Origin of the sequence: Micromonospora hortensis (assembly GCF_022230935.1) — a bacterium.
In the GTDB taxonomy this organism is placed as follows: Bacteria; Actinomycetota; Actinomycetes; order Mycobacteriales; family Micromonosporaceae; genus Micromonospora; species Micromonospora hortensis.
Genome location: NZ_JAKKFE010000070.1, coordinates 1 through 57,275 on the forward strand (window position 1 = coordinate 1; position 57,275 = coordinate 57,275).

Below are 57,275 nucleotides of genomic sequence, written 5' to 3' on the forward strand. Positions count from 1 at the left end.
CCTCTCCCATTCTCAAAGAACAACCACACACCGACCAGAAGCCCCACCTCAGTGGAACCCCAACCGGGGCTTTTCGTACCGCGTCCCCGCCGCTCTCGCGCCGGGCACTTTTACTACGTTACCTCACCGTCTTCGCCGTGTCAAACCGTGTGTCCCGGTCTGTCATGCTTCGTACGGGTCAGCGCCGGCGCACTCACGCAGCAGCGAACCGCTGCGTCAGGTCGTCGGATTCAGCAGACCGGCCGCTGCGGTTTCCCGCAGTCTCGCCCGGTTCCCTGCCGGTCGTGAACCTTACCCGGTCGGCTTCGCCGCACCAAATCCGCCTCGCGGCCGATCCGGCGAGCCCCGCCCGGACCGCGTCTCCCAGGAGCGAACCCCTGCTTGACCCGGTTGCCATCCCGTTTCGGCGCTCTAGGACCTTCGTCCCGTTTGCCCCGTTCCGCGCTGGCAGAGAGAAAGTTACGCGTCTGCGGGTTTGATCGTCAAATCCACGGGTAGCGGCGCGCGTCACATTCGCTCGTCCGCAGCGTTTTCGCAGGTCAGAAGCGTTCAGCCAGCAATGAGGGCTCGGCGACCACCAGCAGTACGGGCGCCGACCGGCCCCGATCCGCAGGAGTGGCGCCCCTCAGGAGGTCTGTCGACGCCGGGTCGCGAGCCATGCCCGGACGCCAAGAACGCCAGCTGTGGTGCCGATCGCCAGGGACGCGGCGATCAACAACGCGTGCACCCACAGAAAGCTGGTGGCCGCGCCGTCGGCCACGGTGCCGGACGCCCAGGATCGCGGGTCCTGCCAGATGGCGACCGCGAACCTCGGCCAGATCACCCAGGTCCAGACGCCGACTCCGACCAGGAAGACACTCCACCCTCGCGACAGCACCATGGCAGCCGAGTATGCCAGCGCACCTGGTCACCGGGCCCGCGCCGGCCAGCGCCACCGCGCAACCGGCGGCGGCGCGAACGCCGGGCGGACCGCCCCGCACGCCTCGGAAGGAGCGCTGCCGCGTAGAACGTGGCCTGTTTCCGCCGTCAGGGTGATGGGCACTGCGAAGGGGGACAGCTGAGGACCGTCCCCTGGAGGTGCCCCGTGCGACCCTCGATCTTCAACCCCTGGGCCTGGCGTGACCCGTCCGCCTTGGCCGGCGGTTACACGCAGACCACACCGTCGGTCACCCCGCCCGACGACCACGAGGGTGGTCACGACGGCCCGGACGCGCCCGGCCCGGGCACGCCCGTCGACCTGGTGGGCTATCAGGTGCAGGCGAGCGACGGCCGCATCGGCACCATCGACGAGACGAGCGACGAGGCGGACGCCAGGCACCTGGTGGTGGACACCGGGCCGTGGATCTTCGGCCAGAAGGTCCTGCTGCCGGCCGGAACCGTGGAACGGGTGGATCACCAGGAACGCGTCGTGCACGTCGATCGGACGCGCCAGGAGATCAAGGACGCGCCACCGTTCGACCCAGACTCGGCTGACCAGCAATATCGGGAAAGTGTCGGTACCTACTACGCCGACAGCTACCTGTCCCCGCCGGCAACGGACCGCAGGTAATGTGAGGCCGTGGTCCGGACGGGCAACTGCGCATCCGAGGCGGTCGACCTGGTCGACGGCCGCTTCCCCGGTGCCGTGCCCGAGGTCCCGACCAGCTCCGGCGATGGCCGTGAGCAACTTCTGAACGTCCTCCGTGCCGGTGGTCTGCGGTTTCGCGCCGGCGCGCGATGGCGGGCGACTCGCTGAGTCGATCCCGCTGACCGAGCAGGGCTGAGCCAGCCCTGCTCGGCGCGCGCCCACGCGTGACCCACCAGCGGAACGAGAGGCACCACCATGTCCGTCGCACGAATGCTCACCGGCGACCGGCCCACCGGCCGCCTGCACCTCGGCCACTACGTCGGCAGCATCGCCAACCGGGTACGGCTACACCGGCGCTACGAGAGCTTCTTCATCATCGCCGACCTGCACATGCTCACCACCCGCAATCGCCGGGAGGACATCGACCAGGTCGCCGGCAACGCCCGCGAGATGGTGACCGACATCCTCGCCGCCGGCGTCGACCCGGACCGGGCCACGTTCTATCTCCAGTCGGCCATCCCCGAGGTCGGCGACCTCAACACCCTCCTGCAGAACCTGGTGACCGTCCCCCGGCTGGAACGGGTGCCCTCGCTCAAGGACATGGCCCGCGACGCCGGCAAGGAGGAGATGCCGTACGGGCTGCTGGGTTATCCGGTGCTCCAGGCCGCGGACATCCTCTGCGTGAAGGGGGAGGTGGTCCCGGTCGGCCGGGACAACGCGGCACACGTCGAGGTGACCAGGGAGATCGCCCGGCGGTTCAACCACCTGTACGGCCCGGTCTTCCCGGTGCCCGAGTTGATCCCGGCGGACACACCGAGCCTGGTGGGGACCGACGGCGCGGCCAAGATGAGCAAGAGCCGGGGCAACGCGATAGCGCTCTCCGACGACGCGGCGACGGTGCGTCGCAAGGTGCTCGGCATGTACACCGACCCGAACCGGGTGCGGGCCGACGTGCCGGGCACTGTGGAAGGCAACCCGGTGTTCGCGTACCACGACGTCTTCAATCCGGACCGCGACGAGGTGGCCGACCTGGCCCGGCGGTACCGGGCCGGGCGGGTGGGTGACGTGGAGGTCAAGGAACGACTGATCGCCGCGCTGGAGGGGTTCCTGGCGCCGATCCGGCAGCGCCGGGCCGAGATCGAAGCCGACCGTGGCCTGGTCGACCGACTGATCGTCGAGGGTACGGAACGGACCCGCCAGGAGGTACGCCAGACGGTGCTCGAGGTACGCCGGGCGATGGGGCTGACCGGCGCGTACCAGCAGGTGCGGCGGCGGGCTGAGCGGAGCCGGCGCCGGACGGACGCCTCGACCTGAGGCCGGGGCGTCCGGTCGGCGATGTGGCGCCGGGTCCGCTGCGACACCATCGGGGTCTCAGCGGATCCGGACGTCAGCCAGGTCCAGGGTGATCGGCGTCCAGGAGAGGTCCGGGGTGCGGTCCTCCTGGCGGATGTGGATCCGGCGTCGCGTCGGCACGACCAGCCCGTCGACCTCGGTGGATCCGCTGACGTAGTGCGCGACCCGGGAGGAGCCGTTGACCACCGGCTGGTAGTCCATGCGCCGCAGCAGCCCGCTGTCGTCGAAGTAGTACAGCTGGGTGTCGCTGTGGGTGTGCACGCTCTCGGGGTACGTGACGCGCAGGACGCGCCACGACTCGCCGTCCTCCGTCCACGGCTCGATCTCGTGCGCCTCCACGCCCGGCCAGGTGAACAGGAACGGCTCGACGAGGTAGTGCCAGGTGGCGTAGCCACGGAAGTAGGCCGCCTGGGCGAGCGTCCACTGGCTCTCCTGGGTGTAGCCGGCGAAGCTGGCCCGAGGATTCGTCAACTCGTCGATCAGGCTGCCGTCGGCTGCGGTGACGGTGACCCGGTCGGTGTCGCTGTCGTACTCGGTGACCTGGCCGGTGCCCTCCTGGACGTGGCGGATCCGTTCCCGGTGCAGGTCGGCCTCGACGAGTTCGGTGCTGTCGAAGTCGGGACGGCCCTTGAACGCCCAGAACGGGCCGCCGTAGGTGAGCCGGGTGGTGAGGGTCGATGCGGTGTTCCAGCGATCGAGGCCGCCGTGGCGCTCGATGACCTTTGCGAGCAGTGCATCCATCGCTTACTCCTAAGTTAGGACTGGCCGATCCGACGTTAGCACTGTTCGGTGGACGCCGACTACGATGACGATGTGACTCAGCGGACTTACCAGGACGCCTGCGGGGCGGCGCGCACGATGGACATCGTCGGCGAGCGCTGGGCTCTGTTGATTGTTCGAGAGCTGGTGTTCGGCCCGAAGCGTTTCGGCGATCTGCGGGCCGGCCTGCCGAAGGCCAGCCAGAACGTGCTCAGCCAGCGACTGCGGGAGCTGGAGCAGTCCGGCATCGTCCGGCGGGTGCAGCTCGGGCCGCCGGCAAGCGTGCACGCGTACGAGCTGACCGAACGCGGCCAGCAACTGGAGCCGACGCTGATCGAGCTGTCGCGGTGGGGCGCCGGCCTGCCCGCGGAGCCGGACGTCGAGATGAGCACCGACGCGTTCATGCTGTTGCTGAAGGCCCTCTATCGACCACCGACCGACGCTTCGGTGACCGCTCGACTCCGGTTGCAGGTGGGCACCGACGCCTTCGAGGTGGGGGTCTCTCCGAGTGGGATCAGCGTGGCCCGTGGCCGGTCGGGCCCTGTCGACGTCACTGTCACCGGCACTGTCGGAGCACTGCGGGACCTGATGTTCGGCGGCACGCCGCTGCGCTCGGCGGTCTCGGCGGGCGAAATCGACGTGCACGGCGACATCGCAGCGGCCGAGCGGTTCTTCCTGCTCTTCGGAGCGACGCCAGGCGAGTAGACCGGGTGAACACTCGACCCCGATGGCGCAGAATGCGAGGATGAGGAGGGTTCTCGACATTCGTCCGGTGCCGGCAGGCGTGACGCACCGGACCACGATGTTCGAGATCTTCTTCGATCTGGTCTTCGTCTTCGCGCTCACCCGGGTCATCACGTTCATGGCGGGGTCGCCGAGCGCGCTCACCCTGGCCCAGGGGCTACTCCTCCTGCTCCTGCTGTTGTACTCCTGGTCGCCGTACATCTGGGTGGGAAACCTGGTCCGGCCGGACGTCGGCCCGGTCCGCGCTGTCACCCTCGTCGCGATGGCGGCGATCTTCGTGGCCGCGCTGGTGTTGCCGGACGCGTGGCGGCAGAGCCCGGAACTGTTCGACGCGCCGTTGACTCTCGCCCTGGCCTACGTGGTCGGCCGAGCCGTGCAGCTCGTGATCCTGTTCTGGGCGAGCGCGACGAACCCGCCACTGCGCTCGACGCTGCGGTTCTTCACAGTGCCGGTGGTGCTGGGCTGGGTCCCGCTGATCATCGGTGCCCTGCTCGGCGGTGCGGCCCAGACGGCGCTCTGGACTGTCGCGTTCCTGCTGAACATCGGCGGCGCCCGGATCGCGTCCACCTTTCGGCCGTGGCAACTGCGCAGCGTGGACCACTTCAGCGAGCGGTTCGGCCTGGTGCTCATCATCGCGCTGGGTGAGTCCCTGATCTCCGCCGGCGCGGGCCCGAGGGCGATGGCACCGGTCGGCTCCGCCCTCCTGGCCGCACTGCTCGGCCTCACCTGCACGGTGTGCCTGTGGTGGCTCTACTTCGATCGGCTGGCGCCCGCCGCCCGGGAGGCTGTCAGCAACGTGCCTGGTGAACGACGGGCCAGCGTGGCCGGCGACGCGTACGGCCTCGGGCACTCCACGCTGATCATCGGCGCCATCTACGTCGCGCTCGGCATCGAGGAGGTGATCGCCCAGCTCACCGAGGAGTCCGCGCACCCCGACCGACTGGGCTGGGAGGCCGCTACCGCGCTCTACGGCGGCGCCGCCCTCTACCTGCTCAGCAGGTTGGTCTTCCGCCGGCTGACGGTTGGCCCGGTGTACCCGACGCAGGTCGTCGCCGCGCTGCTGCCGCTGGCCCTGCTGCCGATCGGCCGATCCCTGCCGCCACTGGCGGCGCTCACAGTGCTGACCGCCCTTCTGATCGGGGTGACCTGGTTCGAACGACGGATGGACCGACGCGACGAACGACCCGAGTCGGCGCAGCGGGGCCTCCCGTGAGCACAGTCGGACAGTTCGGTCGCGAAAATCCTGCCGCGCCGTGTCGATATCCCCGTCCCACGTTCGTCGTCATGCTGTACGGCGATCCGCCGCACCGAGAGGAGCCGAAACGTGAAGTACATGCTGCTGTTCATGAGCCCCATGGTTGACGGGGAGGTCGTCGACAACGGGTGCAGCTTCGAGGACTGGACCCGCTACGACCGGGAGATGAAGGACGCCGGGGTCTGGGTCTCCGGGCACCCCCTGCAGGACCTGACCACCTGCACCACCGTGCAGGTCGGCCCGGAAGGGGACCGCACGATCACCGACGGGCCGTTCGCCGAGACCCGTGAGCTGCTCGGCGGGTACGACGTCATCGACGTGCCGGACCTCGACGCCGCGCTGGACTGGGCGGCCCGCAGCCCCGGGGCCATCGGCACCGGATCGGTCCAGGTCCGTCCGATCTTCGAGCTCGACATGCAGGGGTGACAGTGCCGGCCGAGGAGGCAGCAGTCGGGTCGTCGGTGGAGGCGGTGTTCCGGGAGGAACGCGGCCGACTGCTCGCCTCGCTCGTGCGCCGCTTCGGCGACCTCGACCTGGCCGAGGAGGTCACGTCCGAGGCCATCGAGGCGGCGCTGACGCACTGGCCGACCGACGGCGTCCCGAGCCGGCCGGGTGCCTGGCTGCTCACCACGGCTCGGCGTCGGGCCGTCGACCGGCTGCGTCGCGACCGGGTGCTGGCGACCCGGCTCGCGGTACTGCAGGCGGAGGCCGAGCGGGCCGATCACGCGCCGCCCGCCGACGCGGACCGCGACCTGCCCGACGACCGGTTGGCGCTCTTCTTCACCTGTGCGCACCCGGCGCTGGCCGCGCAGGATCGCGGGGCACTCACCCTGCGGTTCCTGGCCGGCCTCACCACCACCGAGGTCGCGCGGGCCTTCCTGGTGCCGCCCGCCACCATGGCCCAACGACTCGTCCGCGCCAAACGGAAGATCCGCGACGCACGCATCCCGTTCCGGGTGCCGGGCCCCGACGAGCTGCCCGGTCGTCTGCCCACCGTGCTCCAGGCCGTCTACTCGGTCTTCACCGAGGGGTACGCGGCCAGCTCCGGCCCGGATCTGCAACGGATCGACCTGGCCGACGAGGCCATCCGGCTGGGCCGGATCCTGCGTCGGCTGCTGCCGGCCGAGCGGGAGGTCGCCGGGCTGCTCGGTCTGATGCTGCTGGTCCACGCCCGACGGGACGCGCGTACCGGGCCGGACGGCACCATGATCCTTCTCGACGACCAGGACCGTGGACGCTGGGACCGTCGGATGATCGAGGAGGGGCGGGGCCTGGTGGTGGTCGCGCTCACCGGCCGAGCGCCCGGCCCGTACGGCGTGCAGGCCGCCATCGCCGCGCTGCACGACGAGGCCGCCGACGTGGCCAGCACCGACTGGCCGCAGGTGGTGGCGCTCTACGACGTGCTGCTCGGCCTGGTGTCCTCGCCGGTCGTGGCGCTCAACCGCGCCGCCGCGGTCGCCATGCGGGACGGGCCGGCGGCGGGGCTCGCGCTGCTCGACGAGTTGGCCGACGAGCCTCGGCTGCGCGGCCACCACCCCTATCCGGCGGCGCGGGCCGACCTGCTGCGTCGGCTCGGCCGGTACGACGAGGCCGCCGTCGCGTACCGCAGCGCGTTGACGCTGGTCGGCACCGAACCGGAGCGCGCGTACCTGCTCAGTCAGCTGAGAGCCGTCACGACCGAGTGAGCTGTACCCTTCCCGGGTGAGTCTGCCTCTGCCTCCCGGGCCGTTCGCCGCGTACCTGTTCGACTGCGACGGCACCATCGTCGACTCGATGCCGCTGCACTACCTGGCCTGGCAGCGGGCCCTTGAGGAGTGGGGTTGCCAGTTCCCCGAGGACCTCTTCTACGCCTGGGGTGGGCGGCCCACCGCCGACATCATCGTCGCGCTGAACGAGCAGCAGGGTCTTGCCATGCCGGTGGCGGCCGTCGTCGAGCGCCGGGAGAGCTACTACCAGGAGTTGCTGCCGCAGCTCGCCGCCGTGCCCGAGGTGCTGGCGCACATCCACGACGCGCACCGGCGGGTCCCGTTCGCCGTCGTCTCCGGCAGCACCCGCGCGTCGGTCACCGCCTCCCTGGACGCGCTCGGCCTGCTGGACCGGTTCGACGTGCTGGTCTGCGCCGACGACTACACCCGGGCCAAGCCCGACCCGGAGGCGTTCCTGCTCGCGGCGGAGCAGCTCGGCGTACCCCCGGAGTCCTGCCTGGTCTTCGAGGACACCGACCTGGGCATCCAGGCCGCGACGGCGGCCGGCATGGCTTCGGTACGCGTGCCGCAACAGCGCACGCCCTGACGTCTCAGGCGACAGTCAGCAGGAGTTTGCCGGAGTAGGACGTCTGTAGGCGCTGGTGCGCGTCCCGCACCTTGCCCAGTGGGAACTTCTCCGCGACGTGCACCACGAACGGCCCCGCCTCGATGAGTTCGTTGAGGCGCCGCAACTGTCGAGGGCTCGATTCGCCGTCGTACGCGCGGACCATGACGCCCGGCCGTTCCTGCGGCTCCGGCTGCACCCCGTGGGCGAACGCGACCACCCCGCCGTCGGCCAACGCTTCGGTGAGCCGGTCCAGAGTCGCGCCGCCGGCCATCGCCAGGATGGCGTTCACCCCGCCCGGCGCCGCGTCCCGGATCCGGGCCAGCACGTCGGTCATGTCGCCGTGGCCGTCGAGGGACACGTCGGCGCCGAGCCGGGTCACCAGCGCGACGCCGTCCGCCCCGGACGCCACGGCGATCACGTTCAGCCCCTGCCGCTTCGCCAACTGCACGGCCAGGTGACCCTGACCGCCGCTCGCACCGAAGATCAGCAACCAGGCGCCGGCCGACAGGCTGATCGCGTCGAGCCCGGCCAGCGCGGTCAGCGCGTCGGTGGGCATGGCACCGGCGTGTTCGGCGGGCACACCGTCGGGCACCTTTGCCGCGTACTCCGCCTTGACCGACGCGTACTCGGCGTAGCAGCCGCCCTTCGGCCGAGCGGTGGCGGAGACGTAGACCAGGTCGCCCACGGCCAGGCCGGTCACCTTGCTGCCGGCCGCGATGACGGTTCCGGCGCCGTCGGAACCGGGCACGATCGGGAGCGCCGAGCCCTCCGGCACCAGCACACCCTCGCGCTCGTACGCGTCCCACACCCCGACACCTGCGCTCAAGACCTTGATCAGCACCTCGTCGTCGGCGACCTGCGGGATCGGCAGCTTCCGCAGGGTGATCACCTCCGGCCCGCCGAACTCGTCGAAGGCCGCGGCCTGCATCCGCTCTGGCACATCCCCGTCAACCATGTGGCTTCCCTCTCCGTGCCGGCGTCACCGTCGCAGCATGCCGGCTCGGGAACGGGCGTGGTTCGGAGCCGAGCGTCGTTCACCCACAAGGACGAACGCCCGCGTTTGGTGGGCCCCGCCGCGCGTAGCCGGGGCAGGCCCGGGAATGTCCGCGTACCGCGCCGGGCGCGAGCGCGGGTGGGTTCGACGTGAAGGACGGGCGCGTCGCGCTGGCCGCGGGACCGACGGAAGGGGCATCGTGCACGCTCCGTCGACGCGGGCCACGGCCGGGCTCCTGGTGGCGCTCGCCACGGCCTCCGGCTTCCTCGACGTGATCTGTCTGACCAAGCTCAACGGCTACTTCGCCAGCGTGGTCACCGGCAACCTGGTGCACTTCGGCCACGCGATCGCCACTGCCGACACCCGCTCCCTCGCGGGGGCGGTGGTGGCGGTTGGCGGGTACGCGGTGGGCGTGGCCGCTGCCACTGTGCCGTTGCGCCACACCCCGCCGGGTTGGAACCGCCGTACCGCTGTGGTGACGTCGGCCGAGGCGGTGCTGCTGCTCGGCTTCACTGTTGGCTGGTTCGGCTGCTCGGCACGTCCCGGGTACGGCTTCGGGCTCGTGCTGCTGGCGATGGCGGCCGTGTCGAGCGGCATCCAGAGCGTGATCACAGTGGCCGCCGGCGTACGGGGTGCGTCGACCACCTACCTGACCGGCTCGCTGACCGAGTTGGTCCGGCGGCGCGTCGTCGACCCGCACCGGTTCGCCGACGTGGGTGGTGTCGGCCGGCTGGCGGGGCTGGTGGTCGGCGCCACGCTCGGCACTGTGGTGCTGCGTACGGCCCCGACCTGGGCATCCGTGCCGGCGGCGGTGCTGGTGATCGCCGTGATCGCGTTCGCGATCGGCCTGACCCAGCGGGCGAGAACCGCCGCCGGCCGAAGCCGGCCGAGGTGACCGGAGCCGCGATCAGGAGGTCTGCGGCTCCGGGCCACGAAGCGCCTGCTCGACGGCGTCGCGTACGCGGGCGTCCTCGCGCGCCTTGCTCTGCGCCCGGTTGCGGCGTCGGTACAGGTACGCCCCGACGAGTACGGCGATCAGCACGACGAGCACCAGCACCAGCATCCAGGGCAGGGCCCAGCCGTGCGCGGTGACCTGGACGGGCTTGAGCGAGGTGGTGGAGCCCGAGGCGTCGGTGAGCAGGGGTGTCACTGTCGCGGTCGCGGCCAGCGAGATGGCGGGAGCCACCCCGTGTACGGGCACCGTCACGTCCCAGCTCTCACCCGGTAGCAGCTCCGGCGGCGCGGCGACATCCTCGGCCCGCACCCGCAGCAGGCCGAACGGGCCCGAGACGGTCACCGCCTGCTTACCGGACAGGGCCGCGTTGCCGACGTTGTGGACCTTGTAGGTGATGGTGGCGTCACCCTTGCTGAACGGGTTGGTCGGCCCGGCGTAGGTGACGTGCAGGTTCTCGATCGCGAGGTTGGGCTTCAGCTCGCCGCCCACCCGCAACGTGATCCGGATGCCGAGACGCCGGTCGACGTTGATCCCCTCAGCCTGGTCGGCCTGGGTCAGCGTGGTGAGGATGCCGCCGACGTAGTCCCCGGGCGTGGCGTTCTCCGGAACGCTGACAGTGAAGGGGACCTGGGCGGTCTTTCCGGGCTGGATCACGACGCTGCCGGCGTTCGGCTTCACCCAGGCGCCGATCGCGATCGACTTCTTGTCCTTGGTGAGCAGGTCGAGCTGGCCGGCGTCGGTGGTGAAGCCGTCGGCCGCGTACACGGAGAGGGTCAGCGGCGCCGGGCCGCGGTTGGCCACGACCATGGCGTCCTCGACGGCGCCTCCCGGGTTGACGTTGTAGCTGTAGCTGGACCGGGCCTCGCCGTAGCCGTTGGAGGCCGTCCGGACCGTCCAGGCGACGTTACCGTCCGCCGCCAGGGCGGGACCGGCGCCGACACCGACGGCCGCGACGACGGCGAGCAGGGACAATGCTGTCGTACGGAGGCGTGCGGCGGTCGTGGTCTTCCAGCGAGTGACGGACGGTTGCATCTCAAGTCCTTGTGGTGATCTTGGTAGTGGGTGAACCGGTGGCGGGGTAGGCCCCGAAGGTGCCTACCCCGCCGAATGGAACAGTCCGGTCAGCTGCTCAATGCAGTGATCGTGAGGGTGGTGCGGTAGCTGCCCTTCGCGATGCTGTCCGGGATCTTCAGGTCCAGGTCAGCGCCGAGCTTGGCGCCACCACGCGGGTGACCCTGCGCGGCGGCGGCGAGCGCGCTGGAGACCGACAGGCCCTTGCCCTGGTCGTCGAGGGACGACAGGACCGGGGCACCGGCCTCGGCGCCCGCGCCGGCGTCGAGCACGTACGGGTTCCAACCGAGGTAGGAGCCGGAGAACTTCTTGTCGGCGTCGGAGAAGTCGCCGACGTTGGCCGAGATCGACCACGGGGCGAGCGACCGGCGGCTGTCCGACACGAGGATCGGGTTGATCTTGCCGTTGGCCTGGAAGGAGGTGCCGTTGCGCTCCTGCGCGGTACCCAGGTCGACCAGACCGTTGTAGCCGTCGATCGTCCAGCCGAACTCGCCCGGAGCCGGGTTCGGCACGTTGACCTGAATGGCCTGGCCGTCACCGTGGAACGGGTGCACCGTCACGTTGTCGACGATCGAGCCGACCGGCTGACCGTCCGGGGTGTTGACGCAGGAAAGGCCCTTCTCGACGGCCGCGTTCGGCGCCGCGCAGGTGCCGCTGCGAACGTTCGCGAGAACCAGCTTGTCGCCGCGAACCTGCACCTTGACGTAGCTACGCACGTGCTCCTGGTTCTGCACGGAGTTGTACCAGTACTTGTTCGCGTCCAGCGGGTCCGGGCCGTTGCCACGGATGCCGGTGCCGGTGTTGTCCGGCTTCTTGATGTCGTAGTACTTCGAGCCGGAGGCCGAGTTGGCAGTCACGTAGATGACGCCACCCGGGCCGGGGAACACGTCGGCAGCGCCCGGCTTCTCAGCCGGGTTCTCCTTCTGGCCGTTCTTGATGGAGTAGCTGCGGGTGTAGCTGTGGTCGTGGCCCTGCAGGACCATGTCGACACCGAGGTTGGAGAACGCGGTGGTGAAGTCCTCCCGCCGCTGCTTGTTGTCGGCGTCGGTCGCGTGGCTGGCCGGCGAGTAGATGGAGTGGTGGTAGACCAGCACCTTCCACTTGGCCTCGGAGCCGTGCTTGTTGATGACATCGGTGACGTACGCGACGTGCGCCGCGTCGCCGCCGGCGGAGCCGTCCGCCGGGTTGACGTAGCTGTTGCTGTTCAGGTCGATGAACAGCACATCCTTGTGGATGAACCAGTAGTCGCCGCCGGACCGGGTCGCCTGGTCGCCGTTGTAGTACTGGGCCGAGCGGTCGGTGTTCGGGGTGAAGTGGTGCTGCTCGTAGGACTTGCCGCCGACGTCGTGGTTGCCGATGGTGGCGACGAGGGGGATCTGACGCAGCTGGTCGGGGGCCAGGAACGAGGTCCACTGACCCTCGTCGTTGGCGCTCTCGACGTGGTCGCCGGCGGAGACCAGCAGCTCGGCGTTCGGGTTGGCCGCGGTGGCGACCTTCAGGGTGTCCTCCCAGCCGGCCTGGTCCTTCAGCCGGTCACCGGAGGAGCCGATCTGCGGGTCGCCGAAGAACAGGAAGTCGTAGTCGCCCTCGAAGTCCTGCGTCTTGAAGGCGTACGCCGGGGACCAACTGCCCTCGGCACCGACCCGGTACGAGTACGCGGTCTTCTCACGCAGGTTGCTGATCGTGGCGTGCCGGTTGAAGCCGGTGGTGGAGGTGTTCGCCGCACCGACGGCGTCGAAGCTGACCGCGCCGGCCGGGAACTCGCCGTTGACGATCTCGGCGGTCGGGGCGAGCTGGATCTTCTGCGCGGTGTCGGCGGAGGAGTACCAGCTCACGATGCGCTGGGTCTCGTTGGCACCGACGCCGAGGACCACACCGGTGATCGTGGTGGACTCGGCCGCGCTCGCGGTGGCCATCAGGCCACTGCCGAGAGCCGCGCCCAGACCGAGAAACCCGGCAGCGACCCCGGCGACCAGGCGCCGCCGCACGAGCGCGGAGGCCCGTGTCGAGGTGCTCAATGTCATCGACATTGTTCCCTTTTCAAATAGAGAAATGGATTGTGCCTTCACCCGACGCTGGGGAAGCAATTCCACGCTTTCGCCGCCCGATGAACCGATCATGAACGTGATCTTGCGAAAGACTGCACTTCACGAACTACTTAGCCCTACTCATGATCCAGAAACGCGCTGCACAAACCAGATCAACCCCATAATGGACACGGCTGCGGAAACAGCCCCGGTCGCCCAGAGGCCGGCTTTCGGCGCACGACGGCGCAGCACGAACAGCAGCGGGAAGACGACAGCGATAATCGTCAACTGAACGACCTCGATGCCGATGTTGAACACCAGCAGCGACCACAGCAGGGTCCACGACCACGCCTCGTCGATACCCAGAGCGCCCGCGAAGCCGAGGCCGTGCACGAGGCCGAAGCAGAACACCACGCCGAGGCGGATCCAGCCGGCCCGATCCAGGCTGAGGTGGCCGCGCCCGGCCGTCTCCAGATCGGCCGCGTGCCCACCACGCCGCCAGATCCCCCACAGGTGCCAACCGGCGACGACGGCGATCGACAACGCGATGATCGGCTCCACGATCACCCCCGGTACCTCGACCAGGCCGAGTGCGGCGAGCATGAACGTCACCGAGTGCGCCAGTGTGAAACTGGTGGCCGCGAGCACGATCTCCCGGAGCCGCCGCGACCCGGCGATGAGCGCCAGCAGGAACAGGATGTGGTCGATCCCGGTCAGCAGATGCTCGGCGCCCAGGAGGAAGAACTCGCCGAACCGCTGGTACCAGGACTGCGCTGTCGAGAAGGACGGGTTGGCGGAGTCGAGCGCCGCACTGCCCGAACGGCCGTCGATCTCGTAGGTGACTATCGTCTTCGTGCCCTTGACGTAGCCCTCGTCATCAGGGAAGAGGCCGCTGCGCACCACGTGCTCGTCGACAGGCTCCGGGCAGGTCCAGTCGAGCAGCAGGTCCGCGTACGGCACGCTCTCGCGCTCGCCGATCGTCGCGTCACCCACCTGGGTCGGCCGGCAGGCCGCACCCCGAGAACTCACCGAGAATCGGTCGGAGACGTACCCGAGAACCGCCGACGCGTGCCCCTTCAGGGCGGCGGCCTGGGCGGCGGTGTCGCCCGCCTCGAACGCGGCGGTTCCCGCCTGGAAGAACGGGTCGTCGTCGCCGGCATCCGCGGCGGAAACGACGAGCAGGTCGTATTCGAGCTCTACCCCCGTCCGAATGTGACCCTCATCTCCCGCCGCAATTTTCGCGTACACAGTCGACGAGAAGCCGTGCGCGGACGCCGATTCGGCGCCCAGAAACGGAACCACCGCTGCGGCGAACCCGACAGCGGCGACGATAACGGTACGGCGGATGCGGCCTAACATTCGACTCCCTCGGTTGGCCAGTGCACGTTGCATGCCGTGGGTGAACACCAACCCGCGCACCGACGAACCGCCGGAGAACAAATTCCCCGAACGGCCGTCCACCGATTACCGGTGACCGGAATTGAGATAGGAATACGAAGAAGTACGCGCACTTTCCGCCACCACCCGGAGGACGATCACCTTGCGCCCCCCGCTTCGGGCCGTTGCCATGCTGGCCGCGACCGCCGCGCTGGTCACTGCCTGCAACTCCAGCGCCGACTGGTCCGAGCCACGTCCGGCGCCCAGCGCCATCGGCACTCTCGGCCCGGGGTTCGTCGACCCCTCCACGAAGCCCGCGCCGGAGGCGACCATCACCCCCCAGCCCGGCTCGTGGGCCGGCGTCCACCCGCCGAAGGACTACCGGGTCGTCCTGTTGACCAGCGGTACGGACAACCCGACCAAGGCCCTCGTGACGGCGGTGAAGGACTGGGCCGATGACGAGCACGTCGACCTGAGGACCATCGTCGTCGGCAGTGCGCACGACAGCGTTCCCAGCATCGCCAAGGCGATGGAGATGGGCCCGGACCTCATCGTCAGCGCGGGCAACGACCTCATCGACGGGCTCGCGCTGGTCACCCCGAACCACCTGGACGAGAAGTTCCTCGTGGTCGGCGCGGAACTCGCCGAGCCCACCCACAACGTCACAGCTGTCGACTGGGACGGCGCGTCGTTCCGTGGCGAGGGGCTCGGGATGTCCTCGACGTACGACCCGAACTCGTTCACCGCGGACCGGTGCGCGGCGGCCATCCGGGCGGGCGTGGCCGCCGTCCTCAACGACCTGACCGGGCTCGTGGTCTGGCTCTGACGCTCGGGTTCCGCCGCGCAGCCGCGCCGCCCCGTTCCGCCGCGCAGCCGGGCGACCCGGCGCGGAGGCTGTGCACCTCCGCACCGGGCCCGTGGGTCATCCGGTCGAACAGGTCGGAGTCATCCCCGCACCGGTGCCGCCGCCCTGGTAACCGAACTCGGTCGACTGCCCGGACGCGATGGCGCCGTTGTAGGCGACATTGGTGAACTGAACGGTCCCGGTGTTACCGCTCCGGTTGGCGCTCCAGATGCTGGTGATGCTGGCACCCGACGGCAGAGTCATGGTGACCGTCCAACCGTTTACCGGCGATGTGCCGGCGCTCACCCGCACCGTGGCGACGAAACCGCCGGTCCACTGGTTGACCGACACCGTCGCCGCACAGCCACCACCGGCCGGAGGCGGCGTGGTCGGCGGCGGCGTGGTCGGGGGTGGCGTGGTCGGCGGCGGCGTGGTCGGGGGTGGCGTGGTCGGGCCGTCAGTCAGGATCGGCGTCGGCCAGTCCCGCCAGTCGGCCAACCGGCCGAGCGCCCTACTGGAAATCCGGATCACGCCCGGCTCGTTGCCCGTCCTCAGCAGGAACTTGCGGATGTTGTTCTGCAACGGGGTACGCCACTCGGGGCGGCTGGCGCAGTGGCTGCCGCCCTGCACGTCGGACCAGTAGGTGATGTTGTCACCGACGCCGAGCGCCTTGTAGACCTCCGCGCCACCCAGGGCCGCGACGCTCGCCGACCGGGGGCCGAGGTTGGCGATGTGCGGGTTGTCCATGATGAACAGTCCGCGCGGTGCCACCATGGCGACCATCTCGTGGGTGTCCACCGGGAGCCGGTTCGGGCTGCCGGTGAAGGAGCCGAACGCGTCGCCCAGCCAGGGTTGCTCCCCGTACGCGCTGCTCAGGCTCTGCGCGCCCTCACCCGGGATACCTCGGAAGATGGGGACGCCCGCGCTGCCCGATTCGATCGGCATGGTCAGGGCGATGCGCTGGTCGAACACACCGATCGCGAAGGCGCCTTTGCCGTAACGGGAGCAACCGGTGACGCCCATCGCGTCCGCCTTGAGGATCCTGCCGTCGGTCTGCTCGATGACGTCGATGATCCGGCTGACGCCCCACCCCCAGGCGGCGAGCAGTCCGGTGCTGCTCGACGAGCCGTAGATGCTGTAGAACGCGCCCTGCTTGTTGGTCCGGGGAGTGCCCTCTCGCCCGACTGCCAAGGGGTCGTAACTGATCACGGCAGCACCGGCGGCCTTGATGGTGGCCGTGTCCGCGCCGAACCCCCCGACCACCACGACGGCGGGGAAGGGACCGGTGCCGCTGGGCAGCTCGACCCTCGCCGAGAAGGTCGAGCTTCTGCCGTTGTGTGCCACGTTGACGGTGATGGTGCTGGTGGACACCGTCCCCGTGACCGTCGCGGGCTTGGCCGGCTTTTCGCCGAAGACGAACTTCTCGGCAAGCTCCTTGATCTCAGCCCGCCGGCAGCGCCAGTCTGACCTGGCGGTGATGGTCGTCCCGTTCAGCTTCTTGAAGGGGTCGGGGAGCTTCGCGTTGGTGGGCAGCGAGCCCAGGTCAGGCAGACCGGACACGGCGCAGTCGACGCCCTCGTCCTCCACTGCCGCGGCCAGCGTGCCTACGGCGGCTTGAGCGTTCGTCGTTCGTGTCACTACCGATACCGATCCGGCGACAGTGAGCGCTGCCAGCGCCAGCACGACGACAGTGGACCGGGTCCTGGAACGGCCCGAGGGGATGGCCACTAGAGGTCTCCTTCCGAGGTGGTGGTTGCAGGAAGGGACGAAGCGAGATCGATGATCACGATTGCCAGCCAGGTCAAGCCTGAGCGAATCCATCGCGAAGTGTCAATGTTTTTCCGAAAGTTTCGGCCTCGTGGTGTCGAAACCTTTCGACGCCAGCGTCCGGCTCGACGGCGGCATCACGCCCGCGCCGCGCACCGACGCCTCGATCGTGGCCCCGCTGTCGAGGCCGCTCACCTCGGCCCGCGGTCCAGGAACTCGTACGTGGTGGTCAGGCCCTCGGGCAGGTCGGGGACCAGGGCGTTGGTGCCGTCGACCACCTGGACGTAACGCTTGCCCTGGAAGATCGAGTAGCTGCCGTCCGGAACCTGATCGATCCGGAAGAGCTGCGTCGAGGCGGCGGCATCACACGCCCGACCGCGGACGCTGCCCGGCGCGACGTCGTGCACGACGGTCATGCAGATCGCGTCGGCACCGGACGCCAGGAGGATCCGGTACCTGTCGCCCTCGGGGCGCAGCACCCACAGCGCCCGATCGTCGATGCCCTGTTCGGTGGTGGCCCGCACCTGATCGCCGCCGCTGTCGATCGCCAACGTGGCCCCGCGCATGCCGGGCAGCACGATCTGGACCTGCCGCCGGCCACCGAGGATCTCCTGCGGCCCCGCCGAAGCGGTCGCGGACGGGACGACCACTGGCGGTGCGGCCTGGCTGGCCGGACCGACATCGGGCGTCTCGACGTCGTTTCGTACCTGCACCAGGACGGTGCCAGCGGCGAGGGCCACCACGGCAAGCCCCGCCGCGCCGACGGCCGCCCGACGCCGCCGACGCCGGTCGCTGCGGTGCCGCAACGTCTGCGCTCCCGGCAGCGTGGTGACTCGCCGGACCTCGTCCGAGATCGCTGTGAGATCGTCGCGCGGATCAGCCATGGGAGGTCTCCTCCTGGTGCGCATCGGTCAGCAACCCGGCCATCGCTCTCCGACCGCGGGCGAGGTACGTCTTCACCGTTCCGACGGGGGCCTCCATCTCGGCTGCCACCTCCGCGACGCTGAGGTCGTTGAGATGGTGCAGCACAACCGCCCGGCGCTCGTTGGCACTCAGCCGCTGCAACGCCTGCAACAGTGCGACGTGGTCCTCGTTCAGTCCGGGCACCCCCTGGTCGACAGCGGCCCGGCGGTGCGCGCGTACCCGGTTGAACGCCTTGCGCCAGCTGCTCACCGCGATCCGCGAGGCCACCCGGCGGACCCACGCCTCCGGACTGTCCGTCTCCCGTACCGTCGCCCATCGCTGCCAGGCCCGCATGAACGCCTCGGCGACGGCATCCTCCGCCTCGGCGCGGTTGCCGGTGAGCGCGTACACGTGACCCACGACCCGACCCGCGCAGGCCGCGTAGAGGGCGTCGAACTCTTCGGCGTCACGCATCCGACCGGTGCCCTCCCATGCCTCGTCCCCTGGTCACCGCCGCATGGAACTCGCAAGGGTGGACCGGTGACGTCGGCGCGGGGCGCGATTGTGGTCTCTGTCACACCAGGGTGATCAACCTAACGACCTGGTCAGGCGTCATCGTGCCGACCCGGGAGACGCCCGTGGCGGAGAGGACGATGTGCGACGACGGCAACGACGCGCCCTGACAGCCGGCGTACTCGCGAGCGCGCTGGTTGCGGCGGGCCTGACCGCCCAACCGGCGAACGCGCGGGAAACGCCGGCGGCCCCGGCCCCCGGCACCCACGGAACCTTCACCCTGATCACCGGGGACCGGGTTTCGCTGGACGCGGCCGGGCGCCCGCAGATCCAGCGCGGGCCGGGTCGGGCCGGCATGCGGTTCGTGAGCAGCCGGGAGGACGGTCACCAGTACGTCATCCCGGTGGACGCGATGCCGCTGGTGCGGGACGGGCGGCTGGACCGACGCCTGTTCGACCTCAGCACGCTCGGCGAGTTCGGCTACGACGACCGGGCGGCCGAGTTGCCGCTGCTGGTCGCGTACCCCGAGAACAGGGCGGAGCGGGCACGGACCGCGACCACCGGGGGTGCCGGGCGGGTGCGGGCCGACCTCCCGGCCGCGCACGCGCTCGCGGTCCGGGCGGACCGGGACGACCGGGTGACCCTCTGGACGTCACTCACCCGAGGTACGCCGTCCGCGCGCACCCTCACCACTGGGGTCACCCACATCTGGCTGGACGGCAAGCGCACGGTCTCCCTCGATCGCAGCGTGCCGCAGATCGGTGCCCCGGCGGCGTGGCAGGCCGGTTTCGACGGCACCGGCGTCACCGTCGGCGTGCTGGACACCGGGATCGACGCCAGCCACCCCGACTTCGCCGGCCACCTCACCGAGGTCCGGGACTTCACCGGCGGCAACGACCCCGGCGACGCGGTCGGCCACGGCACCCACGTGGCCTCGACGATCGTCGGCAGCGGCGCCGCCTCCGGCGGCAGGTATCGCGGGGTCGCGCCCGGGGCGAAACTGCTCGTCGGCAAGGTCTGCGCCACCACCGAATGCCAGGACTCGGACATCATCACCGGCATGCAGTGGCTCGCGCCGCAGACCCGGGTGGTCAACCTGAGCGTGGGCGGCGACGACGCACCCGGGCTCGACCCGCTGGAAACCGCGGTCCAGGAGCTGAGCCACCGGTACGGCACCCTCTTCGTGGTCGCGGCCGGCAACGAGGGGAAGCCGAAGTCGGTCTCCTCGCCGGCCTCCGCCGACGACGCTCTCGCCGTCGCCGCAGTGGACGCCGACGACCAGCGGGCCTACTTCTCCAGCCGGGGCCCGCGCGTCGGCGACAACCACATCAAGCCCGAGATCAGCGCGCCGGGCGTCGACATCGTGGCCGCCGCTCCGGGCGGCGACTACGCCACCATGTCGGGTACGTCGATGGCGACCCCGCACGTGGCCGGCACCGCCGCGATTCTCGCCGGGCAACACCCGGACTGGTCCGGCCCGCAGCTCAAGGCCGCCTTGATGGACTCCGCCAAGCCGACCGGCGAGGACACCATCTACGAGCAGGGCGCCGGCCGGGTGGACATCGCCCGCGCGGTCGCCCAGCCGGTCGCCACCGACATCGCCGCCATCGACTTTCCGGTGCAGCGCTGGCCGCACGCCGACGACAGCCCGATCACCCAGGTCGTCGGCTACCGCAACACGGGCACCGCGCCGGTCACACTGACGCTCGCCATCGCTCCGGCCCCGGCCGGCATGCTCACCGTCAGCCCGGCCACGCTGGTGGTGCCGGCCGGCGGCAGCGCCAAGGCGACGATCACCGTGGACACCCGGGTGGACGCCCAGGACGGCGTCTACCAGGGCGCGCTGACCGCGACCGCCGCCGGCGACCTGCGGGTACGGACGCCCTTCGTGTTGAACCGTGAGATCGAGAGCTACGACGTACGGCTCAACCACACCGGACGCGACGGCAAGCCGGCCACCGAGTACACGACAGTGGCGGCGAACCTGACCACCGGCGAGTTCAGCACCCTCGCCGCGACACCGGGCGGCGGCGTCCTGCGGCTGCCCAAGGGGCGGTACGCGTTGTACAGCACCATCCACGAGGGTGCCGTGTCGACACTGCTCGCGCAGCCGGTCCTGGACGTACGCGGCCCGGTCACCGAGGCGGTCGACGCCCGCACCGCCAAGCCGGTCGCGTTGACGGTGCCGCAGCGCGACGCCGCGCCGATCTCGATCAACGTGAGCGCCAACTGGGACGACGGCCTGCGCTACCCGGGCGTCCAACTCAGCGGAGTGTCCTTCACGGACGTCTTCTTCGGCCGGCTCGGGCCCGCCGTCGCGGCGCCCGAGTTCACCGCGACGCTGGGCGTCGGGCTCGCCCGGCCGGGCAGGGACGGCACCTTCCGGAACAGCCCCTACACCTACGACCTGGCGTACGTCGGCACTGGCGACATGTTCACCGGCCTGACCAGGAAGCTGTCACCGAAGAACCTCGCCACCGTCAAGACGACCTTCCGCAGCCAGTCCACGACGGCGACGGCCACCCGGTTCCACCGCGCGTCGGCGCCCGGAGGCGCGGGCCCGATCGGGTCGAACACGCCTGTCGACCTGCCGTTCAAGGGCACCGAGTACTACAACACCGACGGTGGCATCGTCTGGACGTCCACGTTCGTCGAGGGGGACAACCTCACCGCGCAGGATTCGACATTCAGGTCGGGGCGTACGTACAGCCAGACCTGGAACGCGGCGCCCTTCGGGCCCTCCGTGACCCAGGCGCCGACCCTGTCACCACTGGGGTACGCGGGCCGCGACGGCGACACCATCTCGATCGCGTCGGTGCCCCTGTTCGGCGACGCGACAGGTCGCCCCGCGAGCCGCGACGACCAGCCGGTGCGGTTCCGACTGCTGCGCGACGGTAAGGAGATCGGCACCTCGGACAGCCCGTGGGCCGAGTTCGCGGTGCCCGCCGGGAAGGCCACCTACCGGCTGGAGGCGACCGCCACCCGAGGCGCCCCGGACACCCTGTCGACGTCGGTCTCGGTGGCCTGGACCTTCACCTCGGCGCACACCACGTCGCCGGAGCGGTTGCCGCTGACGACGGTTCGCCCGACGCCAGTGCTCGACGACACCAACACGGCACGGACCGGCCGGATCATGACGATCCCGGTGGCGCTGGACCGGCAGGCCGGCTCGACCGCCGCGCCCAACCGGACGCTCGCCGTGTCCGCGTCGTTCGACGACGGCCGGACGTGGGTCGACCTGCCGGTGGTCCGGAACGTCGCGCTGATCGGTCATCCGCGACGGGCCGGATTCGTCTCGCTGCGACTGACCGCCACCGACACCGCCGGCAACACTGTCACGCAGACGATCCAGCGGGCCTACCGGATCGCCTGACGCGTTGCCCGGTCCGGGGTGGCGGCTGCGCTGGAGCCGCCACCCCGGACCGGACCTCAGTGCCTCAGCGCCTCAGTGCTCAGGCGGTGAGGGCGCCGTCGATGGCGATGGACGCGCCGCTGATGAAGGTGGCCTCGTCGCTGAGCAGGAAGGCGGTGAGGGCGGCGACCTCGTCGGAGGTGCCGGCTCGTCCGGTCGGCTGCGCCGACAGGTAGCGCTCCGCGATCTCCGGGGCCTGGCTGACCACACCCTGCCAGAGCGGGGTGTCGATCAGGCCGGTGACCAGGGCATTGACCCGCACACCGGAGCGCGCCACGTCCAGGGCCGCCGAGCGCGTCAGACCGATGACACCGTGCTTCGCCGCGTTGTAGGCGGCCTGGGTTCCGTCGCCCTTCACGCCGGAGACCGAGGCGTTGTTGACGATCGCGCCACCGCCGGAGGCGATGATCGCCGGGAGTTCGTACTTCAGGCCGTAGAAGACGCTCGTCAGGTTGAGGGCGAGCGACCGGTGCCAGTTGTCGCTGTCGGTCTCGCGCACGCTGGCCATCGGGCCACCGCCGGCGTTGTTGAACGCGCCGTCCAGCCGCCCGTACTCCGTCACCGCTGCGTCGACGAGCCGTGCCATGTCCTCCTCGACCGTCACGTCGGTGGGCACGAAGAGGGCGCTGCCGCCCGCGTTCCTGATCTGCGCGGCGACCTCCTCACCCCGGTCCTTGTCCCGGGCGCCGATGACGACGCGGGCCCCTTCCGTGGCCGCCCGTTGGGCGAACGCCAGGCCCATGCCCTGCGTGCCGCCGGTAACGACCAGCACCTTTGCTTCCAACCGTCCAGACATCTCGTCTCACATCCACTTCGACTGGTGAGCCGCCACGGGGCCCGCAGGGCTCTTCGTGGGACGGAACGCTAACCGTTTCTGGAACGTTCGACAAAGTAACGACACTCACAGAGGCCACCTTCGCAGCGGCGGCCGGCTCTCGATCAGGCATCCTCAGCCGGAAAATACGTTTATTTGGGCGTGAAGATCACCCATGACGGCACTGTAACCGCAGGCACATTCTTTGGTGGTCGTTCCAGAACGTGGTTAACGTTGGGCGAGTCGCTCGAATACCCACAAACCACTCTTAAGGAACAATCATGCCCACAGGTCGTGCCGCCCCGGAGTCCCAGCGGTGGAAGGCCCTGTTGTTCATCTCCATCGCTCAACTGATGGTGGTGCTCGACGGGGCGGTCATGAACATCGCGCTCCCCTCGGCGCAACAGGCGCTGCACTTCACCGACGGGAGCAGGCAGTGGGTGGTGACCGCGTACGGTCTGGCCTTCGGCGGTCTGCTGCTGGTCGGCGGCCGGGTCGGTGACATGGTCGGGCGCAAGCGCACCTTCCTGATCGCGCTGGCCGGCTTCGCGATCGCCTCGGCCATCGGCGGCCTGGCCGTCAACGCCGCGATGTTGCTGCTCGCCCGGGCACTCCAGGGGGTGTTCGCGGCCCTGCTCGCGCCGGCCGCGCTCTCGTTGCTCTCCCTGTCCTTCACCCAGCCGAGGGAACGCGCGAAGGCGTTCGGCGTGTTCAGCGCGGTCTCGATCGCCGGCGGCGCTGTCGGCCTGATCGTGGGAGGGCTGCTCACCCAGTACCTGAACTGGCGCTTCGCGATGTTCGTCCTCGTGCCGATCGCGGTCATCGGGATCCTGGGCGCCAGCCGCACCGTCCACGACGACGGCGAGCGGCACCGTGCCCGACTCGACCTGCCCGGCGTACTGCTGGCCAGCTCCGGACTCGTCGGCCTCGTCTACGGGTTCGGTGTCGCCGAGAGCCGCGGATGGTCGGCGGGGGTGACCATCGGATCGTTCACCGCCGGGGTGCTGCTGCTCGCGACCTTCGTCGTGGTGCAGGCACGGGTCACCTCACCGCTGTTGCCACTGCGCGTCCTGACCGAACGCAACCGGGCCGCCGCGTACCTCTCGGTGGGCCTTGCGATCGTCAGCATGTTCGGGATGTTCCTCCTGCTCAGTTACTACTTCCAGCAGGTCAAGGGGTGGTCGCCGGTGATGGCCGGGTTGGCCTTCATGCCGATGGCGGTGCCGCAGGCCATCGGTGCCACGCAGATCGGCGCCCGACTCGCGCACCGGATCGCACCCCGGCCGATCATGGTCGGCGGGTACCTCGTCACAGCGGTCGGTCTGGTGCTGCTGGCTCTGCTCGACGCGGACAGCACCTTCTTGGAGATCGCGTTCGCCGAAACGGTGATCGGGCTCGGCATCGGCACCGCGTTCATGCCCGCGATGAGCATCTCCACCCACGGCGTCGAACCCAAGGACGCCGGTGTCGCCTCCGCGATGATCAGTTCGTCGCAGCAGGTCGGCGGGTCGATCGGCACGGCGCTGCTCAACACCATCGCGACCAGCTCGGCCGCCACCTACCTGGTCTCGCACGGTGGCCCGGCGGCACAAGCCCACGAGCGGAACGAGGCGCTGATGCACGGCTACTCGGTCGCGTACTGGGTCGCCGTCGGATTTGTGGTCGCGGCGGCACTGGTCTCCCTGGCAATGGTCAACGCCGGCGCCCCGAAGCACGTCCCGGCCCCGACGGACGCCCTCGGGGACGTCATTCCGGTGCCCGCGCACTGATCGCTGTCGCGCCTGTCGGCCCGGCGCGGTGACCGAGGACACGGTGCACCGACTCCGCTGACAGGGTGGAATCAGAGGTGTGGGCAGAGAAGGCACCGGCGAGTGACGTCGTGAGGTCCACTCTTTCGACCCGCGATCCGGGTCCGTCCGGCGCTGACACGACGCCCGCGGCGAACGCGCCGATTCCGGCGACACCCGCGCATCGGCAGCGCTGGGCGGTGCAGATCATGGCTGTCGCGCCCGACGACCAGGTGCTGGAGATCGGCTGCGGTCGGGGGGCTGCCGTCTCCCTGGTCGCCGACCAGCTCAGCACCGGTCGGATCGTCGCCATCGACCGCGCCGCGACGATGGTGCGGCTCGCGACCGAACGGAACCTGAGCCACATCGACGCCGGCAGAGCCGAGATTCGGCGAGCGGGGTTCGAGTCGGCCGACCTACCGACCGGCCACTTCACCAAGATCTTCGCGGTGAACGTCAGCCTCTTCTGGTTGGGCGACGCGGCGCAGCAGATCGCTCGGATGCGCAGCCTGCTGGCACCGGGAGGACGGCTCTACGTCTTCGGCGAGCGACCCACCGAAGCGCACGCCACCGCGAACCTCACAGCGACCGAAGCACTGCTCGAGGCCCACGGCTTCGCCACGACCACATCGAGCGCCACCCGTGGTCAGGGCCGGGTGCTGACCTGTGTCACCGGCACGCCGCTGCGATGAGCCTGGGCTGATCGCAGCGTTGACATGAGCCGGGCGGGCTCGGCGTGACGCCGAGCCCGCCCGTTCCCATTCAGTCGATCTTGATCAAATCGGGTCAGCGCTGCAGGGTCAGCAGACCCGGCCGGTACGGCAGCAGGCCGTAGTCGACGCCGTCGGAGCTGGGGGAACGCCCCTGGTAGAGCAGTTGCAGGTTGCAGGCGTCGACGGTCATCGTCTGGTCGGCGTTGGTGCGCAGCAGCTCACCGTGGCTGATGTCGTTGGTCCAGGTCGCGCCGCTGTTGATCTTGCCCGCGAACGGGTTGCTCTGGGTCGCGGCCTGCGGGGTCCACGAACCGTTCAGGCTGGTCGCCGTGAACGAACGGAAGTAGCGGCCCGTCGAACCGATCGCCTCGACGATCATGAGGTACTTGTTCAGACCCTGAAGCTTGTAGACCTGCGGGGCCTCGAACAGGTTGTTAGTGGTGTCGCTCATGATGGTCGTGTAGCTGCTGCCGAAGTTGCCCGGGAAGTTCCCGATCGGCATGCTGGCCCGGTAGATCTTGCCGTTGTCGCCAGCGAAGAACAGGTACATGTTCGAACCGTCAGCGATGAGAGCCTGATCGATCGGACCGGTACCGGAGCCGGTGATGCTTCCGGTGAACAGCGTCTGCGGCGACGACCAGCCGTTCGGGTTGGTCGGGTCGGACGAAGTCCGGTAGGAGAACGCCGGCCCACCCCACTGGTAGGCGAGCACCCAGATGTTCTTCGGCGCGAAGTAGAACAGCGACGGCGCGACAGTGCCGGAGTTCATCGCGTTCTGGCTGGCCGAGCCCATCTGCGAGTAGTTCGAGAAGAGACCGAAGTTCATCGAACCCCAACTCGACCCGAAGTCGTGCGTGGTGGCGTAGACCAGCTGCTGGCCGTTGTAGGGGGCGACGGTGAAGTCCTTCAGCGACACCCAACCCGACCTGGGGTTCGCCAACACTCCGCTGGAGGACCACCGGTACGTCGAGGGAAGGTCGCACGTGCCGCCCGGCGGCGGAGTCGTCGTCGGCGGCGGCGTGGTTCCGTCGACGCGGACGAACTGCCACTGCTGGTTGGTGCCGTTCCAGTCGTCGTACTGCACGATGTTGCCGCCGTCGGCGGTCGAGGCGCCCTGCACCTCCATCACCTTGTTGCTGTTCCGGTTGATCAACCGGACGTAGCCGCTGTCCGAATCGGCGAGCCGGAACTGCTGGTTGGTGCCGTTGTTGTCGCTCCACTGCACGATGCTGCCACCGTTGGCGGTCGAGCGACCCGAGACGTCCAGCACCTTGCCGGACAGCCGCGACTTGACCCGGTAGTAGCCACCACCGGAGTCGACGAACTGCCACTGCTGCTGGTTGCCGTTGTTGCGGGCCCACTGGGTGATCCGCGCACCGTCGGTGGTGGCCAGGTTGTAGACGTCCAGGGCCTTGCCGCTGTTGCGGTTGACCAACACGTACCACGCGTTCGTGTCGACCGTCGCCGCGGCGGCGGGTGACGACACCACCGTCACGGCAGCACCACCGACCATCAACGCCGCCGCGCTGACGGCAAGGATGCGGGGCAACCACCAACGCCGCCGCGACGGCGTTGCGATCGATGGAGACCTATCTAGGGCAGACATGATCCTCCTCCAGTGACCAAGAGCCGAACGGCCTGCCCGAGGGTGGGCGTACCGCGACGCGTGGCCGAGCGCGCAGGCGTCAGAGAGTTAGCGTTAACAAGACGCCGGCGAGCAGTAGCGCACGCCTGATTCGAGATCGACGAGGCAGGGCTTGCCCGGAAAGCCAAGGTGTCGTCGTCCTTAGGCATCGACTGTGAGCGATAACATGCCGTTCGTCAAGACGTAATGTGCTGGGAACATCTACCGCTGCCGGGCTGCGGATCGTGGGGTGGGACGTCTTGAACCGCGTTCCCGCAGGCATCGCCCCAGATCCCCCGCGCGGATCACCGTCGGGCCCTTGAGGAGGCCCCGCGAGCGCGTTAACATCGACGGCCGCCCATCGCCGACGGCTTGCTGGCAAAGCCGATGAACTCAGCCCGACGGGTCGACCTGCAGGAGCGCTGGCGCGGCGACGGTCAGGAACCCGTCGGCGTGCGAGCCAAGGCGCACCGGGTGGCTCTTCCGCAGGCGCCGGGGTACGTCCGAGTCAGACCGCGCCTCGATCGACCAGGCTGAACGTGGTGATCAACGGGGCGTCGCCGAGAAACTCGACGAAGATCTCCTTCTTGGTCGGGCTCCACTGCACCGGGCCGTACTCGTCGCTGATGATGGCGTAGGAGGGGCGCCCCTTGTCGTCCCTGCCCTCCCGGTATATCGCGAACAACGTTGCCTTGGTCGGCCGACAGTCGGCTCCCACGAGCGACTTGTCCCCCTCGGAATCGAGCTTGACCCCGATGCACGGTCGGTGGGCGATTTCCGGGTTCACCGATTTGATCATGTAGTCGACACCGACCGGTTCGAGCACGAACAGCGCGTCCTTGCCGGTTCCGTTGCCGACCTCGACCTCGCCGTGAGACGGCAGCGACAGGTCGCGGTCGATCTCCACCACGTGCAGCAGGATTCGCCGCTGCCCGGCCAGCATGGCCTGGGTCGGGTCCGCGCTGGCCGACGGTGAGGCGGACGGCTTGCCCGACGCGGGCGTGGACGTCGTGGCCGCCGGCCCGCTCGTCGTCGGGCCACCGCTCGGCGTCGAGCTGGCCCGGTCCGGTTTGGACTGCCCGCCCAACAGTTTTGGGCCGAACAGAAAAGCGGGCACCAGCACGGCGATCACCGCAGCGGTCGCCCCCAGCGCGGTGAGCCAGCCACGTCGGCGTGAACCCGCGCGACCGGCCGTGGCCAGACCCGACGGCGTCGACCGCGCGCCTTGATCATCACCACCCGCAGCGGGCGACACACTCGGCGGCGCCGCACCCGGGAGTTGATCCGGCCCGCCGGCACCCGCCCGAGACGCTGCGGTCAACAAGCCGTCGAGCAACTCCCGGGCGGTGGGGCGGGCAGCGGGGTCCTTCTCCAACGCCCGGGACACCAACTCACGCAACGGCCCACCGAGCCCGGTCAGGTCCGGTGGTTGAGTGAGGATCCGCATCGCGGTGGCGGTAGGGGAGTCGCCTCCGAACGGGTTGCGGCCGGTCGCGGCGTAGGCGACCAGGGCGCCCCAGGCGAAGATGTCAGCGGCCGGGCCCGTCGGACGGCCGGACGTCGTGTCGAACCGCTCCGGAGCCATGTACGAGACGGTCCCGACCATGTGGTTGGTCCGGGTGTGCTGGCTCGTCGCCTCGAACGCTCGGGCGATGCCGAAGTCGATGACCTTGATTCCACCCGGCGCGACCAGGACGTTCGCCGGCTTCAGGTCGCGATGGATCACGCCGGCGCCGTGGATGGCGGTGAGCGCGGTGGCCACCCCAACCGCAATGCTGTGCAGCCGCGCCGCCCCCAGCGGGCCCTGTGTTCGGACCACCTCGGCCAGACTGGGGCCCTCGACGTACTCCACCACCAGGTACGGCGGGTCATGGTCCGGGTCGGCGTCCAGGACCTCGGCGGTGCAGAACGGTGGAACCTGGCGGGCGCGGTTCACCTCACTACGGAACCGACCCCGGAACTCCTCGTCGTGGGAGAGGTCCGCACGGACGACCTTGACCGCCACCAGCCGCCCCTGCGGCGAACGGGCCAGGAAGACACTGCCCATGCCCCCGTCGCCGAGCCGGTCGAGCACCTCGTACCCACCGAGGCGTGCCGGGTCACCGGGACGCAACCCGTCGCTCACGCCAGATGCCCGCAGACCGCGACCACCGCGCGAACCGATCCGCCCATCATCCGTCCCCTTAGGTCACTTCGACGCCGGCCGCAGCCTATCGCCCGCCCACCGAATCCCGTCGATGCCGTCCAACAGGCGGCCACGACCGGGGCTCGTCGCCTCGTCGCGGCTGACGCTACTGAAGCCGCCCCCGTACGGCACGGCCACCGTCGCGCCGTCGGTGCAGGCGCCGGCCGGGGCGACGCCACCCGACGTCAGCAGACGGCTGATGTACGCGACGTTGCCGAGAATGGCGGTGCCGGCATGGGTGTCCACAATCAGCAGCAGCTCGGGGATCGTTCCCACCCGTGGGCTCTCCGCGGTCTTCTTCGCCGTGATCAGTGAGCCGTCCCGCTCGGACTGCCAGCTCGGACAGCATGCGTAGAACGATCAAAATTGGGTCCGAATCGAACGACCATTCACCTGGCGGAGGCGCCGGCGGGTGGTCGGATCACAGACGATCCGACCACCCGCCGCGACCGTACGAGCTATCGGCGGCTCCACTGCTGGTTGGCCTGGCCGGTGCAAGTCCAGAGGACGAGCTTCGTGCCGTTGCCCGTACCCACGTTGTACGGGTCCAGGCAGAGGCCGGACTGCACTCCGGTGATGGTGCCGTTGGCGTTGACGTTCCACTGCTGGTTCGTTCCGCCGTGGCAGTCGTAGATGGTGACCAGGGTGCCCGGGGAGGTGCCATAGCCGGCGGCGTCGAGGCACTTGTTGCCGTACACGGTCAGCGCCTTGCCGCTCGTGTAGGTCCACTGCTGGTTGGTGCGGCCGTGACAGTCCCACAACTGCACCTGGGTGCCGTTGGTGGTGGAAGAGCCGGGGACGTCGACGCAGCGACCGGACAGGGTGCCCACGATCGCGGTGGTCTGCCCGCCGCCGCTGCCCGGTTCTCCGATGCTGCCGGGCACCGACTGCAGTGCGCTGTACCAGCGGGCAGCCATCTTGTCGTACCCGCCGGACGTGGGATGGACGCCGTCGATCAGATCGGCGGTGGTGAGCGCGCTGTGCATGTCGACCAGGCGCACTCGCTTGCCGGCGTTCACCTTGCTCTGCACGATGCCGGGGATCGCCGCGTTGAAGGTGCGCGCGGCCGCTTCCTGGTTGCTGTTGGAGAGCGGGATGATCTGCGCGACGAACACTTCCGCTGTGGGAGCCGTGGTGGTGATCCGGTCGATCAGGGTGGAGAGCCGGTTCGGCGCGGTGCTCACGTTGTAGTTCTGCAAGATGTCGTTGGTACCGATGTGCAGTAGGACGGTCTGCGGTCGCTGGGTGTTCAACCAGCCGACGATGTTCGCGTCGATCTGGTCGATGCGCCAGCCGGGATGTCCCTGGTGGTCGTGGTCGCCCAGGCTAGCTGGCCCGTTGAACTGCGACCCGACGAAGTCCACAGTGTATCGACCGTTGACGAGGCGCTGCCAGAGCCCGATGCGGTACCCGCCCGGCACCTGGGTGCCCTCGGTGATGGAGTCGCCGAGAGGCATCACCCGCACCCCGCCGTTGGATTCCGCGTTGGCCGGGCCGGTCGAGGTCAGCACCCCGGCGAGGACAACACCGAGTGCGGCAGTCGCCGCGAGCCATCTTGCCCTCGTTCGCATAGATTTCTCCCCTGCAGTGGTAGTGCTGACCGAGGAGTCAGGCCGTCGCGACCGCCGCGACATCGGCATGACGATGCCGTCGCAGCACTGGGACGGATTGTTAACGCTAACAGCGATCCTTGTAAATTCTTGTCGCTGATTTGGCCCACGTCAAGCGCCAGCAACCCGAGTGTCCTGGCCGGCGCGGCGCCCCGCGCCCCGTGTCGCCGGCCACCCCCTCGTCGTGCCTGCCGCTTGCCGGCCTCGGCGAGGCGAGCGAGCGAGCGGATCATGCCCGCCGGGTCGCGCGGTGCCGGCAGGACGGAAGGGCCTGGTGGCGCTGCTGGGGCGGGAGTGACGCGTACGCCGAATGTAGGTATTTTTCGCTTAAGACCGTTTGATGTGAGGATCGCTCAACTAGCGTCGCCTTGGTGGCGACAACCGATTTGTCGCCTTCTGCACCGCTGTGACGTGCGGAAACCTGGTGTACGGAGAAGGGCTAGGTAGCTCGATGTCCAACTATCTGCACCCGAACATGAGCGAAGTCGCGGCAGGTCAGGTCAGTCCGCCGAAGCGGCGCCGGGCCCGCTGGCTCGTCGCCGGGGTGGCCGGGTTGACCGGAGTGGTCGGTCTGGCCGCCTTCACCCCGGCCGGGGTGAGCGGAGCAACCGGGATGAGCGGCAGCAACCCCTCCAACGCCGGAGCGCAGCTCCTCGCCGACGGCAACCGGGGCAGCGGCGACGACCACGGAGGAAAGGACCCGGGCGGCCGCGACGGCAAGGACCACAAGAAGGACGGCGACCATCGAGACGACAGGGGCGACGACTTCCGGTCCGTACCCTGCAACGCCGACGAGCTGATCGCGGCGATCGTCCGCGCGAACGCCGACTCCGGGGCGAAGCTCCGGCTCGCCCAGAAGTGCACCTACACGCTCAACAGATCCGCACCCCAGCCACCGGTGCCCTTCGGTGCGGTCGGCCTGCCGATCATCACCCAGCAGGTCGTGATCGACGGGAACGGGTCCACCATCGTCCGCGCGGCCAACGCCACCCCGTTCCGGATCCTGGAGGTCGGAGCCGGCGGCGACCTGACGCTGCGCGACGCGACCATCAAGGGCGGCCAAGCCGACGGCGGGATTGGCGCCGGCGGCGGTGGCATCCGGGTCGACATCGGCGGCAGGGCCACCATCGAGAACACCGACGTCGTCTACAACCACACCAACGGCACGGGCGGTGGTATCGCCAACTTCGGCGTCACGAAGATCCTCGGCGGGAACGACCACGGCAAGGACTGGAACGGCAAGGACAAGGACAAGAAGAAGGACAGCGGCAGCAACATCAGCAACAACAGCGCCCTGTACGACGGCGGAGGCGTCCACAACAACGGCAACCTCACCGTGCAGAACACCCGGCTGAGCTACAACAACACGATCGGGGTCGTCACCGTTCTGCCCATCGGTGGTGCTGGTGGCGGGTTGTCGAACAGCCAGGTCGCCGTGCTCGAGAACGTCCACCTGGACAACAACACCGCAGGCTTCCGTGGCGGCGGCATCCGCGGCGGCATCAACTCCACCACCGAGGCCCGGAACGTCGAAGTCAACGACAACCGAGCCGGCAGCGAGGGCGGCGGAATCTTCTCCGACGGCGTCTTCCACCTCCGGCACGGCAAGGTCCACCACAACGAAGCCGGCCAACGGGGTGGCGGCGTCTACAACCAGATCGGCCAGTTCGTGGCCGAAGAGACCTCGATCAACGAGAACGTCGCCAGCACGAACAGCACCATCGAACACGGCGGCGGCGTCTACAACGGCAACGGCACCGTCGTACTGCGCCGCACCCACGTCGACCGGAACCGGGCCATCGGCTCGAACTCCCAGGGCGGCGGAATCTACAACAACAGCTCGCTCACCCTCACCGAAAGCAAGGTCACCGACAACATCTCCGTCCTGGCACCCGGCGGGATCTTCAACGACGGCGGCCAGGTCACAGTGGACCAGAAGACGGTGATCAGCGGCAACCGGCCCACGAACTGCACACCCAGCTCACCACCGGTGCCCAACTGTTTCGGCTGATCATCCGATCGGTCCGACACTCGGGTAGCACGAGTTAGGCATCCGGTCCCGCACAGGTTCGGTCACGAAGATCGGACCTGCGCGGGACCGGATGCCATCCGTGGAACGACCAGGGACTCGAACCGTCGTTGCTCTGGCGCGCGACGATCCTCCGGGTGCGGCACTGTCCCTGCTCATATGCCAGGTGCAGCTTCGTGGTCAACCCGCCACCGGACCGGCCGGGGGGCGTGATCAACAGGCTCGACGGTGACGCCTCCGGGCGGTCCCGGTCCGCAGACCCCCTGCCAGGACGCGGGGAAGAACACGGGACCTCGGGATCTCCTGTCGGCACGATTCAACACCGTGAAGTCTTCCGGGATCCACGCTCATGGCGCGTTCCCGGCTAGATGTGGAGCCTTGCGCGTACGGATACCGGCCGCTGCTGCGGCCACGGTGAGCAGCACGCAGGTGACGCCGATACCGAGCAGCGGGAGCCACGGGATGGTGATGGGCACCGCGATGCCGACCAGGTCGGCGGTGATGGCGCGGCGTACGAGCCAGCCGAGCAGCAGGGTGGTGGCACCGCCCAGGAGCAGTCCGGTGCCGCCGACGAGGGCGGCCTGCCAGATGGCTGCTCGCCGGACCTGGTCGGGGGTCGCGCCGAGGAACTGGACCAGGTCGCGCTGCCGGCGCCGCTGGGATCCGCCGATGAGGGTGGCGTTGACGATCGCGATGGCGGCGTAGAGACCGGCCGGTCCGAGCAGGATGGTGAGGCTGAGGTTGTTGGCCTGGCGGGTCTGGGCCGTGGTGGCGTCGATCCAGTCGCCGGAGCCGAGGATCCGGCTGTCAGTGCCGGCAAGGGTGCGCTGGAGGGAGACGCGCGCCGCAGCGGCGTCGGCCCGCGGTAGGACGAAGACCGTCCCGGTGGCACGTTCGCTTGCGGGCGGGAGCAGGCCGGCCGGGATGACGGCATCGCCGTACAGGTCGGGTGCGTCGGGGATGACGGCGACGACACGCAACGGGACCCGCTCGCCAGCGATCCAGACCGGAAGAGTGCCGCCCAGGCCGACGCCGGCGTCGATGACCCCTGTGGCGGTGACCGCCACCACGCGTCCGTGGAAGTCGTCGAGGGTGCCGTGGGTGGCGGTCAGGCCCCGTGCGGCGGAGGCGGTGACGGGGTCGAGGATCTCGACTTCACTGCGCACGCCGGGACGGCCCTCCTCGTCACGCTGGAGCATGCCCTGCCGGCGTACGTCGGCGATCGCGACGGCCTTGTCGGACGCGACCGCCGCCGCTGCGGCCGGACTGTCCGCCTCGACGACGAGCGGTGCGCGCAGCCGGGCCCGGTCCTGCGCGTTCGTCCAGTCGGCGGTGAAGCTGAGGGACAGCAGCAGCGACCCGGCGATGGCGGAGATGGCCACGACCGGGGCGGCGACCGCGGCGGTGGTGCGGGCGGCCGCACGCACCTCGTCGCGGGCCATCCGGGCCGCGACGTCCCGGGCGACGAACGGGCGGGCGAGCAGGGCGGCGAGCCGCGGGATGACGGCGTGGCCGATGCTCATCAGGCCAACCACGACCACCTCGGGCAGCAGGATGGAGGCGACCAGGGCGAACAGCGGCGGCATGTCGGCGGCGACGACGACCACCACCACCAGGCCGCCGAAGCACAGCGTCGCGACGGCGAGCTGGAGAATGCTCGGCCGGGTTCGTTCGATCGCGGCCTCCCGCATAGCGGCGCTCGGGGCGATCCGGGCGGCGCGGCGCGAGGATCGCCAGACCCCGAGGAGCGCGATCACGGCACCGGTGGGCACGGCGACCGCCCAGGCGATCCACGGGCGCGGCGCCCGAAGGTCGAGCGTGGTGATCCCGATGGCCTCCACCAGCCCGAGAACGGCGGGGGCCAGCGCCGTGCCGAGCAGACCGCCGACCGTGGTGGCCGCGGCCGCGACGACGAGGGACTCGCCCAGCAGAAGCCGGCGCACCTGCCCTGGCGTCGCGCCGACCAGGCGCAGCAGGCCGAGCTCGCGCCGGCGGCCGGCCACGACGAAGCCGAACGTGCTGCTGACCACGAACAGCGCCATGAACGCCGAGACCGCCGACATGATCCCGAACATCGCGGCCAGGTCGTCCAGTTGGGCGCGCTGGTCGGCGGTGACGCCGGGCCGGCTGCCGGTGGCGTCGACGCTCCCGATGAGCGTCACGGTGACGGCGATCAGGACGACGCCGAACAGCAGCGCGACGAAGGCGCCCAGGTAGCCGCGCCATGAGCTGCGCACGGTCTGCCGGCCCAAAGTCAGCAGCATCATCGCTCCAAGTCGGTCATCGTCGCGGCGATCTGACCGGCGTCGGCGTGCGTGAGGTGACCGACGATCTGACCGTCGGCGAGGAACAACACCGCGTCCGCGTACGAGGCAGCCAGTGGATCGTGGGTCACCATGACGACGCTCTGGCCGCCGTCGGCCAGCGAGCGCAGGAGTTCCAGCACGTCGCGTCCGGTGCCGCGGTCCAGGGCGCCGGTGGGTTCATCGGCGAACAGGACGTCGGGCCGACCGTGCAGCGCCCGGGCGATCGCGACCCGCTGTTGCTGGCCGCCGGACAGCTCCGATGGCCGACGCCTGGCGTGTTCGGCAAGGCCGACGTGAGCCAGGGCGGCCTGCACGGCGGCCGGGTCGACACGGCGTCCGGCCAGGCGGGCGGGAAGCGCGACGTTCTCGAACGCGGTGAGCGCGTCGAGAAGGTTGTAGGACTGGAAGACGAACGCCATCGACGTGCGTCGGAAGCGGGTCAGCGCGGTCTCGTCCAGCTTGTCGAGCCGAGTGTCGCCGACGAGCACCCGCCCGCCGGTCGGCCGGTCGAGGCCCGCAGCGAGCTGCAGCAGGGTGGATTTTCCGGAGCCGGACGGTCCCATGATCGCGGTGAACGTGCCGCGTTGGAACACATGGGTGACGCCGCGCAGCGCATGCACCGTGCCGGCGCGCGAGCGGTAGGTGCGGCTGAGGACGTCGAGCGTGACGGCCGCCGGGGATGCCTGGTTCATGCACTCAGTACACCTGCCGGCTCGGCCCACCACACTGGCTCCGACGCGACTTCGGGGGTAGCGCGCACGCTACCCCGCCCGGCCGGTGCGAACCGTAGGGTTGGGCAAGTGGATGATGCCTGGACAGCCGTACGGGGCCGCCCCACACGGTTTCTGGCGTCGGTGTGGCCGTGGCGCTCACTCGCGTACGTGGCCACCACCGTGCCCATCGGTCTCGGCTGGCTGATCCTCCTGTTCGTGGTACTCACAGTGGGCGTGGCCACGATCGTGGTGGTCGCGGGACTGTTCGTGCTCGCCGGCCTTCCGACGCTGGCGCACCTCGCCGCCGCGGGCGAGCGGCGCCGGCTCCGGCTGATCTTTCCCGGGCTGCCGGTGAGCCGGTTACCTGCGCCGCGCGATCGGGAACATGGCCGCGTGGCCTGGCCGGAGACGGGCGTCACGGTCCTGCTGGTGACGCTGTTCTGGCTCGTGGACGGCGCGGTGGTGGTGCTGCTGACGGCTCCGGTCGTGCTGATCCTCGCTCCGGTGCTGGTCCGTCACGACGTGGTCGAGGTCGCCGGGTGGCGGGTGGGCAACACCGGTGAGGCGTGGTTGGCGGTGCCCGCCGGCATTCTCACGCTCGTCCTGCTGGCGTACGCGGTCACCGCGCTGGCCTGCGGCCAGGCGGCCCTGGTGCGACACCTGCTGGACCCGCCCGAAGCCCAACTGGCCGAAGCGGTCCAGCAGCTGCGCCGCTCCCGAAGCGGGCTGGTCGACGCGTTCGAAACCGAACGCCGCCGGATCGAGCGCGATCTCCACGACGGCGTCCAACAGCGCCTCGTCGCGCTGACCATGACACTGGGCAGCGCCGAACTGGACCTGACCGACGGCCCCGGCCTCGACCTCGTGCGCGAGGCCCATCAGCAGGCCGAGCAGGCCCTCGCCGACCTGCGCACCACGATCCGGGGCATCCACCCCCAGGTACTGACCGACCATGGTCTCGCCGCGGCCGTGCACGAGATCGCCGGTCGGTCACCGGTCCCGGTCCACCTCGATCTCGCCCTCGACCGCCGGCTCCCCCCGGCCGTCGAGGCCGCGGCCTACTTCTTCGTCAGCGAAAACCTCACCAACGTCGCCCGCCACGCCCGGGCCCGATCGGCACAGGTGCACGCGTGGACCGAGGACCAGGCACTGATCGTCTCGGTGGTCGACGACGGCGTCGGCGGCGCTGACCCGCAGGCAGGCACCGGCCTCGCCGGACTGCGCGCCCGGCTCGACGCCCTCGACGGCGACCTGCACATCACCAGCCCCGCCGGCGGCCCGACCCAGGTGAGGATGACGTGCCCAATCCACTGACGCCGCAGCCGAAGGCACTGCGCATCGTGGTCGCCGAGGACGCGGCCCTGCTCCGCGAAGGGTTGGTGCGAATCCTCGAACGCGCCGGCCACGACATCGTCGCGGCCGTCGCGGACGCGCAGGCCCTGCTCACGTACACGGCCAACTGCCGCCCCGACCTCGTCGTCACCGACATTCGCATGCCACCCACCCACACCGACGAGGGCCTGCGCGCGGCGGCCACCATCCGAGCCGCCCATCCCGGCATCGCGATCCTGCTGCTGTCCGCCTATGTCGCCGACGCCTACGTCGGCGAGCTGCTCGACTCCGCCCCCGGCGGCGGCATCGGCTATCTGCTCAAGGACCGGGTCGGCCACGTACGCGACTTCCTCGACAGCGTCGACCGTGTCGCCGCGGGCGGCACCGTCATCGACGCCGAGGTCGTCCGCCAGCTCGTCGTCCGCCGGCACACCGACGGTCCGCTCGCCAGCCTCACCGAACGCGAACGGGAGGTGCTGGCGCTCATGGCCGAAGGCCACACCAACAACGCGATTGCCGGCAAGCTGTTCGTCAGCGAGGCCGCGGTGCGCAAGCACATCGGCAACATCTTCGCCAAGCTCCCGCTCGACCCGCACTCAGACCGCCGGGTGTCGGCCGTTCTCACCTACCTTCGCGGCTGACCGACATGAGCCCATGGGCTCACGCACTTGTGACGCTCTGACGCCCGGCCACCGCACGATCTTCAGTCAAGTTCCGTAACCGTTGATGATCAGCGGTGGCCGTCTATCGAAGCGAGGGCGATGTGGGCAAGGCGGGGTTTCGTTCGGATACCGGTGTTGTATCCGGACGAAACCGCAACGCCGCCGGTCGTCGTTCGGGCCCGCCGCAGGCCGGCCAGTTCTTGTGAAACAGGCCCTTAAGCGAGCAGGCCTGTTATGCGTGGCGGTTGAGACGCGTGGATGGCGACGAGGACGCACCTCGCGCCAGAGATGGCACCCGCAACTCAGAGTAACGGTGGGGTAGCCACAAGCGGCAGGTGTGAACCCGTGGGCTCACGCAAAACGCCCCCCTGGTCGACGATTGTCGACAACCAGAGGGGCGTTGACCTGCTCAAACTCTGTGCGCCCGAAGGGACTCGAACCCCTAACCTTCTGATCCGTAGTCAGATGCTCTATCCATTGAGCTACGGGCGCTTGTGCTCAGCCAGTCTACACAACCGGCTTTCGCGCGGAGACTCCGGGATTCGAACCCGGGAGGGGCTTTAAGACCCCAACCGCATTAGCAGTGCGGCGCCATAGACCAGACTAGGCGAAGTCTCCCTGGTGATCCTCAGACCACCGCGCCCGAGGATACAGGTCGCCACCCACCGGGAGCAAAACGACTTCCGGGGTACGCCCACCGCGACCCGCCCGCCCCCGTGTTTCCACGCTGTGCGTCGGCGTGATCGCGACTACGCTCCATCGATATGCAGGAGCAGCCGCCCAGCGAGCCGACCCGTCGAGAGCCTGCTGAACGAGCGCGTCGGCGCTCCCCACGGGCTACCTTCCGGCCGCCGATCGTGGCCGAGGAGCCCACCGAGACGGTGGAGCCTGAGGCGTCGGCACCGCCGCCGGCTACCCCGGCGACCCAGCGTCCTCGACGGGCCAAGGCCGCCCCGGCGGTGCTCTTCCAACCACCGGAGCCGGATCGCCCGCTGCCTCGACAGCCTCGGCGCGCACCGGCCGAACTGGCCACCGACACCAGCGCGGAGCAGCCGGAGCACGCGGAGCAGCCGACCGGCGACCATCCGAGCCCGGCAACCGGCCTCGCATCGACACCGCCGAAGGCTCGGACCGCCCCTGTTCGCAGGGCTGCCCCTCGGCAGGCAGCCGACACGCCCGCCGAGGTGACCCCGGCCACGCCGGCACCCCGCAAGCGCGCCGCAAAACCCACCAAGGCCGCGACCGCCACCGAGGCCGCGAGCACCACCGAGGCCGCGAGCACCACAGACGCGAGCACCACCGGCGAAGCGAGCACGATCACGCCAACGGCCCCGGCCAGAGCCGCGAAGACCACCAAACGCGCGGCCACCCCCCGCAAGAGCACCAGGCCGACAAAGAGCACCCCGGCGACAAGCCCCGCCCCCGAACCCGTGGTCAGGCCGCAGACGACGCCCACCGAGCAGCAGCTGGCCCCGGCAGACCCCGCCGTGCGGCAGGCTGAGCCGGCTCTGGGGCGTACCCCGGAATCGGAGCTGCGCGCGGTCGCCGCGCGCGTGCTCGACCACCCTGGCTTCGCACCGGAGCTGCTGGCTCTGGCCGCGGTGCGGACGTTCGGACCCGGCGCGGCCGGGTGGGCCGCTGGGTTGCGCGACCGGTATCCGGACGCGTCGGCGGACGGCCTGGCTCGGTTGGCGACCCGGCGGTTCGTCCGCTCGGCGGGGGCGGGTGGGGCGACCGCCGCGCTGGCCGGGTTCTTCGCGCCGCTGGCCGAGTTGGCGGCGGTGCTGTGGACGCACTCGGAGTTGGTGCTGCACCTGGCCGCGGCGTACGGCAAGGATCCGACGCATCCCGACCGGGCCGTCGACCTGCTGGTGCTGACCCAGGTGCACCCGGATCGGGCGAGCGCGGCGGCGGCTCTGGCCGCCGCCGAGTCGCCGGGTGACCCGGTCGAGGGGGCGTGGCCGCGCACTGCGGAGGCGGCCTGGCGGTTGGCCGCGCCGCTCGCGGCGCAGGCCGGCGGTTGGGTGGTGTTGCGGCTGGTGGCCCGGTTGCTGCCGGGAGCGGCGGTGCTCGCGGCGGCGTTGGGTGATGCGGCGGCGGCCGACCGGCTCGCGACCCGAGCGTTGGCCGTCTACCGACCCGACCGGCGTTGACCGGTCAGAGCCAGTCGAACCACTCCCGGGGCAGCAGCGCGTAGCCGACGAAGGCGAACACGTCGAGCAGGGTGTGCGCGATGATCAGCGGCATCACCCGCCGGGTGCGCAGGTAGAAGAGGCTGAACACGACGCCCATGATCGCGTTGCCGACGAACGCGCCGAAGCCCTGGTACAGGTGGTACGAGCCGCGCAGCAGCGCGCTGGCCGCGATGATCGCGGCCAGCCGCCACTGGAGCTGGCGCAGCCGGGTGACCAGGTAACCGACCACGATCACCTCCTCCAGCACGGCGTTCTGCACGGCGGCGAGGATCAGCACCGGAACCGTCCACCAGACGTCCGGCAGCGCGGCCGGCACCAGCGTGGCGTTGAGGCCCAGGTGGGCCGCCACCCAGAACAGCGCCAGCCCGGGTAGACCGATCAGCGCCGCCAGGCCGGCGCCGCGCGCCACGTCCTGACCGGGATTCCGGGCGTCCAGGCCGAGGGTCCGCGCCGGGTCGCCGGGGTCACGGCTGAGCAGGTGTACGGCGAGCAGCACCGGCAGCAGCGCGAACACGATGCCGAGCAGTTGGTACGTGAGGTCCAGCCAGGGGCGGGCCGACGCCGAGGTGTTCAGTGAGGCGGTCTGCTTGGAGAGCGGACCGTCGGCTGTCAACTTCGCGATGATCGAGACCACCGCGTAGATCGCGGACTGGCCGAGGGAGAGGCCGAGGACCAGCAGCGTCTCGGTGCCCAGCAGTCGGCGGGACACCGGGCGGGTCAGCTCAACGGTCACCGCACCACTCTGCCCGACGTGCGGCACCCGTGACATGGCCGACCGGCCACCATGAGCCGATCGCACATTCTGTGCGACCAGTCGACACGCTCCGTGGAGATTCTATGAGCGCCCGATCCGTTGCCGTCTGGAGAAGGAGCGTCCGTGGACAACCTCGCGCGGTTGCTGAAGGAGAGTTGGACCCTGGTCGAGGACGACCGGGTCCGGTTGAGCGGTCACTTCTACGCTCGGCTGTTCCTGCTCGACCCCGCCCTGCGGCAACTCTTCCCGGTGCAGATGACCGGCCAGGGCGACCGTCTACTCGAAGCGATCATCACGGCGATCCACACTGTCGACGATCCGGAGAGCTTCGACGAGTTCCTCCGGGCGCTGGGCCGCGACCACCGCAAGTACCACGTCGACGAGCGGCACTACGCCACGATGGGTGTCGCACTGCTGGACGCGCTGCGCAGCACCGCCGGCGACGGCTGGAACCTGGAGTACGACCAGGCGTGGCGGGAGGCGTACGCGGCGATCGCCGCCCTGATGGTGGCTGGCGCCGCCTCCGACGACGACCCGCCGTTCTGGCACGCCGAGGTGCTGACCCACGAGCGGCACGGCCCGGACACCGCCGTGTTGACCTGCCGGGCGTTGCAGCATCCGCTGCGCTGGCAGGCGGGGCAGTACGTGAGCCTGGAGGCGCCGCGCTACCACCCCCGGGTGTGGCGTAACTACTCGGTGGCGAACGCGCCGAACGACGACAACGTGCTGGAGTTCCACGTGCGGTCTCCGGGGGCCGGCTGGGTGTCCGGCGCCCTGGTGCGGCGGGTGCGGCCGGGTGACCTGCTCCGCCTGGCGGCGCCGATGGGGTCGATGACCCTGGACCGCGCCTCGGAACGGGACATCCTCTGCGTGGCCGGCGGCGTCGGGCTGGCGCCGATCAAGGCGCTGGTGGAGGAGTTGGTCACTTTCAACCGGACCCGGTGGGTGCACGTCTTCTACGGCGCACGACAGGCGGGCGACCTGTACGGCCTGGACGGGTTGCAGGAGTTGGTGGCCGTACACCCGTGGTTGTCGGTCACCGCGGCGTGCAGTGAGGATCCGGACTTCGACGGCGAGCAGGGCGAGATCCCTGAGGTCGTGGCCCGGTACGGCCCGTGGACCACGCACGACTGCTTCGTCTCCGGTGCCGCCCGGATGGTCCGGTCCACCCTGCGGGTGCTCGCCGCGGACAATGTGCCGCCGCCGCACATCCGCTACGACACCTTCGGTGACCTCTAGACGTTCCTCCCCCCACACCGGGGCGCGTGCCCCTGCCCCCTGGGGCACGCGCCCCGGTCCCTTCGTGCTCAGTAGCGCCAGGGGTGCCCGGTCTCGCGGTACTCCTCCACCGGCACCAACGGCACGCCGGGTGCCATCCGGTCGACGTAGAGCCGGCCCTCCAGGTGGTCGATCTCGTGTGCGACCAGCCGGGCCATGCCGAATTCGAACGACGTGATGATCCGGCTGCCATCCCACTGCGCGTGTTCCACGTCCAGTCGCAGCGGCCGGGGCACCAGACCCCGGTGGTCGAAGAAGGAGAGGCAGCCCTCGTACTGCTCGTCGGTCTCCGGGTCGGCGTCGACCACCCGTGGGTTGAGCAGCACTACCGGCTCCGCCGACCGGTCGGGGGGCCGCACCACTGCCGCCGCGCGGCCGATGCCGAACTGCGGTGCGGCGACGCCCACTCCCTTGCTGAACGGGTGCAGCTCGTCGAGCCGGGCCAGGGCCATGGTGAGCCGGTCGACCACGTCGCGGGCGACGTGTTCCTCAGCGGGCAGGTCGAACGGGCGGGCCCGCTGGCGGAGCAGGTCGTCCCCGCGTTGCACGATGCCGAGGCCGCGCATCCGGTCGCTGGGTCGGACCCGGGCGCCGCCGGGGCCGACGTCCGGTTCGGTGTCCGGACGGGCTCGGAACCGCCACTGCATCCGGTAGCGGGCGTTCAACGGGGGGTCGTCGGTCTGCCAGTCGTAGATCACCCGGTCGCCCTCGTCGTGACGCTGCGGCGCCGTCCGCAGCGGGCCCTCCTCCGCGCTGAGCGAGGTCTCCACGCCCCAGACCTGCGGGTCGAGGGCCGCCGGCAGATCCAGCCGTACGGCGAGCTGCCGGGTGGGCAGTCGGACGGCTCGCTGGAACCAGGGGCCCCACTTCTCGTGCCCGACGCTGTACGCGTACTCGATGACGGCCCGGTCGCCCGGGTAGAGGGGGAAGCGTCGCTCCCCGTTCTCGAAGAGCAGCCAGATCTCCTTGAACGCGTCCCGATCGTGCTTGGCTCGCCAGTGCATCGGTTCCGGGTCTCCGCCGCCGTCGTCTCGGCGGGCCTGTATCTGCAGCTCGGCGAAGCTGAGGGGGTGCTCCCGGTGGTGCCGGTTGGAGCGGCCGGGGTCGTTCGGGTAGCGGTCGACGGCCACCCGGACCAGGTAGCGGGTGACCGGCTCGGTGCCGGCGTTGTACAGCTCACGGTGGATGACGCACCGGTAGCCCTCGTCGACGTGCGTGAGGGTGGCCAGCTCCCGTTCCACGACCAGGCCGGTGCCGGGTGGCAGCCACTGGCCGGGCAGGTACGGCTCGCGGTGCGGCTGACCCGCCCTGGCGTGCCGCAGGTCGTCGTACTCCCGGAAGCGCTGCCAGATCGCGCCGCTTGCCTCCAGGACGGCCTCCGCGCGGCGGGCGAAGTCCTCGGTCGGGCGGTGCCGGCGCCCCTCGACGTGGCTGACGTAGGACGGGTCGAACCCCATCAGGACGGCCAGTTGCTTCTTGGACAGCCCGCGCCCCGTCCGTTGTCGGGCGAGTTCGGCCGCGAAGGAGTCGGCAGCCCGTTCGAGGGGTGAGGTCGTCATCAGCTTCCTCGCGGCCGGGGCTATAAGTTTCACGTTCTGTACGCGGACACACACGCAAGTGGCATGTTTTCGACACACCGCTTGACAATTCACCGATGGCCATCGATCGTGCAGCGGCGTTTTCCAGCACTGACTCCGGGTAGTAGGCGAAGCACTACTCCGTCAAATGCGGGGTGACCTGGGCGTCCGGGATGTGACCAAGGTGAGGCTTCCCTTACGGCCAGGGGCTTGGTTAGGCTAGCCTTAGCTCAGGACGGCACTGGTTCGTCCGCCGGGGCGCACTCCTCGGTCTCACAGACAGGGGACGACTCAGGTGACAGCGGTGATGCCACGGCGGGAGGCCGCCACCACGCCGCTCGCCCCCGTCACCGCGGCGCTCCGGGCCATGTTCGGCACCGACGACCTCCCCGGCCTCGCCCGGGGCCTGCTGGTCGACGACGAGCTCGGCTGGGCGCCCGCCACCACCCTGATCGACGGCAGCCGACTGCCGGAGCTGCTGAACGGCGCCGCCGTCCGCTGGGGCGGCACCCCGCACGCCTGCGCGGCGCTGGCCTGGAAGTCCTACAGCTACTGGGCAGCGCTGCCGGTAGTGCTCGGCTGGGCCTCGGCCCGACGGGTGCCACTGCTCGGTCCGGCCGACCTGCTGATCCACTTCGAGGACCACCGCCAGCTACTCACCATGGGCATGCGCCGGGGCACCACGGTGGCGGTGCTGCCGAACGATCCGCTGGCGCTGGCCGGCCTGCCGGAGGTGCGGGTCGTCGCCGACGAGGCGGAGCTGCTGGTCGCGCTGCGCGCGTCCCTGCTCGACGCCCACCTGGCGCCGCTCATCACGGCGATCCAGTCCGAGGTCCGGGTGGGCACCCGGACGCTGCTCGGCTCGGTCGCCTCCGGCATCGCGCACGGCATCCTGCGGGCCGCGGACGCCCTGCCCGGCTCCACCGTGCAGAGCATCGACACACTGCTCGGCGCACTCGACCTGGCCGACCTGATCGAGCTGGTGCCAGGGCCGACCGGTGAGCCGACAGTGCAGCGCCGCACCTGCTGCCTCGCGTTCACCCTGCCCCGCCCGAAGGTCTGCCAGGGCTGCTGCGTCCGCTAGGGCCTGTTTCACCTAGGTCAGGCTGGGCCGCACCGCTCAGTCGGTCAACGACCGGACATCCCACACCCACACCCCGCCATTGAAGACCGGTTGGATCCCGGTCAGCTCGGTCATGCCCCGGCGCAGCGCGGCCTCGTGCTCGTGTGGCCCGAGGATGACCACCCCGGCCCGCCAGTAGCGCAGGTCGTCGACCGCTCGGACCCGACTCTGCGGGGTGATCGGCGGCACCGCCCCGGTGCGCCGGATGGTGGCGAAGAAGCTGCTGGTGGGACGGGGAGTCGCACCGAACAACGCGACCTTCGGCGGATCGGCGTTCGGGCGGGTGTCCGGGCCGAGGAAGTAGCCACGGGCCAGCGGCATGTCCAGCCGGGTCGCCGCCGACCAGCGCAACGGCTCGGCGTAGGTGGTATCCGGCAACGGCAGGGTCACCACACTGCGCCCACCGGCCACATACGGCCGCCAAGCCCCACTGGTCACGAAGCTGGGGACCGGGTCGAGGCGGGCCACGGGCAGCGGGGTGGGGACGATCGGCAACAGGGCCATCGTGAGCACTGTGGCGGTGACGAAGCGGACCTGCCCCCGAGCGGCCGGGTGCGCGTCGGCCAACTCGCGGGCACGTTCGGCGCCGTAGGCGAGCAGCAGCCCGATGATCGGGGTGATCGCCAACGCCCAGCGTGTCGGCACCACCGAGTGCAGGATGGGCAGGTTCTCCAGAGCGGCCCAGGGGCCCGGCACACCCGTACCCCGATTGTCGAAGCGGACCTCCCGGCCCAGCGAGAGCACCGCGAAGAGCAACCCGAGCGCGGCCAGCGCGAGCACCACGATCGAGCGGCGCAGCCACCAGACCACTGCGATCACCAGCACCACCAGCGCCCAGCCGAAGAAGCTGTTCTCCTCGGTCGGGTTCTTGGCCAGGCCCGCGGCGGTGCGCGCGCTGCCGGCCAGCGACTCCCGGGAGTACGCGACGAACGAGGCCACGTCGCTGGAGTAGCCGCGGATCAGGCGGGACAGCCCGGAGTACGCGTCCGGTCCGAAGAACTGGACGTACAGGGGGTACGCGAGCAGGAGCAGGGCGACCCCGGCGGCGACGGCCAGCCCGGCGAGGAAGGATCGGGCCCGCGACCGTAGATCCGCGCGGCCCACGGCGAGCACGCCTACGACCACGCCGAGACCGATCGCGGTCATCAGCAGGATCTCCAGGTTGAGGAAGGCCTGCCAGACGATGACCAACGCGAGGAGCACCCCGTTGCGCAGCCAGCGGCCCGGTTCACCGAGTCGTAGCGTGCGCCAAATGATCAACGGGACGACGAACTGCGACACGATGTTCGGATGCCCATTGGCGTGCGACACCATGGCCGGCGCGAACGCGCAGAAGCCGGCGCCCAGCCACGCCGGCCCCCGGCTGCCGATCAGGACCCGGGAGAGCAGGAAATACCAGGCCGTGGCCGTGGCAATCATGCCGGCGGTGAGAAAGATCAGAAATGACGCTCGCGGCCCAAAGAGCAGGGTGATCGGCGTCATTGGCAATGAAATGGATAATACGGACGTATTGGCCATCAGATTGACGCCGTCGGGGACGTTCATCTGATTGGAATGGAACGGATACGCAAAGTGCGTGACTACTCGCGCACCGTGGGCCATCATCCATTCGAACTGCGACTGGTCGGACTGGTTGTCCCGCACGTCGCTGCCCGGGTCCAGCCAGAGTCGACAGGTGATCCAGAAGCCCAGCACCACGAAGCTCAGCACGGCGGCCAGATCGGCCCACATCCCCCTGCGGGAAGGCCGAACGGCACCGGAGGCCCCCTCCGCCGACGGCGCGGCGGCCGGGCCGCCGCTGTCGCTGGGCACGTCCGGTTCAGGAGTAGTCATGACAATTCATAGGGTAGTCAGCGCATGACGCCGCCGTGACATGTTTCGGGGTACTGCCGTACTATGTGCCGGGTTCGCCGACCGCCGATCACGAACCCACCCCCCGACCACAATTCGGCCACCCCGATGCCCCGATTCTTTCGCCGTCCCAGCGGATGATTCACACTGTCGGTCCAGGCACGGGTCGAGTTCATATCGTGAGGAATCGACGCATGGCAGAAATCACTGGGGATCAGCGCGTGCAGTCCGAGGTGCTGGAAGGCCTGGCAACCGCTGTCAACCACCGTCGCTGGTTCATCGAACTGGCCGTGCCGTACCTCGGCGACGACCCGATCGAGATCGGCAGCGGTCTCGGTGACTACGCGCTGGAATGGTCCGAGCGGCTGCCGCGGTTCACCGCCACCGAGGCCGACCCGGACCGGCTGGTGCAGCTCAAGGAGCGCCTCGCCGACCGTCCGAACGTCGACGTCCGGCAGATGCTGCTGCCGCACAACGACCGGGGCGACTACAGCGCCGCCGTCTCGTACAACGTTCTGGAGCACATCGAGGACCACGTGGGCGCGCTACAGAGCATGCGCGACCTGGTCCGACCCGGCGGCGCCGTGATCATCATCGTGCCCGCGTTCCAGTTCGCGATGGGCCCGGCCGACATCGCCACCGGGCACGTCCGCCGCTACACGAAGAAGACGCTCGGGGCGGCGATGACCGACGCCGGTCTGACCATCGAGAAGATGCACTACGCCAACGCGCTCGGGCTGATCGGCTACTTCATGGCCACCAAGGTCTTCCGGCTGATGCCGAAGGAAGGCCCGATGGTCAAGGTGTACGACACCCTCATCCTGCCCGCCACCAAGGCCGCCGAGCAACTGGTCCTCCCGCCGTTCGGCCAGTCCGTCTTCGCCGTAGCCCGCGTCCCAGCCTGACCCCGGCCCTGGCCCCGGCCCTGGCCCGGCCCGGCCCGGCCCGGCCCGGCCCCGGCGATCTTGCACTTTCTGTCGTCCTTATGCCCTTTATGTCAAGGATGTCGGGACAGAAAGTGCAAGATCGCGGGAGCTGGGGGCGGGGTTAGTCCTTGATCTGGTACGTGGGGCGGATCACCGCTCTCGCCAGGGTGTGGAACGTCAGGTTGAAGCCGACGTAGGCGGGGCTGGCGTCCGGGGTCAGGTCCAGGCGGTCGACGTCCAGGGCGTGTACCGCGAAGACATACCGGTGCGGGCGGTCGCCGGCCGGCGGAGCCGCGCCACCGTAGCCCTGCTCGCCGTAGTCGTTGCGAACCGAGAACGCCCCGCCGAGGTCGGTGCCCGCCGCGCCACCAGCCCCGGTGGGCAACTGGGTGACGTTGACCGGCACGTTCACCAGCACCCAGTGCCAGAAACCGCTGCCGGTCGGCGCGTCCGGGTCGTAGCAGGTCACCGTGAAGCTCTTCGTCTCGGCGGGAAAATCCGACCAGGTCAGCTGCGGCGAGACGTTGTCACCCCCGGTGCTGCCATGCGCGTGCCGGGCGTCCATCGGCTCGCCGTTCCGCACGTCGTCGCTCGTCAGCGTGAACGAGGGCAGTGTCGGCAGCAGCTCGTACGGGTCCGGGGCGATCGGTCGTTCCAGGGTCATGGTGACGCGTCCTTCCGATGTGCGGAGATACCAGCCCCTTCTTACCCCGCCACGGCCCTGCCGACGACCGGAAGCACGCGCTGACCCCGTGTGGATTCGCAGAGCTACGTTTGAGGTCGGGCAGCGTTCCGCAGGGGGACATCGTGGCCGGCATCTGGCGGGACTTCGTGGGGGCTGTTGTCACCGCGTTCCGCCGCCGGGACGAGCGAGCCGACGAGCGAGCCATCGCCGACGAACGCCGACGCGCTGTCGAGCGACTGGCCGAGGAGACGATCCGCCGGGAGCGGCGGACCACCGACCCGCCGGAGTGACCGGGACGCGGCGCGCCGGACTGCCACCTCGCAACCGGTGAAGATGACCTGATGGGGCGGATCTTCCGGTCGCGGCCGGTGGCGACCGCGGAGACACACCGGACCACCCTGTTCGAGATCTTCTTCGATCTGGTGTTCGTCTTCGGACTCATCCGGGTCACCACGTTCATGAGCGAGCGGCCGTCGCCGGTGGCGCTCACGCAGGGATTCCTCGTACTCCTCTTGCTGTGGATCTCCTGGGTGGTCTACTCCTGGCTGGGCAACCACGTCCGCATCGACGTCGGGCTGATCCGTGCCGGTGTGACGGTCTCGATGGCGGCCGTCTTCCTCGTCGCACTGGTCATCCCCGACGCCTGGGCGACCGGGCCGGGCACGACGAGACAACGCCTGATCCTGGTGCTGGCCTACGTCACGCTCCGAGTTATCGCTCTCGCGCTCTTTCATTGGGTCGCTGCGGGCAACCGACAGCTGAGCAGGACCATTCGTCTGTATGCCCTCTCGACCGCGCTGTCCTGGATCCCCTTCGTCCTCGGTGCCCTGGTCGGCGGCACCGCACAGCTCCTGCTCTGGGCGGTGGCCCTCACCATCGACATGGGCGGCGGGGTGGTGTCCTCGGTGCTGAGCGGGTGGCCGGTGCGAAGTCCCAGTCACTTCGCGGAGCGACACAGCCTCGTGGTGATCATTGCGCTCGGCGAGTCCCTGATCTCGGTCGCCGCCGGCGTCGGGGTACAGCGGATCCGCGGACCGATCCTGTTGGCCGCAGTTCTTACGCTGGCCGTCACCGTGTGCCTGTACTGGCTGTACTCCTCCACTGCGATGGCCGCCGGCCAGGCGTTGATGATGGAGTCCGGGCTGCGGCGGGCCCACGTGGGTGCCAACGCCTACACCCTTGCCCACTTTCCGCTGCTCGCCGGGACCATCTACGTGGCATTGGGAGTCGAGCAGGTGCTGGCTGGCCTCGCACGCGAGGAGTCCCACGGCATCTCGGATTGGATGCCTGCCGTCGCGTTGTTCGGGGGAACCGCCCTGTTCCTCGCGGGCCGGGCGACGTTCCTGAGTCTCAGCGTCCGGTGCCTACGACCGGGGCAGTTCGTCGCTCCCGTCGTGGCGCTGCCGTTGCTCCCCGCCGGGCGTTACCTGCCCGGCCTGGCCGCTCTCGGCCTGCTCACCGCGTTCCTCGCCGTGCTGCTCAGCTACGAGGCGCGGACCAGGAGATCGACTCGGGTTCGTCATGTCGAGGTGTCCCAGGAGTCCTGACACCTCGACTTCCGGGAAGTCGAGTGGGTCAAGGTGGCGGAGGGTGTGGGATTCGAACCCACGAAGACATCGCTGCCTTACCGGTTTTCAAGACCAGCGCCATCGGCCACTAGGCGAACCCTCCTGGGCCGCCACCCGTGGGCGTACGGCCACGCATAGTCTGCCACGGCTCGCTCCGGTCGGCCCGGCGTCCCTCCCCGGTGCGCCGGCCAGGCGGTCTGAGGTGTCCATTGTGGGCTGGACGGTGCGCCTGCGACACCCGGGAAGATCAGGAAGACTGAGCCCATGCGAGCCATCACGATTCCGCAGCCCGGTGGACCCGACGCGCTGGTCTGGGCCGAGGTACCCGACCCGGAGCCGGGCCCGGACGAGGTGATCGTGGATGTGCGGGCCAGCGGGGTCAACCGCGCTGACCTGCTGCAACGGCAGGGGCACTATCCGCCGCCGCCGGGCGCGCCCGCGTACCCCGGGTTGGAATGTTCTGGGGTGATCACGGAGGTTGGCGCGGAGGTCGCCGGGTGGGCGGTCGGGCAGCAGGTCTGCGCGCTGCTGGCCGGCGGCGGGTACGCGGAGCGGGTGGCGGTCCCCGCCGGGCAGTTGCTGCCGGTGCCGGCGTGTGACCCGGTCGACGCGGCGGCGCTGCCCGAGGTGGCCTGCACGGTCTGGTCGAACCTGGTCCAGGTGGCCCGGCTCGGTGCTGGCGACACGCTGCTGGTGCACGGCGGCGGCAGCGGGATCGGCACCTTCGCCATTCAACTCGGGGCGGCCCTCGGCGTGACAGTGCTCACCACCGCGCGGGAGGCCAAGCACGACCGGCTGCGTGAGCTGGGCGCGGCACACATCATCGACTACCGGGAGCAGGACTTCGTCGAGGAGGTCCGCCGGGTCACCGACGGGCGCGGAGTGGACGTCATCCTCGACATCATGGGTGGGTCCTACCTCGGGCGGAACGTCTCCGCGTTGGCCAGCGGGGGTCGGCTCGTGGTGATCGGGATGCAGGGCGGGCGCAAGGCCGAGTTGGATCTCGGCACGCTGCTGGCCAAGCGGGCGAGCGTCACCGCGACGTCGCTACGGTCCCGTCCGCTCGCCGAGAAGGCGGAGATCGTCCAGGGCGTACGGGACGAGGTGTGGCCGTTGGTCGAGGCAGGCCGGATCCGGCCGATCGTGGACCGGCGGCTGCCGATGACCGAGGCGGCGCAGGCGCACCGGCTCGTCGAGTCGAACGACCACTTCGGCAAGGTGCTGCTCACCCGCCCGCCGGGCGGCGGGTCGGCCGTCAGTTGAGCGAGCCTGCCAGCGTCGGGTCGTCAGTCGGTCGGGGCAGCACCAGCCGGGCGCCCGGGCCCTCGCCGGCCAGCGTGTCCTCCGGGTTGTTGAGCGTGCAGCGCTGCAAGGAGAGGCAGCCACAGCCGATGCAGCCGTCGAGGTCGTCGCGGAGCTTGCTGAGCAGCCGGATCCGCTCGTCCAGCCGGCTGCGCCAGCTCGCCGACAGTCGCGCCCAGTCCTGTGGGCTGGGGGTGCGCGCCTCGGGGAGCGAGTCGAGTGCCTCCCGGATCTCGTCGAGCGAGACGCCGACCTGCTGGGAGATCCGGATGAAGGCGACCCGCCGCAGCTCGGCGCGGGCGTAGCGGCGCTGGTTGCCGCCGGTGCGGTCGGCGCGGATCAGCCCGAGCCGCTCGTAGTAGCGCAGCGCCGACGGTGCCACCCCGGAGCGGGCGGACAGCTCACCGATCGTCAATAGATCCGGCATCACCAGGTCCTTGAGTTGAAGTCCACTTCAACTCACACAGTAGTGGCATGACCACGACACTGACCACCGACAGCAGCGCCCGACTGCCCGGGCTGATCCGGCGACTGACCGGCGACGAGAAACATGCGCCGAGTGCGCACTCCACCGTCGACGTGCTCCAGGTGCTCTACGACCGGGTGCTGTGGGTCACCCCCGACACCGCAGACGACCCGGAGCGGGATCGGTTCCTGCTCTCCAAGGGCCACGGACCGGCCGCCTACTACGCGGTACTCGCCGCGCACGGCTTCATCCCGGACGCCTGGCTCGACGACCTGGCCGGGCCGGAGAGCCGGCTCGGCCACCACCCGGACCGACTCCTGGTGCCCGGGGTCGAGATCGGTTCCGGTTCCCTCGGGCACGGGCTCGGGCTGGCCGTCGGCACCGCGCTTGGCCTGCGCGCTCAGGGGCTGCGCAAACCCCGGGTGTACGTGCTGCTCGGCGACGCCGAACTGGACGAGGGATCCAACCACGAGGCGATCGCGTACGCGGGAGCGACCGGCCTGGACAGCCTCACCGCGGTCGTTGTCGACAACTCGTCGGCCAGCCACGGGTGGGCCGGTGGCATCGCCAGCCGGTTCACCGTCAACGGGTGGACCGCCGACACCGTCGACGGCCGCAACCACGAAACCCTGTACGCGGCGCTGACCGGGCACCGACCACGACACCCGCACCTGGTGGTCGCCCGCATCGAGAGCAAGGGATGACCGACATGCGTACCGCCTTCATCGACACCACCACAGCGCTCCTCGACGAGGATCCGCGTACCGCACTGGTGCTGGCCGACATCTCGGCGAGCCAGTTCGCCTCAGCCGGCAACCGCCACCCGGACCGGGTGCTCAACGTCGGGATCCGGGAGCAACTGATGATCGGTGTGGCCGGCGGGCTCGCCCTGACCGGGCTGCGTCCGATCGCGCACTCGTACGCGACGTTCCTGGTGGACCGGGCGTACGAGCAGATCAAGTTGGATCTGGACCACCAGGGTGTGGGCGCCGTCCTGGTCAGCATCGGCGCGTCGTACGACGGGTCGGCTGAGGGCCGCACCCACCAGTCGCCCGGGGACGTGGCGCTCTTCGACTCGCTCGGTGACGGCTGGACGGTTCGGGTGCCCGGCCACCCGGACGAGGTGGCGCCGCTGCTGCGCAACGCCGCGACCAGCGACGATCCGATCTACCTGCGGCTCTCCGAGCAGCGCAACGCCGAGGCGTACCCGGACGCCACAGAGCTACTGGTGCTCCGGCGGGGCGTGACGGACGCGCCGCTCGTGGTGGCGGTCGGGCCGATGCTCGACCCCACACTGGCGGCGACCGAGGGAATGGACGTGACAGTGGCGTACACCCACACGCCCCGGCCGCTCGACACGCGCGGGCTGCGGGCGCTCACCAACACCGATGTGGTGCTGGTCGAGCCGTACCTGGCGGGAACGTCGAGCGCGCTCGTCAGCCGGGCCCTGGCGGACGTACCGCACCGGCTGCTCGCCCTCGGGGTGGGTCAGACCGACCTACGACGGTACGGCGATCCGGCGGACCACGCCCGGTGGCATGGTCTGGACGCCGACGGCCTGCGGAGGTCGATCAGCGCGTTCCTGGGGTCAGTTGGCGGCTGAGACGGCGGGGCGGCGGCGAGCGCGCTCGCGCCCGAGGATCCAGATCGCCTCGACGCCGTCCTTCCAGGTGATCTTCTTGCCCTCTTCCCGACCGCGCGCCCGGTAGCTAATCGGCACCTCGTACGGCCGGATCCGGCGACGCAGCAGCTTGCCGGTCACCTCGGCCTCCATGCCGAAGCCGCGCGAGCGCACCCCGAGCGACCGGTAGAGCGCCACCGGCATCAGCTTGAAGCAGGTCTCCAGGTCGCCGATGTACGAGTTGAACAGCACGTTCGCCGCCATCGTGACGCCCTTGTTGCCCATCACATACCAGAAGCTGTAGGCGCTGTGGCTGCCGAAGGTGCGATTGCCGTAGACCACCGTGGCGCGACCGTCGAGCACCGGGTCGAGAAGCTTGGGGATGTCCTGCGGGTCGTACTCCAGGTCGGCGTCGAGGATGACCATGTAGTCACCCTCGGCGCTGTCGACCGCCGTCTTGATGGCGGCGCCCTTGCCGGCGTTGCGCTGGTGGGTGATGACCCGCAGGCGTGCGTCGTCGGCGCGACCGAGGACCTCGCCGGTGCCATCGCGGCTGCCATCGTCGACGACTACCAATTCGATCTCACAGGGATAGTCCACCGCCAATGCCTGCTTGAGGGCATCCGCGATGCGTTCTTCCTCGTTGTAGACCGGCATGAGGATCGAGAGCTTCACGGGGATCTCCACGGTGGCGGCAACACGTCGGCCATAGCCTAGCCTGGTTGGTTTGTTTACCACGTACCGCTACCGCTGGGCAGCCGGCGCGGCGGCCTCAGATCAATGGTGTTTACTTCCGCCATGTCGGCTGCCGGCTCCCTGCTCGCGGTGGTTCCCGCCGCCGCGGTGCTCCTGCTCATCGTCGCGGCGATGCCACGTGAGGCTGGCGCGGTGGCACCGCTGCGGCTCGCCGTGGTGCGCGCCGTCCTGCTCAGCGGGGCGTACGCGGTGCTCGTCGTCGAGGTGCTCGGCGCGTCTCACGCGCTGACCCGAGGCGCGTTCACAGTCGCCTGGCTGCTCTTCCTGGTCGCGGCCGCGGCAGCGGCCGGTCTGAGCTGGCGACGGGCGACCCGCCTCGGGCAGCCGCCCGCTGCCACACCGGTGCCGGTCAGCGCTGCGCCGGCAGTCAGCACCGCACAGCGGCCGGTGCCGGTCGGCGCTGTGGTGTCCGGTGGCGGACCCGACGTGTCCGCCCCCGCCGAGAGCGATGAGCCCGCCCCCGCGCCGACCCGGGCTGGTCGGGGGGTCGCTGACCTTCGTGCGGTGGCGGTCGACGCGTGGCGTACGGCCCGGCCGGGTGAGCGGCTCCTCGCCGGCACTGTCGGCGGGCTGATCCTGGTGGAGCTGCTGGTCGCGCTGCTGGCCGAACCGAACAACTTCGACTCGCAGACGTACCACCTGCCGAAGGTGGAGCACTGGGTGGCCCAGGGCGACCTGGACTTTTGGCCCACCGCCATCCACCGGCAGGTGACCATCCCGCCCGGAGCCGAGTACCTGCTGCTGCACCTACGCCTGCTCACCGGCGGGGACCACCTGCACAACCTGGTGCAGTGGGCGGCCGGAGTGGTCTGCCTCCTGGTGGCCGCACGGATCACCGCACAGCTCGGTGGCGGCCGGCGGGCCCAGTTGCTCACCGCGTTCGTGCTGGCGACCACGCCGATGGTGGTGCTCCAGGCGACCAGCACGCAGACCGACCTGATCTGCGCGGCGTGGGTGGCCTGCGCGGCGACACTGGTGCTGGACGGGCTCAGTCGACGGACCGGCTGGGGCACGCTGCTCGGGCTGGGGGCGGCCACCGGACTGACCGCGGTGACCAAGACCAGCGGCCTGATCGCTGTCGGCCCGCTGCTGGTGCTCTGGGGACTGGCCCAGTTGAGGCTGGCCCGGACCGATCAATCGGCACCGGCGGACCCGGCGACACCGGGTGGGGGTCGGCGGTCCTGGCCGGTCGGCCGGCTGGCCCGCACTGTCGGCGGTTCGGTGCTGATCCTGGTGGTCGCTGCCGTGGTGGTCGGCCCGTTCCTGGCCCGGGTGACAGCCGAGTTCGGGCACCCGCTGGGGCCACCCCGGCTGCGCGAGTCCATCCCCATGGAGCGGCACGACCCGGCGTCGATAGTGGTCAACGCACTGCGGATCGGGCACACCGCGTTCGACACGCCGCTGGCACCGCTGCGTCGGGCCGGGGCGGAGGTGATCATCAGCGGCGCCGAGGCGATCGGCGTCGACCCGCAGGACCGCGCGATCACCTTCGGGCGTGAGCTGTTCCCGGAGCCGGCCTGGTATCCGGACGAGGATCGGGTGGCGTTTCCGCTGGCCGGGGCGCTGGCGGTGATCGGGGCGGTGATCGCGCTCGCCCGCCCACGGCGGATCGCGCCCGAGCGGGCCGGGTCGCTGCGGGCGTACGCCGTGGTGGTGCTGACCGCCGTGCTGCTGCACACCGCGATGATCAAGTGGCAGCCGTGGGGAAACCGGCTGCTGCTCTACGCCGTGGTGCTCGCCGTGCCCCTCGCCGGCCTGTGGCTGGACGCTCTCCTGCGCAACCGCGCGGGTGGGCGTCGCTCGATTGCCACAGTCGCGGCCGTCACCGTGCTGGCCACCTCGGCGCTGGCCGGGGTGCTCGCGCTGTCGTACGGCTTCCCGCGCCGGCTGGTCGGCGCCGGCTCGGTCTTCACCACCTCGGACTGGGACACCCGGTTCCTGCGCCGCCCCCAGTGGGCCGACGAGTTCCGCTGGGCGGCGACCGCGGTCCAGGACAGCGGTGCGCGACGGATCGGGCTGGTGCAGCAGAACGACAACTGGGAGTACCCGTGGTGGCTGCTGTTGCGGCAGCCCGACGGCCGCTCACCGGACCTGGTGGCGTTGCAGTCGGTCCTGCCGGAACGACCGCCGGCCGACCCCTCATCGGTCGACGCGATCGTCTGCACCGGCAACGAGGCGGCCTGCGCCAAACTCGTCCCGGCCGGCTGGCGGCTGGAGTTCCGCGGCTACGTCGGCTACGCCCTGCCGCCGGGCCGCTGAACCAGAGGTCCACCGCACCGCCGCCAGGCCGGTGAATCTAGAAGCCGGCCGCACCGCCGCGGCGCTGGGCGCGCGGGCCCGGATAGTCCGATCCGGGCGGTTCGGCATCCCGCGCGCAAGGATCTGAAGGGCATTCACATCTACCGATCCGCACGTTACCGTCTGGTAACTCAATCGACGTCCCGCGATTGAGCCGAAAGGAGTGCGTCGATGCCTGCAATCCCCGCCAGGCCCGGACGCGCGACCCGACGACGGGCCATCACCGTCGCCGTCGCCGTCGCCGCTCTCGTCCTACCGATGCTCGCCGGACCGGCCACCCCCGCCGCCGCCGCCGATCGACCAACCGTCCAACCACTCCCCGCCAACCTCGAAGCCATCCGGGCCGCCGAGGCGACCGCCCTCTACGGCAGCCCGGCGATCCGCCCGATCGAGCAACGCCGGACCGCGTTGATCACCATGGGCGACAGCGAGATCTCCGGTGAGGGGGTCGGCAACTACGTCCCGGGCACCCACCAGGACGGCAACTGGTGCGACCGCTCGTACGACCAGGCGGTCTTCCGCACCGGCATCACGTCGGACGCGCAGTACAACATCGCCTGCTCCGGTGCCACCCCCTGGAACCTGATCGCCGGCGGCCCGACCCAGCACAACGAGCTGAACCAGGGCGACCACCTGGGTATCAAGGCGCGCAACACGCACGTGAAGCTGATCTGGGTGGTGGTCGGCGCGAACGGTGACGGCACCATCCAGTTCGGTCCGGTCGCCACCGACTGCGCCGTCCGCCGGGTCTTCTTCCAGGGCGCCTGCTACCCCACCTACACCGACCAGTGGACGATCCGCACCGACGGCAGCCGGCAGGCCGTGGAGTCGGCGCTGACCGACATCCGGCGGACCATGACCAACGCCGGCTACCTACTGTCGGACTACGAACTGGTGCTGATGTCGTACCCGAGCCCCGGCAGCCCGGACGTTGAGGACAACCCGAACTTCCCCGGCTGGTACTCCGGCGGTTGTCTGCTCTATCTGGCCGACGCGGCGTTCGCCCGGAACAAGGCGGTACCGATGTTCGAGTCGGCGCTGCGCTCGGCCGCCGCGAACACCGGCACCCGCTACCTGGACGCCAGCCGGCTCTTCCACGGGCACGAGGTGTGCACCGACAACACCTCGGTCCGTGGCCTCTTCATCGAGGTCGGCATCTGGAACGAGAACGCCGCCCGGCAGTCGTTCCACCCCAACGCCCGCGGACACGGCATGTTCGCCCAGTGCATCACCCAGTTCTGGAACT

47 protein-coding genes, 3 tRNA genes and 1 pseudogene (1 of these 51 running past the window's edge) are annotated in these 57,275 nt (G+C 70.0%); 26 read left to right on the forward strand and 25 right to left on the reverse strand.

What is annotated here, in order from left to right:
- Positions 1–625: 625 nt before the first annotated feature.
- On the reverse strand, positions 626–880 hold the full coding sequence (locus NIE111_RS29285; RefSeq protein WP_238687487.1) for an SCO4848 family membrane protein: 255 nt from the start codon (positions 878–880) through the stop codon (positions 626–628).
- A 204-nt stretch (positions 881–1,084) separates the two neighbouring features.
- Here NIE111_RS29285 and NIE111_RS29290 point away from each other — a divergent pair, with 204 nt between their 5' ends.
- Positions 1,085–1,549, forward strand: coding sequence for a PRC-barrel domain-containing protein (locus NIE111_RS29290; protein ID WP_238687488.1), 465 nt, complete (start codon positions 1,085–1,087; stop codon positions 1,547–1,549).
- Positions 1,550–1,822: 273 nt separating this feature from the next.
- Positions 1,823–2,881, forward strand: a complete 1,059-nt coding sequence (trpS, locus tag NIE111_RS29295; RefSeq protein ID WP_238687489.1) for a tryptophan--tRNA ligase — start codon at positions 1,823–1,825, stop codon at positions 2,879–2,881.
- 57 nt (positions 2,882–2,938) lie between these two features.
- Here trpS and NIE111_RS29300 read toward each other — a convergent pair whose 3' ends face one another.
- On the reverse strand, positions 2,939–3,661 hold the full coding sequence (locus NIE111_RS29300) for a hypothetical protein (protein WP_238687490.1): 723 nt from the start codon (positions 3,659–3,661) through the stop codon (positions 2,939–2,941).
- A gap of 72 nt (positions 3,662–3,733) precedes the next feature.
- Here NIE111_RS29300 and NIE111_RS29305 point away from each other — a divergent pair, with 72 nt between their 5' ends.
- From NIE111_RS29305 to NIE111_RS29325, 5 genes are all read left to right on the forward strand, one after another.
- The gene (locus NIE111_RS29305) at positions 3,734–4,384 is read left to right on the forward strand and encodes a winged helix-turn-helix transcriptional regulator (protein WP_238687491.1); all 651 of its coding nucleotides are present in this window, start codon (positions 3,734–3,736) and stop codon (positions 4,382–4,384) included.
- 40 nt (positions 4,385–4,424) lie between these two features.
- Positions 4,425–5,636 (forward strand): low temperature requirement protein A, encoded by a 1,212-nt coding sequence (locus tag NIE111_RS29310; RefSeq protein WP_238687492.1) that lies wholly within the window; start codon positions 4,425–4,427, stop codon positions 5,634–5,636.
- 120 nt (positions 5,637–5,756) lie between these two features.
- Positions 5,757–6,104 carry a YciI family protein gene (locus NIE111_RS29315; RefSeq protein ID WP_274531854.1) on the forward strand — a complete coding sequence of 116 codons (348 nt, stop codon included), beginning with the start codon at positions 5,757–5,759 and terminating at the stop codon, positions 6,102–6,104.
- A 2-nt stretch (positions 6,105–6,106) separates the two neighbouring features.
- On the forward strand, positions 6,107–7,363 hold the full coding sequence (locus NIE111_RS29320) for an RNA polymerase sigma factor (RefSeq protein ID WP_238687494.1): 1,257 nt from the start codon (positions 6,107–6,109) through the stop codon (positions 7,361–7,363).
- Between the two features lie 16 nt (positions 7,364–7,379).
- The gene (locus NIE111_RS29325) at positions 7,380–7,970 is read left to right on the forward strand and encodes an HAD family hydrolase (RefSeq protein WP_238687495.1); all 591 of its coding nucleotides are present in this window, start codon (positions 7,380–7,382) and stop codon (positions 7,968–7,970) included.
- 4 nt (positions 7,971–7,974) lie between these two features.
- Here NIE111_RS29325 and NIE111_RS29330 read toward each other — a convergent pair whose 3' ends face one another.
- Positions 7,975–8,946: a quinone oxidoreductase family protein gene (locus NIE111_RS29330; RefSeq protein ID WP_238687496.1), complete on the reverse strand. Its 972-nt coding sequence runs from the start codon at positions 8,944–8,946 to the stop codon at positions 7,975–7,977.
- Between the two features lie 145 nt (positions 8,947–9,091).
- Here NIE111_RS29330 and NIE111_RS29335 point away from each other — a divergent pair, with 145 nt between their 5' ends.
- Complete coding sequence (locus tag NIE111_RS29335) at positions 9,092–9,880, forward strand: YoaK family protein (RefSeq protein WP_372488426.1); 789 nt, start codon at positions 9,092–9,094, stop codon at positions 9,878–9,880.
- 12 nt (positions 9,881–9,892) lie between these two features.
- Here NIE111_RS29335 and NIE111_RS29340 read toward each other — a convergent pair whose 3' ends face one another.
- The 3 genes from NIE111_RS29340 to NIE111_RS29350 form a co-directional block, all read right to left on the reverse strand.
- Positions 9,893–10,972 (reverse strand): WxL protein peptidoglycan domain-containing protein, encoded by a 1,080-nt coding sequence (locus NIE111_RS29340; RefSeq protein WP_238687498.1) that lies wholly within the window; start codon positions 10,970–10,972, stop codon positions 9,893–9,895.
- An 89-nt stretch (positions 10,973–11,061) separates the two neighbouring features.
- Positions 11,062–13,035 (reverse strand): purple acid phosphatase family protein, encoded by a 1,974-nt coding sequence (locus NIE111_RS29345; protein WP_238687499.1) that lies wholly within the window; start codon positions 13,033–13,035, stop codon positions 11,062–11,064.
- Between the two features lie 144 nt (positions 13,036–13,179).
- Positions 13,180–14,499, reverse strand: a complete 1,320-nt coding sequence (locus NIE111_RS29350) for a HupE/UreJ family protein (RefSeq protein ID WP_238687500.1) — start codon at positions 14,497–14,499, stop codon at positions 13,180–13,182.
- Positions 14,500–14,578: 79 nt separating this feature from the next.
- Here NIE111_RS29350 and NIE111_RS29355 point away from each other — a divergent pair, with 79 nt between their 5' ends.
- Positions 14,579–15,241, forward strand: coding sequence for a type 1 periplasmic-binding domain-containing protein (locus NIE111_RS29355; RefSeq protein WP_238687501.1), 663 nt, complete (start codon positions 14,579–14,581; stop codon positions 15,239–15,241).
- Positions 15,242–15,337: 96 nt separating this feature from the next.
- Here NIE111_RS29355 and NIE111_RS29360 read toward each other — a convergent pair whose 3' ends face one another.
- The 3 genes from NIE111_RS29360 to NIE111_RS29370 all read right to left on the reverse strand — a co-directional run bounded on the left by NIE111_RS29360 (position 15,338) and on the right by NIE111_RS29370 (position 18,403).
- Complete coding sequence (locus NIE111_RS29360; RefSeq protein WP_238687502.1) at positions 15,338–16,987, reverse strand: glucuronyl esterase domain-containing protein; 1,650 nt, start codon at positions 16,985–16,987, stop codon at positions 15,338–15,340.
- Positions 16,988–17,217: 230 nt separating this feature from the next.
- A complete protein-coding gene (locus NIE111_RS29365; protein ID WP_238687503.1) occupies positions 17,218–17,910 on the reverse strand; it encodes a hypothetical protein in 693 nt (230 codons plus the stop codon).
- Entirely contained in the window at positions 17,903–18,403 is a 501-nt protein-coding gene (locus NIE111_RS29370; protein ID WP_238687504.1) for a sigma-70 family RNA polymerase sigma factor, read from the reverse strand. The genes NIE111_RS29365 and NIE111_RS29370 overlap by 8 nt, the downstream gene beginning before the upstream one ends.
- A gap of 181 nt (positions 18,404–18,584) precedes the next feature.
- Between NIE111_RS29370 and NIE111_RS29375 the strand changes: the two genes are divergently transcribed.
- Positions 18,585–21,815, forward strand: a complete 3,231-nt coding sequence (locus NIE111_RS29375) for a S8 family peptidase (protein WP_238687505.1) — start codon at positions 18,585–18,587, stop codon at positions 21,813–21,815.
- Between the two features lie 79 nt (positions 21,816–21,894).
- Here NIE111_RS29375 and NIE111_RS29380 read toward each other — a convergent pair whose 3' ends face one another.
- Entirely contained in the window at positions 21,895–22,650 is a 756-nt protein-coding gene (locus NIE111_RS29380) for an SDR family NAD(P)-dependent oxidoreductase (RefSeq protein WP_112736771.1), read from the reverse strand.
- Between the two features lie 299 nt (positions 22,651–22,949).
- Here NIE111_RS29380 and NIE111_RS29385 point away from each other — a divergent pair, with 299 nt between their 5' ends.
- Both NIE111_RS29385 and NIE111_RS29390 read left to right on the forward strand, forming a co-directional pair.
- On the forward strand, positions 22,950–24,437 hold the full coding sequence (locus NIE111_RS29385; protein WP_238687506.1) for an MFS transporter: 1,488 nt from the start codon (positions 22,950–22,952) through the stop codon (positions 24,435–24,437).
- 227 nt (positions 24,438–24,664) lie between these two features.
- Positions 24,665–25,147 (forward strand): class I SAM-dependent methyltransferase, encoded by a 483-nt coding sequence (locus NIE111_RS29390; protein WP_238687507.1) that lies wholly within the window; start codon positions 24,665–24,667, stop codon positions 25,145–25,147.
- 94 nt (positions 25,148–25,241) lie between these two features.
- Here the strand turns inward: NIE111_RS29390 and NIE111_RS29395 are convergent, their stop codons facing one another.
- From NIE111_RS29395 to NIE111_RS29410, 4 genes and pseudogenes are all read right to left on the reverse strand, one after another.
- Positions 25,242–26,774 carry a non-reducing end alpha-L-arabinofuranosidase family hydrolase gene (locus NIE111_RS29395; protein WP_238687508.1) on the reverse strand — a complete coding sequence of 511 codons (1,533 nt, stop codon included), beginning with the start codon at positions 26,772–26,774 and terminating at the stop codon, positions 25,242–25,244.
- 526 nt (positions 26,775–27,300) lie between these two features.
- Complete coding sequence (locus tag NIE111_RS29400; RefSeq protein ID WP_238687509.1) at positions 27,301–28,917, reverse strand: serine/threonine protein kinase; 1,617 nt, start codon at positions 28,915–28,917, stop codon at positions 27,301–27,303.
- Positions 28,918–28,980: 63 nt separating this feature from the next.
- Positions 28,981–29,319, reverse strand: a pseudogene (locus NIE111_RS29405) (DUF3455 domain-containing protein); the annotation flags it as partial.
- Positions 29,320–29,435: 116 nt separating this feature from the next.
- Complete coding sequence (locus tag NIE111_RS29410) at positions 29,436–30,548, reverse strand: ricin-type beta-trefoil lectin domain protein (RefSeq protein WP_238687510.1); 1,113 nt, start codon at positions 30,546–30,548, stop codon at positions 29,436–29,438.
- A gap of 490 nt (positions 30,549–31,038) precedes the next feature.
- On the opposite strand from NIE111_RS29410, the gene NIE111_RS29415 reads away from it, so the two are divergent.
- The gene (locus NIE111_RS29415; RefSeq protein WP_238687511.1) at positions 31,039–32,598 is read left to right on the forward strand and encodes a hypothetical protein; all 1,560 of its coding nucleotides are present in this window, start codon (positions 31,039–31,041) and stop codon (positions 32,596–32,598) included.
- A gap of 365 nt (positions 32,599–32,963) precedes the next feature.
- Here NIE111_RS29415 and NIE111_RS29420 read toward each other — a convergent pair whose 3' ends face one another.
- Both NIE111_RS29420 and NIE111_RS29425 read right to left on the reverse strand, forming a co-directional pair.
- Positions 32,964–34,880 (reverse strand): FtsX-like permease family protein, encoded by a 1,917-nt coding sequence (locus NIE111_RS29420; protein WP_238687512.1) that lies wholly within the window; start codon positions 34,878–34,880, stop codon positions 32,964–32,966.
- Positions 34,880–35,614 carry an ABC transporter ATP-binding protein gene (locus tag NIE111_RS29425; RefSeq protein ID WP_238687513.1) on the reverse strand — a complete coding sequence of 245 codons (735 nt, stop codon included), beginning with the start codon at positions 35,612–35,614 and terminating at the stop codon, positions 34,880–34,882. Before NIE111_RS29425 ends, NIE111_RS29420 begins: the two co-directional genes overlap by 1 nt.
- A 108-nt stretch (positions 35,615–35,722) precedes the next feature.
- Between NIE111_RS29425 and NIE111_RS29430 the strand changes: the two genes are divergently transcribed.
- Together NIE111_RS29430 and NIE111_RS29435 are read left to right on the forward strand one after the other, a co-directional pair.
- Positions 35,723–36,949 (forward strand): sensor histidine kinase, encoded by a 1,227-nt coding sequence (locus NIE111_RS29430; RefSeq protein WP_238687514.1) that lies wholly within the window; start codon positions 35,723–35,725, stop codon positions 36,947–36,949.
- Positions 36,950–36,966: 17 nt separating this feature from the next.
- Positions 36,967–37,608 carry a response regulator transcription factor gene (locus NIE111_RS29435; RefSeq protein WP_238687692.1) on the forward strand — a complete coding sequence of 214 codons (642 nt, stop codon included), beginning with the start codon at positions 36,967–36,969 and terminating at the stop codon, positions 37,606–37,608.
- 440 nt (positions 37,609–38,048) lie between these two features.
- Here the strand turns inward: NIE111_RS29435 and NIE111_RS29440 are convergent.
- Positions 38,049–38,121 (reverse strand) — tRNA-Arg (locus NIE111_RS29440).
- Between the two features lie 35 nt (positions 38,122–38,156).
- Positions 38,157–38,247, reverse strand: a tRNA-Ser gene (locus NIE111_RS29445).
- 239 nt (positions 38,248–38,486) lie between these two features.
- Between NIE111_RS29445 and NIE111_RS29450 the strand changes: the two genes are divergently transcribed.
- The gene (locus tag NIE111_RS29450) at positions 38,487–39,782 is read left to right on the forward strand and encodes a hypothetical protein (protein WP_238687515.1); all 1,296 of its coding nucleotides are present in this window, start codon (positions 38,487–38,489) and stop codon (positions 39,780–39,782) included.
- 4 nt (positions 39,783–39,786) lie between these two features.
- Here NIE111_RS29450 and NIE111_RS29455 read toward each other — a convergent pair whose 3' ends face one another.
- The gene (locus NIE111_RS29455) at positions 39,787–40,557 is read right to left on the reverse strand and encodes a CPBP family intramembrane glutamic endopeptidase (protein ID WP_238687516.1); all 771 of its coding nucleotides are present in this window, start codon (positions 40,555–40,557) and stop codon (positions 39,787–39,789) included.
- Between the two features lie 144 nt (positions 40,558–40,701).
- Between NIE111_RS29455 and NIE111_RS29460 the strand changes: the two genes are divergently transcribed.
- Positions 40,702–41,817 (forward strand): globin domain-containing protein, encoded by a 1,116-nt coding sequence (locus tag NIE111_RS29460; protein ID WP_238687517.1) that lies wholly within the window; start codon positions 40,702–40,704, stop codon positions 41,815–41,817.
- A 68-nt stretch (positions 41,818–41,885) separates the two neighbouring features.
- Here the strand turns inward: NIE111_RS29460 and NIE111_RS29465 are convergent, their stop codons facing one another.
- Complete coding sequence (locus tag NIE111_RS29465) at positions 41,886–43,415, reverse strand: peptide deformylase (RefSeq protein WP_238687518.1); 1,530 nt, start codon at positions 43,413–43,415, stop codon at positions 41,886–41,888.
- 325 nt (positions 43,416–43,740) lie between these two features.
- Between NIE111_RS29465 and NIE111_RS29470 the strand changes: the two genes are divergently transcribed.
- Positions 43,741–44,517: a hypothetical protein gene (locus NIE111_RS29470; RefSeq protein WP_238687519.1), complete on the forward strand. Its 777-nt coding sequence runs from the start codon at positions 43,741–43,743 to the stop codon at positions 44,515–44,517.
- A gap of 36 nt (positions 44,518–44,553) precedes the next feature.
- On the opposite strand, the gene NIE111_RS29475 is transcribed toward NIE111_RS29470, so the two are convergent.
- Positions 44,554–46,389, reverse strand: coding sequence for a DUF6311 domain-containing protein (locus NIE111_RS29475; RefSeq protein ID WP_372488429.1), 1,836 nt, complete (start codon positions 46,387–46,389; stop codon positions 44,554–44,556).
- Positions 46,390–46,601: 212 nt separating this feature from the next.
- On the opposite strand from NIE111_RS29475, the gene NIE111_RS29480 reads away from it, so the two are divergent.
- Positions 46,602–47,312 carry a class I SAM-dependent methyltransferase gene (locus NIE111_RS29480; RefSeq protein ID WP_238687520.1) on the forward strand — a complete coding sequence of 237 codons (711 nt, stop codon included), beginning with the start codon at positions 46,602–46,604 and terminating at the stop codon, positions 47,310–47,312.
- 142 nt (positions 47,313–47,454) lie between these two features.
- Here NIE111_RS29480 and NIE111_RS29485 read toward each other — a convergent pair whose 3' ends face one another.
- Positions 47,455–47,997: a YbhB/YbcL family Raf kinase inhibitor-like protein gene (locus NIE111_RS29485; protein WP_238687521.1), complete on the reverse strand. Its 543-nt coding sequence runs from the start codon at positions 47,995–47,997 to the stop codon at positions 47,455–47,457.
- A gap of 143 nt (positions 47,998–48,140) precedes the next feature.
- Between NIE111_RS29485 and NIE111_RS29490 the strand changes: the two genes are divergently transcribed.
- Both NIE111_RS29490 and NIE111_RS29495 read left to right on the forward strand, forming a co-directional pair.
- Complete coding sequence (locus NIE111_RS29490; RefSeq protein ID WP_238687522.1) at positions 48,141–48,308, forward strand: hypothetical protein; 168 nt, start codon at positions 48,141–48,143, stop codon at positions 48,306–48,308.
- A 51-nt stretch (positions 48,309–48,359) separates the two neighbouring features.
- Entirely contained in the window at positions 48,360–49,565 is a 1,206-nt protein-coding gene (locus tag NIE111_RS29495) for a low temperature requirement protein A (protein WP_238687523.1), read from the forward strand.
- Positions 49,566–49,599: 34 nt separating this feature from the next.
- On the opposite strand, the gene NIE111_RS29500 is transcribed toward NIE111_RS29495, so the two are convergent.
- Positions 49,600–49,689 (reverse strand) — tRNA-Ser (locus tag NIE111_RS29500).
- Positions 49,690–49,850: 161 nt separating this feature from the next.
- On the opposite strand from NIE111_RS29500, the gene NIE111_RS29505 reads away from it, so the two are divergent.
- The gene (locus NIE111_RS29505; RefSeq protein ID WP_238687524.1) at positions 49,851–50,849 is read left to right on the forward strand and encodes an NAD(P)H-quinone oxidoreductase; all 999 of its coding nucleotides are present in this window, start codon (positions 49,851–49,853) and stop codon (positions 50,847–50,849) included.
- Here NIE111_RS29505 and soxR read toward each other — a convergent pair.
- Positions 50,842–51,315, reverse strand: coding sequence for a redox-sensitive transcriptional activator SoxR (gene soxR / locus NIE111_RS29510; protein WP_238687525.1), 474 nt, complete (start codon positions 51,313–51,315; stop codon positions 50,842–50,844). The genes NIE111_RS29505 and soxR overlap by 8 nt on opposite strands.
- Positions 51,316–51,362: 47 nt before the next feature.
- On the opposite strand from soxR, the gene NIE111_RS29515 reads away from it, so the two are divergent.
- Both NIE111_RS29515 and NIE111_RS29520 read left to right on the forward strand, forming a co-directional pair.
- A complete protein-coding gene (locus NIE111_RS29515; protein ID WP_238687526.1) occupies positions 51,363–52,058 on the forward strand; it encodes a thiamine pyrophosphate-binding protein in 696 nt (231 codons plus the stop codon).
- A gap of 5 nt (positions 52,059–52,063) precedes the next feature.
- Positions 52,064–52,957 (forward strand): transketolase family protein, encoded by an 894-nt coding sequence (locus NIE111_RS29520; RefSeq protein WP_238687527.1) that lies wholly within the window; start codon positions 52,064–52,066, stop codon positions 52,955–52,957.
- Here NIE111_RS29520 and NIE111_RS29525 read toward each other — a convergent pair.
- Positions 52,943–53,650, reverse strand: a complete 708-nt coding sequence (locus tag NIE111_RS29525; protein ID WP_091397575.1) for a glycosyltransferase family 2 protein — start codon at positions 53,648–53,650, stop codon at positions 52,943–52,945. The genes NIE111_RS29520 and NIE111_RS29525 overlap by 15 nt on opposite strands.
- A 123-nt stretch (positions 53,651–53,773) precedes the next feature.
- On the opposite strand from NIE111_RS29525, the gene NIE111_RS29530 reads away from it, so the two are divergent.
- Positions 53,774–55,990: a glycosyltransferase family 39 protein gene (locus NIE111_RS29530; RefSeq protein ID WP_238687528.1), complete on the forward strand. Its 2,217-nt coding sequence runs from the start codon at positions 53,774–53,776 to the stop codon at positions 55,988–55,990.
- A gap of 210 nt (positions 55,991–56,200) precedes the next feature.
- Positions 56,201–57,275 carry the 5' portion of a ricin-type beta-trefoil lectin domain protein gene (locus NIE111_RS29535; RefSeq protein WP_238687529.1) on the forward strand. Its footprint extends 527 nt past the window's final position, so only the first 1,075 of its 1,602 coding nucleotides appear in the window; it begins with the start codon at positions 56,201–56,203; its stop codon lies off the right edge, out of view.

What these genes read in the sequence shown, in the direction of transcription:
- NIE111_RS29285 (WP_238687487.1), bottom strand. Translation starts at nt 880, where the DNA reads ATGGTGCTGTCGCGAGGGTGGAGTGTCTTCCTGGTCGGAGTCGGCGTC.
- trpS (WP_238687489.1), top strand. Translation starts at nt 1,823, where the DNA reads ATGTCCGTCGCACGAATGCTCACCGGCGACCGGCCCACCGGCCGCCTG.
- NIE111_RS29300 (WP_238687490.1), bottom strand. Translation starts at nt 3,661, where the DNA reads ATGGATGCACTGCTCGCAAAGGTCATCGAGCGCCACGGCGGCCTCGAT.
- NIE111_RS29310 (WP_238687492.1), top strand. Translation starts at nt 4,425, where the DNA reads ATGAGGAGGGTTCTCGACATTCGTCCGGTGCCGGCAGGCGTGACGCAC.
- NIE111_RS29315 (WP_274531854.1), top strand. Translation starts at nt 5,757, where the DNA reads ATGCTGCTGTTCATGAGCCCCATGGTTGACGGGGAGGTCGTCGACAAC.
- NIE111_RS29330 (WP_238687496.1), bottom strand. Translation starts at nt 8,946, where the DNA reads ATGGTTGACGGGGATGTGCCAGAGCGGATGCAGGCCGCGGCCTTCGAC.
- NIE111_RS29335 (WP_372488426.1), top strand. Translation starts at nt 9,092, where the DNA reads ATGTCCGCGTACCGCGCCGGGCGCGAGCGCGGGTGGGTTCGACGTGAA.
- NIE111_RS29340 (WP_238687498.1), bottom strand. Translation starts at nt 10,972, where the DNA reads ATGCAACCGTCCGTCACTCGCTGGAAGACCACGACCGCCGCACGCCTC.
- NIE111_RS29345 (WP_238687499.1), bottom strand. Translation starts at nt 13,035, where the DNA reads ATGACATTGAGCACCTCGACACGGGCCTCCGCGCTCGTGCGGCGGCGC.
- NIE111_RS29365 (WP_238687503.1), bottom strand. Translation starts at nt 17,910, where the DNA reads ATGGCTGATCCGCGCGACGATCTCACAGCGATCTCGGACGAGGTCCGG.
- NIE111_RS29370 (WP_238687504.1), bottom strand. Translation starts at nt 18,403, where the DNA reads ATGCGTGACGCCGAAGAGTTCGACGCCCTCTACGCGGCCTGCGCGGGT.
- NIE111_RS29380 (WP_112736771.1), bottom strand. Translation starts at nt 22,650, where the DNA reads ATGTCTGGACGGTTGGAAGCAAAGGTGCTGGTCGTTACCGGCGGCACG.
- NIE111_RS29385 (WP_238687506.1), top strand. Translation starts at nt 22,950, where the DNA reads ATGCCCACAGGTCGTGCCGCCCCGGAGTCCCAGCGGTGGAAGGCCCTG.
- NIE111_RS29390 (WP_238687507.1), top strand. Translation starts at nt 24,665, where the DNA reads ATGGCTGTCGCGCCCGACGACCAGGTGCTGGAGATCGGCTGCGGTCGG.
- NIE111_RS29395 (WP_238687508.1), bottom strand. Translation starts at nt 26,774, where the DNA reads ATGTCTGCCCTAGATAGGTCTCCATCGATCGCAACGCCGTCGCGGCGG.
- NIE111_RS29410 (WP_238687510.1), bottom strand. Translation starts at nt 30,548, where the DNA reads ATGCGAACGAGGGCAAGATGGCTCGCGGCGACTGCCGCACTCGGTGTT.
- NIE111_RS29415 (WP_238687511.1), top strand. Translation starts at nt 31,039, where the DNA reads ATGTCCAACTATCTGCACCCGAACATGAGCGAAGTCGCGGCAGGTCAG.
- NIE111_RS29420 (WP_238687512.1), bottom strand. Translation starts at nt 34,880, where the DNA reads ATGCTGCTGACTTTGGGCCGGCAGACCGTGCGCAGCTCATGGCGCGGC.
- NIE111_RS29425 (WP_238687513.1), bottom strand. Translation starts at nt 35,614, where the DNA reads ATGAACCAGGCATCCCCGGCGGCCGTCACGCTCGACGTCCTCAGCCGC.
- NIE111_RS29465 (WP_238687518.1), bottom strand. Translation starts at nt 43,415, where the DNA reads ATGACGACCTCACCCCTCGAACGGGCTGCCGACTCCTTCGCGGCCGAA.
- NIE111_RS29470 (WP_238687519.1), top strand. Translation starts at nt 43,741, where the DNA reads ATGCCACGGCGGGAGGCCGCCACCACGCCGCTCGCCCCCGTCACCGCG.
- NIE111_RS29475 (WP_372488429.1), bottom strand. Translation starts at nt 46,389, where the DNA reads ATGACTACTCCTGAACCGGACGTGCCCAGCGACAGCGGCGGCCCGGCC.
- NIE111_RS29480 (WP_238687520.1), top strand. Translation starts at nt 46,602, where the DNA reads ATGGCAGAAATCACTGGGGATCAGCGCGTGCAGTCCGAGGTGCTGGAA.
- NIE111_RS29485 (WP_238687521.1), bottom strand. Translation starts at nt 47,997, where the DNA reads ATGACCCTGGAACGACCGATCGCCCCGGACCCGTACGAGCTGCTGCCG.
- NIE111_RS29495 (WP_238687523.1), top strand. Translation starts at nt 48,360, where the DNA reads ATGGGGCGGATCTTCCGGTCGCGGCCGGTGGCGACCGCGGAGACACAC.
- NIE111_RS29505 (WP_238687524.1), top strand. Translation starts at nt 49,851, where the DNA reads ATGCGAGCCATCACGATTCCGCAGCCCGGTGGACCCGACGCGCTGGTC.
- soxR (WP_238687525.1), bottom strand. Translation starts at nt 51,315, where the DNA reads ATGCCGGATCTATTGACGATCGGTGAGCTGTCCGCCCGCTCCGGGGTG.
- NIE111_RS29515 (WP_238687526.1), top strand. Translation starts at nt 51,363, where the DNA reads ATGACCACGACACTGACCACCGACAGCAGCGCCCGACTGCCCGGGCTG.
- NIE111_RS29520 (WP_238687527.1), top strand. Translation starts at nt 52,064, where the DNA reads ATGCGTACCGCCTTCATCGACACCACCACAGCGCTCCTCGACGAGGAT.
- NIE111_RS29530 (WP_238687528.1), top strand. Translation starts at nt 53,774, where the DNA reads ATGTCGGCTGCCGGCTCCCTGCTCGCGGTGGTTCCCGCCGCCGCGGTG.